The following is a 52239-nucleotide window of genomic DNA, read 5'->3' as shown; positions in this document are numbered from 1 at the left end:
CATACTTGAAACTGATGCCGCTTATATCTTAACCTTTGGTGGTGTGAATCTGACAGATCAAGATCCACCTCAAGTTTACACTAATGGTGGTTTTGATTCTAAAGTACATGATCCACGCGGCAGACAAGTCTATGCTCGCTTGGCGATTGAATTTTAATTCATAACTAAGGTCTTTACACAAAATCCCCGGCTATTACCGGGGATTTTTTTGTAAACTACTTTTTCCAGCTGTTAGTATATCCTTAGTCGCTATAAACTTTTATTCAATAGGATAATGGCACATTATTAGTGGACTCTTTACTGCAAATATCATGATGAGAAAACGACCATGGAAAAATATTCCCAAGCACAAATTCACATTCAGCTGAAAAATATAAACCAAGCATTAGACGTTCAACAACAGTGGCAAGTGGTTGAAGGGAAGTTGATAAAAACCTTCAAGTTTAAAAGTTTTATCCGAGCGTTTGGGTGGATGTCACAAATAGCTATATGGGCTGAAAAACTCAACCATCATCCTGAGTGGTGTAATATTTATAATAAGGTTGAGGTGCAACTTACCACGCATGATGTAGGTGGGATAAGTGAATTAGATTTTAAATTGGCTGAGAAGATGGAGATGCTTAACATAATTAAGTAGGCATCCCTTTGTATTAAGAATAAAACAAATAAAATAAATTAATGTCATAAATACAAGTCAAATACACAAGTCAATTTTAAAGACGTTGCTTAATTCGACATATCGTATGTAGTTTAAGCGGTTGAATGTATTTTTAAGGTTTATCTGTATTATCTGCTTGCGTGCTAAAGTTGGCTATGTATAATACGCACCACTTGAGAGGGGAAACAAACTTCCCCAAACAAACCAGTTTCAAGCGCGGGATGGAGCAGTTTGGTAGCTCGTCGGGCTCATAACCCGAAGGTCGTAGGTTCAAATCCTGCTCCCGCAACCACATTTAGATTGAATGCTTTATAGCGTTGATCATGCGACACTAGCTCAGCTGGTAGAGCGCAACCTTGCCAAGGTTGAGGTCACGAGTTCGAGCCTCGTGTGTCGCTCCAATTTCTCTTTAAGAGCCTGATGGTTCTTCTCGAAAAGAGAGTTTGGTTTAAAGTTTCATTGTCTTAAACAATGCATCCGGACGCGGGATGGAGCAGTCTGGTAGCTCGTCGGGCTCATAACCCGAAGGTCGTAGGTTCAAATCCTGCTCCCGCAACCACATTTTAAACGGACCAATATTAATTATTGGTTCGTTTTTTTTTGCAGTGAATTTAGTACTTAAATCGTTTTAAAAATGTCAACAAACACATGTGTGAGGTGCTCAGCCAATTGTGCAGCATGCAGGTTTATTGAGTTTTACTGCCAAAATACCAGTAATGAAATTTGAGATTATGAAGTCCTATGCTTTTGGCAAATACAATATGTATTTGAAGACACCGTCTACAATCAAATTATTGAGTTGCATGTAGTTTGCACGTCTATCTGAATTTCTAACTCTTGGTTGGTAAATCAAACATTATTAAGCTAATAATTTCGTTAGTTGTATTTTTTTAGACATTCAGTTCTACAGAGCCTTGCAAGTCACCTTTGTCCTCGGTAGAATGCTCCGCACTTGAGAAGCGAACTCCCTCGTCTTACGATGATAGTAACGCTTCATATTGTGGAAGTTTTTGCGTTACATTGTTTAATCAATGAATATCGCGTTTCCACAACCACTTTTAAAGCTGGGTTTTGAACCGGGTTTTAGTAATATAGTGGACTAGGGTCCAGAATCAGATAACCCCGCTTGTACGGGGTTTTTTGTCTTTTAAATTTCGATTTTCTTTCTGGGCATTTGGCCCTTTTTTTGTTTTTGGAGCAAAGCTTTGTCGCAACTCGAACAAAAGCTAACGGATATGTTAACGGCACCTGTTGAAGCATTAGGCTTTGAGATGGTTGGTGTTGAATTCTTGCGTGCTGGTAAACACTCTACCTTGCGTGTTTTTATTGATCACCCCGATGGTATTAGCGTTGAACACTGTGCAGAAGTAAGTCGTCAAGCCAGTGCAGTGCTGGATGTTGAAGATCCTATTAGCGTAGAGTACAACTTAGAGGTGTCTTCACCTGGTATGGATAGGCCCTTATTTAAAGAATCACATTATCTTGAATGCTTGGGTGAAGTAGTGTCACTTAAATTAAGACTACCTATGGGTGACAGACGTAATTTTAAAGGAAAAGTGTTGGCTTGCGAAACAGGTAATCTAACATTAGAAATTGATAACCAAACTCATGTTTTGGCTATTGCAAATATTGATAAAGGTAATCTAGTCCCATCTTTTGATTAAGATGTGATCTGACAAGGGCTGTGGTAAGAGAGTAATCAGTGAGGCAACAATGAATAAAGAAATTCTGTTAGTGGCTGAAGCCGTTTCAAACGAAAAACAGGTTCCAAGAGAAAAAATCTTCGAGGCATTAGAGTTTGCTATTGCTAGCGCCACCAAAAAGAAGAATGAAGGCGAGATCGAAGTACGCGTTAGTATTGACCGCGAAACTGGAGGGTTTGATACCTTTCGGCGTTGGCTAGTGGTTGCAGATGATCACGAACAAGAAAATCCTATGGCTGAAATGTCAATATCTGCAGCTCAGATGGACGAACCAGACAAACAGTTGGGTGAGTATGTTGAAGATCAAATCGAGTCTATCGCATTTGACCGGATCACTACACAAACAGCTAAACAAGTTATCGTTCAAAAAGTCCGTGAAGCAGAACGCGACCAGGTCATCGCAGAATATGAAGACCGAGTTGGCGAATTAGTCACAGGTACAGTTAAGAAAGTCAATCGTGATAACGTTATTATTGATTTAGGTAATAATGCTGAAGGCGTGATTTACCGTGACGATATGCTTCCTCGTGAAACATTCCGCCCTGGTGATAGAGTACGTGGTTTACTTTATGTTATTCGTCCTGAGGCTCGTGGCGCACAATTATTTATTAGTCGTACTCATCCAGATATGTTGGTTGAGTTGTTCCGCATTGAAGTGCCAGAAATTGCCGAAGAAACCTTAGAAATTAAGGCTGCGGCACGTGACCCAGGCTCCAGAGCCAAAATTGCTGTTAAAACTAACGATAAACGTTTAGATCCAGTCGGTGCATGTGTTGGAATGCGTGGCTCTCGTGTCCAAGCCGTGTCAGGAGAACTCAGTGGTGAGCGGGTAGACATCGTACTTTGGGATGATAACCCAGCACAATTTGTTATCAATGCTATGGCACCAGCAGGAGTCGCTTCTATTGTTTTAGATGAAGACACACATTCAATGGATGTAGCGGTAGAAGCAGACAACTTAGCACAAGCCATTGGACGAAGTGGTCAAAATGTCAGATTAGCCAGCCAACTAACAGGCTGGGAATTAAACGTAATGACAGTAGAAAACCTAAATGCGAAGCATGAAGAAGAAAACGCTAAGGTCTTAACCGTTTTTACCACTGGTTTAGATATAGACGAAGACTTTGCTTCTATTTTGGTGGATGAAGGTTTCACGACGCTTGAAGAAATAGCTTATGTGCCTATCAATGAACTGCTCGATATCGAGGGTTTAGAGGAAGAGATGGTTGAAGAGTTACGTAATCGTGCTCGTGCAACCTTAACGACTCGTGCATTGGCTACAGAAGAAACCCTTGAAGCTGCAGAGCCTAAAGAAGAGCTGTTAAACCTTGAAGGTATGGACAGACACGTTGCCTATACTTTAGCAAGTCGCGGCATAACAGATCTTGAAGGCCTTGCAGAACAAGGTACTGATGAGATTTCAGATATTGAAGAATTAAGCGATACGAAAGCCGGTGAGTTAATCATGGCCGCCCGTAATATCGTTTGGTTTAACGAAGAATAGGTCAACAGGAGGAATTCCCATATGGCAGAAGTATCCATAGAAAAACTTGCCACCGATATAGGTACGACCGTTGACCGTTTGGTTCAGCAATTTAAAAGTGCAGGCATTGATAAAGTAGCTAGTGATGATGTAACAGAAGACGAAAAACGCACATTATTAGATTTCTTAAGCAAACAACACGGCGGTTCAGGCTCTGAAGCACCTAAACGCATGACGTTACAACGCAAGACAACCAGTACATTGAGTGTGGGTAAGTCTAAAGGGGTGACAGTTGAAGTGCGTAAGAAGCGAACTTACGTGAAACGTTCTGATGTCGAAGAAGCTAAAATAGCTGAAGATGAAGCGAAACGTTTAGCCGAAGAACAGCAAGTTAAGCTAGAAGCAGAGCAACAAGCCGCTGTGAAAGCTAAAAACGCTGCGCAAGAAAAAGCACAAAAAGCGGCTGAAGCCAAAGCCAAGTCAGATGCAGAACGTATCGCTCGTGCTGAGAAAGCCAAAGAAGTGCGTGCTGCTGAAGAGTCAGCCTTAAGTCCAGAAGAAAAAGCAGAACAAGAACGAATGCGTATCGAGGCTGAAAAACTTCGCAAGGCTCAAGATGAAGAAATTCAACGTAAACTTGAATTAGATGCGAAAAACGCAGCAGAAGAAGCTAAAAAGCTGGCTGAAGAAAATTCCCGTCGCTGGAAAGAAGAAGAAGAGCGACGTAAGAAACAAGAAAAAGAAGAAGTGCATGTGCATTCAAACCGCTATGCGCAAGAAGCCGAAGATGCCGATGACATCAAAACTGAACTTGGCGGCCGTAGACGTAAAAAATCTAAGAAAAATGCCGGTTCAGATTTAAAACATGCTTTTAATAAACCTGCTCAACCTGTCGAGCGTGTTGTTCGTATTGGCGAAACCATCACAGTAAGTGAACTAGGTAGCAAACTCGCTATTAAAGCCACCGAAGTGATCAAAGCCCTAATGAAAATGGGTGAGATGGTTACTATCAACCACGTACTTGACCAGGAAACTGCTGTGTTAGTGGTTGAAGAAATGGGTCATAAATATGAGTTGGTTAACGATAACGCACTTGAAGATGAGCTGATTGCTGACGCCTCTGGTGGCGAAAAGTCTAGTCGTGCGCCTGTTGTAACTATTATGGGCCATGTTGACCACGGTAAAACGTCACTGCTTGATTACATTCGCGCCGCGAAGGTAGCCGATAGCGAAGCGGGGGGGATTACTCAACATATCGGTGCTTATAGTGTTGAAACCTCTAACGGTCGTATCGCCTTTTTAGATACGCCAGGGCACGCAGCGTTTACCGCTATGCGAGCTCGTGGTGCAGTTGCGACGGATATTGTCATTTTGGTTGTGGCTGCTGATGATGGTGTTATGCCACAAACAAAAGAAGCGGTTCAGCATGCAAAAGCGGCAGGCGTACCATTAATTGTAGCCGTTAATAAAGTAGATAAAGAGTCTGCAGATCTTGACAGGGTTAAAACTGAATTATCGCAAGTTGAAGTGATATCAGAAGAGTGGGGCGGTGAACACCAGTTTGTTTACGTCTCTGCTAAAACAGGCCAAGGGGTGGATGAACTATTAGAAGCCATCAGTCTTCAAGCCGAAGTACTCGATTTACAAGCCGTACCTTCTGGCCCTGCAAAAGGTATTGTTATTGAATCACGATTAGATAAAGGCCGTGGTCCTGTTGCATCTGTGCTTATTCAAGAAGGTGAGCTTCGTGCTGGTGATATTATGTTGTGTGGTGAGGAATACGGACGAATTCGTGCTATGCGTGATGAAAATGGTAAAGATGTAAAAGTGGCTGGTCCATCAACACCGGTAGAAATACTGGGTTTGTCAGGTGTGCCTATTGCGGGTGAAAATGCGATTGTTGTTCAAGACGAACGTAAAGCTCGTGAAGTCGCGTCTAAACGTCACACTAAACAACGTGAACTAAAGTTAGCTAAACAACAAAAAGCCAAACTAGAAAACATGTTTGCCAACATGGAAGCCGGTGATGTTAGCGAATTAAATGTTGTACTGAAAGCTGATGTTCAAGGCTCTGTCCAGGCCATATCTGAATCTTTGACTAAGCTGTCGACGGATGAAGTAAAAGTGAATATTGTTGGAAGTGGCGTAGGTGGAATTACCGAGACTGACGCAAGTTTAGCTGCAGCTTCTGGCGCCATTGTTGTTGGTTTTAACGTGCGTGCTGACGCCTCTGCTCGCAAAGTAATCGATACTGAAGAGATTGACTTACGTTATTACAGCATTATTTATCAATTGATTGATGAAGTGAAACAGGCCATGAGCGGTATGTTGGCACCTGAGTTTAGACAAGAGATAATTGGTTTAGCTGAAGTACGTGATGTATTTAAATCCCCTAAAATTGGTGCAATCGCTGGGTGTATGGTCACAGAAGGTATTGTTAAACGTAGCAGTCCTATCCGTGTCTTACGCGACAACATCGTCATTTATGAGGGTGAGCTTGAGTCATTGAGACGTTTTAAAGACGATGCGCAAGAAGTCCGTAATGGGGTGGAATGTGGTATTGGCGTAAAAAACTACAATGATGTGAAAGTAGGTGACCAAATCGAAGTATTTGAAACTGTCGAAGTAAAGCGCGAACTGTAACTTTGGTTTAGGTTTAAGCCGCTTTTAGATAATAAGAATAAACGGAGGCTACGGCCTCCGTTTTGTTTGTGAAAAGATACAGTAGGTATCAGGAGAAATTAATATGGCTAGAGAATTTTCACGAACCGACAGAGTCGGTCAACAAATTCACAAAGAAATCGCCAGTATTCTACAGAATGAGTTTAAAAATCGTGATCCTCGCCTTGGCATGGTAACTGTGTCGGGTGTGGAAGTATCACGAGATTTAGCCCATGCTAAAATTTACGTGACGTTTTTTGAAAATGATGAAGAACAAGTCAAAAATTATCTGACTATTCTTGAAGATAACAAAGGTTTTATCCGCACATTATTGGCAAGCCGTATGCGGATGCGCGCTGTACCCGCTGTGAAATTTGTTCGTGATGGTTCATTGGCTGAAGGTATACGTATTGCTAACTTGGTAAGTGACACGTTAAATAAAGATGAAGCTCGGGCTAAATTGGCAGGCCGCTCCTTAGACGATGAAACAACAAACGAGCAAAAGTAATCGTTATGGCAAGAACAAGAAAAGGTCGTGCCGTTAATGGCATCATACTGTTGAATAAAGGCTTAGGCCTGTCGTCTAATCATGCATTGCAACAAGTTAAACGTATGTTTAACGCAGCAAAGGCAGGACATACTGGTGCTTTAGATCCCCTAGCGACAGGCATGTTGCCCATTTGCTTAGGTGAAGCGACTAAGTTCTCGCAGTTTTTATTGGATACGGACAAAACGTATCAAGTCACCGCTAAGCTTGGAGTGCGCACCACCACTTCAGATGCAGACGGTGAAGTGGTGGAAACACTGCCCGTTAATGTGACTCAAGCACAACTATTTGCTGCATGCGAACAGTTTAAAGGGCCCATAAAACAAGTGCCTTCGATGTTTTCAGCGCTCAAACATCAAGGTAAACCGCTATATTTTTATGCCCGTCAAGGCATTGATATTCCTAGAGAAGCGCGAGATATTACTATTTTTAGTTTATCCATTGACAGGTTTGCAGCGGATGAAGTGGATATGACAGTACATAGTAGTAAAGGTACTTACATTCGTTCTTTGGTTGATGATATTGGTCAGGTATTAGGCTGTGGGGCCTATGTGAGTAAGCTTCACAGAACGCAAGTGACGGATTATCCTGCGGATAAAATGCTGACGATGGCGTCTTTGCAAGCGCTCAGAGACGAGATAGATAGCGAAGCAGATGTATTAGATGATCAAACATTTACAGCCATGGATCAATTGCTAATGCCTATGGACTCAGCAGTGAAAACCCTTGATTCAGCTGAACTAGACCCAATTGCGGAAGGTTTTTTTAGAAATGGAAACCCTGTCAATTTTGTAGGCACAACTGACTACCCAGAAGATTCTTTGATACGCGCATATAGCAAGGACAGTGGATTGTTTTTGGGTGTGGGTTTTATTGATCCTGACGGTAAAATCGCACCTAAACGTTCAGTAGTGTATGTTTAAAAAACGTATATGTAATCAATACTTATATAATGGGGATGTTAAGCTTGTTATTATGTTTAAGGTCGCTATAATACGCGCTCTTTTTTGACTCGCTGAATTAGTGATTGGCGGGTTGTATCTTTCAACTCTTATTTATTGGAGAAAATTATGTCACTAACTACAGAACAAACGGCAACCATACTTGCTGAGTTCGCAGTTAAAGAAGGCGATACAGGCTCACCTGAAGTACAAGTTGCTTTATTAACCCACAACATCAACAAATTACAAGGTCACTTTGCGGATCATAAGAAAGATCACCACTCACGTCGTGGACTACTTCGCATGGTTAGCCAACGTCGTAAGTTACTTGATTACCTTAAAGGCAAAAACGGTCAGCGTTATCAAGATCTTATCAAACGTTTAGGCCTTCGTCGTTAATCGACTTAAGCTTTAAAAAAAAAAGACGCGAAAGCGTCTTTTTTTATGCCTCAAAAAAAGTGTCATACAGCACTATATTGTTTGCTAGAAGCTAGTCTGCGAGTCAATCGAGCGATTAACTTTCGGTTAGTCGCTTTGGCGTGACATCAGGATATCCGTGACTTAATTATTGATTGGTGCTGAATCACACCTTATGCACATGTTGCGATGTAATTAAAAGTTTTGAGCGTCTCAATTTTACTATCCAAAAAAATTGCGCTGCGACATAAAAGGTTGCGAGACCTAGCTGACGAGTGCGAGCGTGTTACCTTCACTCATACATCAATTTTAAGCCAGCTTAAAAATTATGTTATGTTAAGTTTTGTATGATATGTTTAATTGTATTACCTCAAAGTCGCGCTAATTTGTTTACGTGAGTAAGGATATTTTTTGAGAAGATGTGTTACTAAATATGTTGGTTGGCTACCCGTCATATTTTGCTTAAATATGTACAAGGTAGCTGCCTCCGAGTATAAATTTGAACTGCTAAATGAGAACGATGGCTTTGCCACGTCCGTTATTTTTTCGATTGTTCAAGGCAAACAGGGTTTTCTTTGGTTTGGCACCGGATATGACGGCATAATGCGTTACGACGGTAAAAACATTGTTAGATATCAACATGAACCCAGCAAACCCAATTCTCTGGGCCATAATAATGCGGGTAACCTTGCTGTTGATAAAGATAATAATCTTTTGATTGGCAGCTGGGGCGGCGGCCTACTACGCTATAACCAACAAAGCCAACAATTCACACAGTTTTTAGTCAACAAAACTCCCGGCGCACATCTATATGATAATAGGGTACAAAGCCTAATTGAGGACCAACAAGGGGACATTTGGTTAGGGTCCCGTAACAAGGGACTCTATAAATTTAATCCTAAATCACAAGACTTAAAGTCAATTCCCTTGAACGAACATGATAAATTTTCAGCCATAAATAAACATGTACTTCGTATATGGGATATTGCCGAAGCCAGTGCCAATCATCTGTGGGTTGGCACTGGTTATGGTTTGCAGCTACTTGAAAAATCATCAAGTACATGGTCTCATTTTATTCCTGCAGCAGATAACCTTAATTCAAAATTTAACACGGTTCGCCAGATTAGTGTTGATGAGAACCACACCCTGTTCTTAGGTACCCGTGATGGGGTGTTATTATTTGACACTAAAAATCACATATTTACTCCTTTAAAGGTGGCTGACAACCTCAGTGTAGGTCTCGTGTATTCAATGATTAAAACAGATTTTAACGAGTATTGGCTGAGCAGTGACAGGGGCGTATTTTCATTTTCGACGGATGACTTGACCTTAAAAAAAGTGAATTTAGGATTTGATGATAGTTGCAGTCAAACATTGTTTCAAGACCGCCAGAGTACTATTTGGTTGAGCTGTGAGGGAGTAGGGGTGTATAAAATAAGCAAAATAAACACCTTTAACGTTTATGAAACCCCCAAAATACATGGAGCTGCGGCTCTTCTATTGGCAGATGATGACAGTGTTTTAGTGTCCACTACCCAGCATGGTATTCAAAAATGGCGCCCTGCTACCGACGAATTGACAAGACTCGATATAAAGTCAGACAGTCACACCCAGCCTGGTTCCTTGTATATGATCCAAACTTCTGAAGGAAACATTTGGTATGGCGATCAAAGTAGTGTATTTAAATTAGACACAGCAGGTTTCAGAGAGCAGGTATATCCGAAGGCAGATGAGCCGGCTTTATTTACCGATATTAAGGATATCGAAAAAGATGAGCAGGACAATATTTGGCTGGCCACAGACAATGGTATATTTATTATCCAAAATTTGGATGGGAGATTTGAGCATTTTCCCATAGATACACAAAGCCCTCCCCCATCAAGCAAAATGATACCATTTGTATTGTATCTGGCACCAGATAAGCGAATGTGGATTGGCACGAATATGGGCTTAACAACCCATAAGATTACAGATACCAAAACGTTGCTGCCCTTCATCTCTGCAACCGATAATGAAGGTGTTGAAGAAGATACTGTCATCCACTCCATCTTTCAAGACAGTCAAGAACGCCTATGGGTAGGAACCAGTCAAGGGTTGTATTTACTCAATGAAAATTTAACCGCTTATGAACCCTATAATCGCTATTTTTCTGGCGACGACAACCGACAGATTCACTTTATTCATGAAGATACAAGGGGCTTTTTATGGTTAGTTACTCCGGTTAGCATCAGTAAATTTAATCCCAATAATGGCGACCTGCAGCATTTTAACAAACGGGATGGACTGCCAAACGCTCGGTATTTTTTATTTCCGACCGCCAGTATTAAAGATGACACTATATATTTACCTACTAGAAAGGGAATTTATTATTTTACCCCTCAGCACATTTCAGAACCTGCCTTAACCGAAGACATTCACCTCACAAATTTTGAAGTATTGGGCTCTGAGCGAGATGACAATATAGCTACTGCACAAAATGCTGGTATCAGGCTTACACATCAGCAAAACAACCTGAAATTTGACTTTGCAACAATGGACTTAATGCACGCACACAAAATTCAGTATAGCTATAAATTGGATGGGTTTGATCAATACTGGATAGAAAATGGCAATAATAATAGCGCGACCTACACCAATTTAGCGGGTGGCGATTATACCTTTCAAGTACGAGCAGCCGCTAAAAAAGACCTTTGGTATGAGAACGAATTAGCCATCAACATTTATATCGCAACCGCCTGGTGGCAGCAGTGGTGGATGTATCTTGTTTATCTGTGCTCAGTACTGCTGGGGATTAATTATTATCTTCAGCGACACAAACGTTCAGTGATTAAGGTCGAAAGACAAATCGCTGAAAAAACTGCGTCCATCGCATTGGAGTCGAGTAAGTTAGCTGAGGCGAATAAAATAAAGACTCAGTTTTTAGCTAAAATGAGTCACGAGATACGTACCCCACTGACCACAGTAATCGGTCAGGCTGAAGCCATTATCTGCCGGGAAGTCGCGCCTGAAGTAATTTATAAAGAAGTGGCCATTATTCATGACAGTAGCCTGTATCTATTGGCCTTACTTGACGACATACTGGATTTGACTCAAATCGAAGAAAATAGGTTTGAACTGGAGTTGGTGCCACAAGACTTGCATGAGTTGCTTAGAAATATTAATACGATGTTTGATTTGCAAGCCAAAGTCAAAGGGTTGTCTTTTACCCTAGATGATGACTTGTCTGTACCTTTTATCGTCAATGTGGATGGCCTACGCCTAAAGCAAATATTGATTAATCTGTGTTCTAATGCCCTTAAGTTCACTTTCAAAGGCCATGTCTCTCTTCATGTTTGTACTTTAAAAAATAAGTTGATTTTTACCCTGGAAGACAGTGGTATTGGTATCAGCGAGAGTCAACAACAGCAGATATTCACTAGCTTTACGCAAGGGGATAACAATATTAAGCGGCGATTCGGTGGCTCCGGTTTGGGGTTGTATATTTCTCATCAGTTGGCGTTATTGATGGGAGGGAAAATAACGGTAAAAAGTAAATTGGGTCAGGGCAGTGTCTTTACCTTTATATTGCCTTTTAGTGATATTTCTGCTGAGGCTGAGCCTGTTCAGAAACAACCTAATAATGATGTTTTATCCTCTGAACAGGTGTTCAGGGGCAACGTCCTATTGGCAGAGGATCACCCTGAAAACCGTCGTATCATCAACAGATTACTCACCAAGTTAGGGCTGAGTGTTTTTACCGCTAATGATGGCTTTGAGGCGCTTGAATCCTATAAGAAGCATTTGCCAGACCTTGTCTTACTGGATATTCAAATGCCCAATTTGGATGGGATCCAGACCTATCAATCATTGCGTGCTCAGGGTTGTACTTGTCCTATTATTGCCCTCACCGCCAATGCCATGGCTAATGAAGTCGAACACTATAAGCGCTTAGGGTTTGATGGCTACCTTCAAAAACCTCTGGACAGACAGCACTTGATCGCCACTTTGACAAAATACTTCGCTGGCGATGACGACGAGGTAGAGCTGCAGGTCGATAAGGCTCTGGGTAAGGTGGATATGTCAGATCTAGTTGTTGAGTTTAAAAACAGTCTAGTCACAGAGCGCCAGCAATTTATTTTACACGGCGAGAATAACGATCTGGGGCAGCTCGCCAAACAAGCACATAGCCTGTGCGGTGCGGCCCAATTGTTTGGTTTTAAAACAGTAGGCCAAAAAGCAGCCAAACTTGAAACCAGTATTAAAACCAAGAGCCATGATTTAACACAGATAAAAATCATGCTTAAAAGTTTAATCGATGAAATTGAAAAAGAACTTGCAGACTAGGCTCAGTTCAAATTGATGGCGCAGAGACTGAGGCATCTTTCACAAATAATAAAAAAACCATAAAGATAGTTGAAAATGGGGATCATGCAAAGCATTTGGTGATTAAATTTATCAACTAAACAATACACGGTTGTTTGTATTTTCATTTTCCGTGATTATTAAAGTCAACTTATTTATTAGGTGGGTAGAAGCCTTACACACCTAGATTGAGAAGAAGAATATTTCTTTTTATTGGGTGAGACTATCAAGGCGTGTTTTAGTAGAATAATGGCTCTGGCCATACTGGGTAGTCGTCGTTGGTCTATGTGTTGTTTGAATGGCTGCAGCATATGTTTACTGCCCAAAGTCTTGTTCAAACTCTGTGGTGAGTCATTGCTCAGTATTGATACCTAGTTGCTCTAGAATAGTACTGTGATGTTGCGCTATATGGCCTGTTTTATTCTCTTGAATACATCAGCCAGTACAATCCACTCTTTCATATCAATCATCAATCATCAATCAATCAATCAATCAATCTCTAAGCGATACCTTTGGGCATGTTTTGACTGTGATTGCCTAAAGAACTCATGATTATTCTGTGTGCTCAACGTTGATAAGAAAGTCAATGCGGTTTTAGATACTTGTGGATTGATGTTTCATACGTAGTATTCATTTTACCGTGAATATCAATATATGTGTGGTGATACAGCAAGTGGTATTTTAATGGGACTTACCTTAAGTAAGATTATCAGCAGGCTTTTAATTGGCTGCATCAAGCAGCAACCGCAAAGTCCGCAGAGTCTGCTTATTTGCTGGCACAATTTTATGCACAGGGCATTGGCATGGATCGCGACCCAAAGCAGGCCTTGTATTTTTATGAAATGGCCGCCGCAAGGAGATATCAAAGGCCTATTTGACCACCGCAGCGTTATATTGGCAGCAATTTACGCAAGCCGAGCAACCGCAAAGTGAATGGCTGGCGAAGAGTTATCTTTGGGCAAAAGCCGCCTTTATCGCGTTGAGTGATAAGAACAACAAAAAGCTAGCACAGCAGTTGTTATTAAAAATTAAAACAGAAATGCCCCCTGTCTGGCAAGATGAACTTGATGAAAAGGTAAAACAACATCTGGCAAAGCCTTAGAGTGAAATATCGCAGACTTTAAGTTGACCACGACCCTTTTAATTTTCCTATATGAGACATTATCAGTTCTTAATGTTGTGATTGTTATAACCACAAATACCCATCAAAAATAATCAAGTGTGGTTTATTGATAAGTAAATCAATATGGAGCCTGCACAGAAGCAGGCTTTTATTTTATGCAAAAAAAAGCGAACATTTAAGTTCGCTTTTTTAAAAATAAATAAAATATTATTTATCTATTTTATTATATGAACGTTGAGCTTCACCCGTATACAACTGGCGAGGACGACCAATTTTTTGTCCTGGTTGGCTTAACATTTCATGCCAATGTGATGCCCATCCAACTGTACGTGCCAAGGCAAAAATACAGGTAAACATATTGGTTGGAATACCAATCGCTTTTAAGACAATACCCGAGTAGAAATCTACATTCGGGAACAGTTTTTTCTCTGCGAAGTAGGGGTCACTCAAAGCAATACGTTCAAGCTCCATTGCTACATTCAGTAATGGATCATCGATATTAAGCTCAGCGAGTACTTCATGGCAACTTTCACGCATCACAGTGGCACGTGGATCGAAGTTTTTATAAACTCGGTGACCAAAGCCCATTAAGCGGAATGGGTCAGCCTTATCTTTAGCCCTAGCAATAAACTCAGGAATACGATCAACTGTGCCTATTTCTTCAAGCATGTTTAAACAAGCTTCGTTGGCACCACCGTGAGCGGGTCCCCATAAAGAGGCAACACCCGCAGCAATACAAGCATAAGGGTTAGCACCTGAAGAGCCAGCCAAACGCACCGTAGAGGTTGATGCATTTTGTTCGTGGTCAGCATGCAATATAAATATTCTATCAACTGCCTTAGCCACTGCAGGGCTAATTTTGTAGTCTTCAGCAGGTACAGAGAACATCATATTTAAGAAGTTTTCTGCATAGCTCAATGAGTTTTTAGGATGAACAAATGGCTGGCCAATGTTGTATTTGTAACACATGGCTACCAAAGTAGGCATTTTAGCGACTAAACGATACGCGCTACGTAATCTTTGCTCAGGATCGTTAATGTCCAAATCATCATGGTAAAAAGATGCCATAGCACCCACAGTGCCACATAACATGGCCATAGGATGGGCGTCCCTTCTAAATCCTCTAAAAAAGTTATGTAATTGGTCATGAACTAAAGTGTGGCGGGTCATGATGTCTTTAAATTCTTTGTATTCTTCAGAAGTAGGGGTTTTATCATGCAAGAGCATGTAAACCACTTCAATATAATCTGAATCTCGGGCTAATTCTTCAATGGAATAACCTCTGTGTAACAGAATACCTTTGGCACCATCAATGTAAGTAATCGATGATTCACATGAGCCAGTTGCCATAAATCCGGGGTCATAGGTGAAATACCCATTAGCACCTAGAGACCGTATGTCTATTACATCGTAGCCTGCAGTGCCTGACAAAATCGGAAGTTCGATTTCTTTGTCACCCGCTTTTAAAATGGCTTTGTTATCTGCCATACACTGTTCTCCTCAGAATCGTTTTGTGTTCGATAAACAGCCTATTTGCTGTTTACTGGGGGGGAAATTGCGGCTATTGGAACTTAAATTGACTTATGATGTCAATTTTAATGCATTTCCGCTCAATAAATATCAATTATTGTATACGCTAATCTTCACCTTTTTGGCTCCTCCAATGCAAATAAAATTTTGGAATAGCTTGGTTATGTTTCGTATAGCTATACATCAACCTGCAATTATCGAAGATAACCACACTTAATACTTATAACTCTAAATAAGGAACAATAATTGTATTTATTTGAATGGCTGGATATACTTCGCGGGCACATTACATATGATATAGGAAAGATTATTCATACTTAACTTTTCTTTAACAAAGTAGTAACAACTTAGGGAAAAGAAATTGAATTTCAGCAAAATTTGACATGTGAAATGTTATAAGCCGAAATGTTTTAATTGCCTACGGGTATATAAGAGTGATAAACGTGAAAAAACAAAGACCAGTTAACCTACAACTCAATACTATTAGTTTTCCTCCTGCAGCTATTACCTCCATTCTTCATCGTATTACAGGCGTTGCATTGTTTTTTGCAATGATGTTTGTGATCTGGGCTTGGGCTATGTCTGTATCATCACCTGAGGGTTATGCTCTCGTTCAAGAACAAATGGCTGGTCCTCTAGGTAAGTTTGTTGCCATAGGCACCATTTCTGCCTTGACGTACCATGTGTTAGGCGGTGTGCGTCACATGATAATGGATATGGGTTATTGGGAAGAACTACAATCCGGTGATATAAGCGCTAAAGCGATTATAGCCGCATGGATCATCTTAACAATCTTAGTAGGAGTTGTATTATGGTAACGGGTCAAGCAAGTTTAAAACGTAACGGTGTACAAGATTACGTCACTACTCGTGCTACCGCTTTGATTATGACTGCATTTTCTTTGTTTATGGGGTGGTATTTTATCGCTACTCCAGACATCACTTATGCAGTATGGAACGAATTGTTCTCTGGTCTAGCGATGAAAGTCTTCACGTTTATTACATTGGTTTCGATTATGTTTCACATCCGCATTGGTATGTGGCAGGTCTTAACCGATTATGTTAAAGCACCAGGTTTGCGTGCGTTTATTCAATTTATTATCAACCTGACAGCCTCTATTTATGTGGTAGTTGGTTTATTCGTTTTGTGGGGTGTGTAAATGAGTCTTCCTGTTCATGAATTTGATGCAGTTGTCATCGGTGCTGGTGGCGCGGGTATGCGCGCAGCTCTACAAATTACCGAATCGGGCAAGTCGTGTGCCCTTTTATCGAAAGTTTTTCCTACACGTTCACATACAGTATCGGCTCAGGGTGGAATAACGGTTGCTCTGGGTAATGCCCATGAAGATAACTGGGAATGGCATATGTACGATACGGTCAAGGGCTCTGATTATATCGGTGACCAAGATGCAATCGAGTACATGTGTAAAACAGGTCCAGAAGCCATTATTGAAATGGAAAATATGGGACTGCCTTTTTCTCGCTTTGAAAATGGTAAAATTTATCAACGTCCTTTTGGTGGCCAATCTCAAAACTTCGGTGGTGAGCAAGGCGCTCGTACTGCGGCCGCAGCAGACAGAACAGGTCACGCATTGTTACATTTGCTTTACCAACAAAATGTTAAAAACAAGACCAAAATTTTCAGCGAGTGGTATGCGCTTGACTTAGTCAAAAACCAAGACGGTGATGTGGTTGGATGTACTGCCATTGATATCGAATCTGGTGAAGTGGTTTATTTCAAGTCTAAAGCGGTAGTACTGGCAACAGGTGGTGCAGGGCGTATTTATGCTTCGACCACTAATGCACATATTAATACTGGTGACGGTTTAGGTATGGCACTTCGTGCGGGCGTGCCTATGCAAGATATGGAAATGTGGCAGTTTCACCCAACAGGTATTGCAGGAGCAGGTACCTTGGTCACTGAAGGATGTCGTGGCGAAGGTGGATATCTTCTTAATAAAGACGGTGAACGTTTTATGGAGCGTTACGCACCCAATGCTAAAGATTTAGCTGGCCGTGACGTAGTGGCTCGCTCAATGATGACAGAAATTCGTGAAGGTCGCGGCTTTGATGGTCCACAAGGTCCACATTGTAAGTTGAAGCTCGATCACTTGGGCAAAGATGTACTTGAGTCTCGTTTGCCTGGTATCTTAGAATTATCTCGTACTTTCGCTCATGTCGATCCAATTAAAGAGCCCATCCCGGTGATCCCAACCTGTCACTACATGATGGGTGGTATACCCACCAATGTAGATGGGCAAGCACTCGGTATGGATGCAAACGGTGTAACCTCACCTATTAAAGGCTTATTTGCTTGTGGCGAAATTGCTTGCGTATCTGTTCACGGTGCCAACAGACTTGGTGGCAATTCATTATTAGATTTAGTGGTATTTGGTCGTGCAACCGGATTGCATCTTGGTAAAGCAATTGACGGCATCGATGCCCGTGAAGCGTCAAATGATGATGTTGATGCGGCAATGGTGCGCTTTAACCGTTGGGAAAACTCAGAGGTAGGTAAAGGCGAAGATCCTGTTCAAATCAAGAAAGATTTGCAGCAATGCATGCAATTAAACTTCTCAGTATTTCGCGAAGGTGATTCAATGGCATCAGGCTTGAAAGAGCTTGGCGATATCCGTGAAAGATTAGACAATGCACGCTTAGATGACAAGAGTAGCGATTTCAACACTATGCGTATCGAGTGCCTTGAATTAGATAACTTGATGGAAACGGCTTACACCACAGCTGTCGCCTCTAATTTTAGAACGGAAAGTCGTGGAGCTCATAGTCGTTTTGATTTCCCCGATAGAGATGACAAAAATTGGTTGTGTCATTCTGTTTACTTACCTGAAACAAAATCAATGATGAAACGTGAAGTGAATATGTCACCAACATTGCGTGAAGCCTTCCCACCAAAAGCAAGAACGTACTAGGAGCAACAACCATGCAATTAAATCTTTCCGTTTACCGTTATAACCCCGATGTTGATAACGCTCCTCGTATGCAAGACTATCAGTTGGAGGTCGCAGAAGGCCAAGACATGATGGTTTTAGACGCATTGATAGCATTAAAAGAAAAAGATCCTACATTATCATTTCGTCGCTCATGCCGTGAAGGAGTATGTGGCTCTGACGGTGTTAATATGAACGGTAAAAATGGTTTAGCGTGTATTACGCCGATTTCAGCACTTAAAGGGTCTAAAATAGTGGTGCGTCCATTACCAGGATTACCAGTGGTGCGTGATTTAGTAACCGATATGACGCAATTTTACACTCAGTATGAAAAAATTAAGCCGTTTCTTATTAACGATGATAAGCAACCTCCAGCTCGTGAATTTTTGCAGTCGCCTGAAGAAAGAGAGAAGCTAGACGGTTTGTACGAATGTATTTTATGTGCATGTTGTTCAAGCTCTTGCCCATCTTTCTGGTGGAACCCAGACAAGTTTATCGGTCCTGCAGGTTTGTTGCATGCTTATCGCTTTTTAGCCGATAGCCGGGACACAGCTACAGATGAGCGTTTAAATGGTTTAGACGATGCATTTAGTGTCTTCAGATGCCATGGCATCATGAACTGTGTCAGTGTTTGTCCTAAAGGGTTAAACCCTACTAAAGCGATTGGTCATATTAAATCTATGCTGCTCAAACGAGCAGTTTAGGTTTTACTTAGAAAAAAACCGTGTGCTGATGTACACATAATTGCAAGTCTGATTAAAACCAAGGGACGCTAATGCAACAAAGCGTGATGAAAGCATGGTGGGATTCTTCTCACATGGCTGGTGGCAACGCTGCTTATATAGAACAAATGTATGAAGCCTTTTTAGATGATCCTCAAAGTGTATCTGATGAATGGCGAGGCATTTTTGAAACCTTACCCAAGATTGATGGGGTAGAAGTTGAGACCAAACATAGTCTTGTTCGTGATCAATTTCGTACTTTAGCCGCGCTTGGCCCTGCTTCTCGTGCAGGCGCTGGTTCGTCTCAGTCAAATACAAGTGGCGGTGATGAAAAGCAGGTTAAAGTTTTGCAGTTGATAAATGCCTTTCGATTCAGAGGCCATCAACATGCTAACCTTGACCCTCTTGGGCTGTGGAAACAGACAAGAGTGAGAGACTTGGAACTGTCTCACCATAACCTTTCCGAAAAAGATTTTGATACCACATATAACGTAGGCTCTTATTCTGTAGGTAAAGAATCGATGCCTTTAGGCCAGTTATTTGACTCCCTGAACCACACTTATTGTGGATCTGTCGGTACTGAATACATGCACATTACCGATACGGATCAAAAACGCTGGTTACAACACCGTATCGAGTCTGTCCAAGCTAAGCCTGAAATTTCTCGAGACGAAAAAATTAGTCTCCTTAAGGGGTTAGTGGCCGCAGATGGTATGGAAAAATACCTAGGTGCCAAATTCCCCGGTGCGAAACGCTTTTCTCTTGAAGGTGGTGATGCATTAGTGCCTATGCTGAAAAGTTTGATCAGTCATGCAGGCAGTAATGGGGCTAAAGAAGTGGTTATCGGTATGGCGCACAGAGGTAGAATTAATACCTTAGTGAATGTGTTGGGAAAAAACCCATCTGTGCTGTTTGATGAATTCTCTGGTAAACATGATGACTCTTTAGGTGCCGGTGATGTTAAGTATCATGCTGGTTATTCTTCTGATTTTGCTACACCAGGTGGCAATTTGCATTTAGCGTTGGCATTTAACCCATCTCACCTTGAAATTGTAAACCCTGTGGTTATTGGCTCTGTTCGTGCGCGTTTAGACAGACGAGGCTGTACCGACGGCTCGTTAGTGTTGCCAATTACCATTCATGGCGATGCCGCTATCGCGGGTCAAGGTGTGGTACAAGAAACTTTTAACATGTCGCAAACACGTGGTTTCCAAGTGGGCGGTACCGTTCGTATTGTTATCAATAATCAGGTGGGTTTTACCACGTCTAAAATTGAAGACACACGTTCAACCCAATATTGTACTGATATTGCTAAAATGGTTCAGGCGCCAATCTTTCATGTGAATGCAGATGACCCTGAAGCGGTATTGTTTGTGACTAAACTGGCGCTAGATTATCGCAATCAATTTAAACGTGACGTTGTCATTGATTTAGTTTGTTATAGACGTCACGGCCACAACGAAGCAGATGAGCCGAATGCGACTCAGCCTTTGATGTACCAAAAAATCAAGATACACCCTGTTCCTCGTAAAATTTACGCTGACCAACTGATTGCTCAAGGCGTTATAGCAGCGCACGAAGTTGAAAAACTGGTCAGTGATTACCGCGCAGCACTCGATCATGGTGCCTGTGTGGTCGAAGAATGGCGTCCGATGACTGAGCATTCAGTAGATTGGTCTCCGTATCTTGGACATGATTGGGACGTGAAATATGACAGCGCCATCAGTGTCGAAAAAATAAAAGAATTAGGCCAGAAACTTTGTACTTTTCCTGCCGAACATAAGCTGCAATCACGTGTTGCAAAGCTGTATAAAGACCGAGTGGCTATGGTTAATGGCGAGAAACCACTCGATTGGGGAATGGCAGAAAACTTAGGTTACGCGCACATTGTAGACGGTGGCAACCATATCCGTATGACGGGCCAAGACTCAGGCCGTGGTACTTTCTTCCATCGTCATGCAGTATTGCACAGCCAAACTGACGGCGCTGATTACATGCCGTTAGCTAATTTACATGCCGAACAAGGCAAAATGGAAATATATGATTCTGTTTTGTCTGAAGCGGCAGTGTTAGCTTTTGAGTTTGGTTACGCAACAGCAGAGCCCGGTACTTTGACTATTTGGGAAGCTCAATTTGGTGACTTTGCCAACGGTGCACAAGTTGTGATTGACCAGTTTTTAAGTTCTGGCGAGGCAAAGTGGGGACGTTTGTGCGGATTAACTATGTTGTTACCTCATGGTTATGAAGGACAAGGACCTGAGCATAGCTCTGCTAGATTAGAACGTTTTTTACAGATGTGTGCAGATCACAACTGGCAGGTGTGTGTTCCTTCAACGCCAGCTCAAGTATTTAATATGTTACGTCGTCAGGCACTTCGTCCGATGCGTAAACCGCTGATTGTTATGTCACCTAAGTCTTTATTACGTCATCCTTTGGCTGTATCAAGTATCGAAGAATTAGCTGAGGGTGTGTTCCATAATGTTATCGATGAAATAGATCACCTTAGCCCAAGTGCAGTTAAGCGTGTGGTGATGTGTTCAGGTAAGGTTTATTACGACTTGTTAGAGCAGCGCCGTAATAATGAACAAATTGATGTGGCCATTATTCGTATCGAACAACTTTATCCTTTTCCGCACGAGGAGATTGGTCAAGTAGTGAGTAAATTTAGCCACGTGAAAGATTGGGTTTGGTGTCAAGAAGAGCCTCAAAACCAAGGTGCTTGGTATTGTAGTCAACATCATTTCTGGTCTTCTTTGCCACAAGCCGCCACACTAACGTATGCCGGTCGAAAAGCGTCAGCATCACCTGCGGTAGGCTATATTTCAGTTCACAACCAACAACAAAAAGATTTGGTTGATGATGCATTAACAATAAATAAGGAACCAGTATGACAATAGAAATAAAAGTACCGGTATTGCCTGAATCAGTGGCCGATGCATCAATTGCTACCTGGCACGTAAAGGTAGGTGACAAAGTGAGTCGCGATCAAAATCTTGTAGATATTGAAACAGATAAAGTAGTGTTAGAAATCGTTGCACCTGCAGACGGCGTTGTCAGTAAGATTTTACACGCTGAAGGCGACACGGTGTTAGGTGAACAAACTATTGCGAATTTTGAGGAAGGTGCGAGCGCCGCCGCTGCTCCTGCTCAAGTTAATGAACAATCAAATAAACCATCCGGTAATAAAGGTGAGTCAGTGGAAATCAAGGTACCTGTTCTGCCAGAATCTGTGGCAGATGCAACAATTGCAACTTGGCATGTAAAGCCAGGCGAAGCTATTTCTCGTGATCAAAACTTAGTTGATATCGAGACCGATAAAGTCGTGTTAGAAGTGGTTGCACCTGCTGATGGCTCATTAAGTGAAATTTTAGCGCCTGAAGGCGAAACAGTCTCTGGTGAGCAAGTGATTGCCCATTTTGTTGCCGGTGCCGTTGCGGCACCCGTCGCTGCAGCTGTGGAAACTTCATCTGACGAAAATGATGCACTGAGTCCTTCTGTTCGCAGATTACTCGCTGAAAAAGGCTTGGATGCTGCTAATATAAAAGGCACAGGCAAAGGCGGTCGCATCACCAAAGAAGACGTTGAAAAGTCTTTGCAGGCACCTGCAGCTAATTCTGCAACTAAGTCTGTTGCAACGTTAGAAGCAGCGCCAGTTGTTGCCTTAGATAATCGCACCGATAAACGTGTTCCGATGACGCGTTTGCGTAAAACCATCGCAACGCGTTTGTTAGAAGCAAAAAATAGCACGGCTATGTTGACGACGTTTAACGAAGTAAATATGAAGCCCATTATGGACTTGCGTAAGCAATACCAAGAAAGTTTTGAAAAACGTCACGGTATTCGCCTTGGTTTTATGTCTTTCTACGTCAAAGCGGTGACTGAAGCACTTAAACGTTTCCCAGAAGTCAATGCTTCTATTGACGGTGATGATATTTGTTACCACAACTATTTTGATATATCTATTGCGGTATCGACGCCTCGTGGACTGGTAACACCGGTGCTTAAAGATACAGATGCACTGGGTATGGCAGGTATCGAAAGTGGTATCAGGGCACTGGCGCTTAAAGGGCGTGATGGTAAATTAACCTTGGCTGAAATGCAGGGTGGCAATTTCACTATTACCAACGGAGGCGTGTTCGGTTCGTTGTTGTCGACACCTATTTTAAACCTGCCACAAAGTGCTATTTTGGGTATGCATAAAATCCAAGACAGGCCTATGGCTGTGAATGGTAAAGTAGAAATTTTACCCATGATGTATTTAGCATTGTCTTACGATCATCGCATTATTGATGGCAAAGAGTCTGTTGGCTTTTTGGTGACCATCAAAGAAATGTTAGAAGATCCTACACGTCTGCTTCTCGATGTATAAAAAGTAGTAGATGTGTCACTAATCGGGGCAGGTGAGGTATTACCTCATCTGTGTCTTCGTCGTTATTGTGTTAAAAAGCGACAAAAAAAATAAAGCGGCTTACTGGCGGCTTTTTTCTTACATTAAACGGGTAGAAAAACCATGAATTTGCATGAATATCAAGGCAAGCAATTATTTAAAGAGTACGGCTTGCCAGTCTCTGACGGGATAGCAGCTTCGACTCCAGAAGAAGCTGTAGCGGCGGCTGATAAAATTGGCGGCAGTGAGTGGGTAGTCAAATGCCAAGTTCACGCAGGTGGCCGAGGTAAGGCTGGTGGCGTAAAACTGGTTAAAACTAAAGAAGAAATCAAAGCGTTTGCTGAGAAGTGGTTAGGCAAAAACTTAGTGACTTTCCAGACTGACGAACATGGCCAGCCAGTTACCAAAATTTTGGTTGAGACATGTACTGACATCGCCGATGAGTTGTATTTAGGTGCAGTCGTTGACCGTACTTCTCGTCGTATCGTTTTTATGGCGTCTACTGAAGGCGGTGTTGAAATTGAAACCGTGGCTCACGAAACACCTGAAAAGATCTTAAAAGCTGAGATTGACCCTATTGTGGGTGCGCAACCTTACCAAGCACGTGAAATGGCGTTTAAATTGGGCCTTAAAGGCGTACAAATTAAACAGTTCACTAAGATATTTCTTGGTTTAGCAAAAATGTTTGTTGACTTAGATATCGCTCTTATCGAAATCAACCCTCTGGTCATAAAATCTGACGGTGATATTCACTGCCTAGATGCTAAATTAGCTATCGATGGCAATGCCACATATCGTCAACCCAAAGTAGCTGCAATGCACGATCCATCACAAGATGATGCTCGCGAAGCAGAAGCCGCTAAATGGGAACTTAACTACGTTGCATTAGACGGAAACGTTGGCTGTATGGTAAACGGTGCCGGTCTTGCTATGGGCACCATGGACATCGTTAACTTACATGGTGGCAAGCCAGCTAACTTCCTTGATGTGGGCGGCGGTGCAACCAAAGAACGTGTTGCTGAAGCATTCAAAATCATTCTTTCTGACAGTAATGTGAGTGCCGTGTTAGTGAATATATTTGGTGGTATTGTACGTTGTGACATGATTGCTGAAGGTATTATTGGCGCAGTTAAAGAAGTAGGTGTGAATGTGCCTGTTGTTGTACGTTTAGAAGGGACTAACGCTGAACTAGGCCGTGAAGTGCTAGCTGCTTCAGACCTTGATATCATTGCTGCAAGCAGTTTAACTGATGCTGCTAAACTAGTTGTTAAAGCCGCGGAGGGCAAATAATGTCTATATTAATTAATAAAGACACCAAAGTCATCTGTCAGGGCTTTACTGGTGGTCAAGGTACTTTTCACTCAGAGCAAGCTATTGCTTATGGCACAAAGATGGTGGGTGGCGTAACACCTGGCAAAGGTGGCACTACGCATCTTGACTTACCTGTATTTAACACAGTACGTGAAGCCGTTGAAAAAACGGGTGCTACGGCGTCTGTTATTTATGTACCCGCGGCGTTTTGCAAAGATTCAATTGTTGAAGCGGCTGATTCTGGTATCGAGTTGATCATTTGTATCACTGAAGGTATCCCCACTATCGACATGTTGTTTGTGAAAGAATATTTGAACGTAAAAGGCGTTCGAATGATTGGTCCAAACTGCCCAGGTGTGATCACGCCTGGTGAATGTAAGATTGGTATCATGCCTGGTCATATTCATAAGCCTGGTAAAGTCGGTATTGTTTCTCGCTCTGGTACGTTGACGTACGAAGCGGTTAAACAAACAACTGACGAAGGTTTTGGCCAATCGACTTGTGTTGGTATTGGTGGCGACCCTATCCCTGGTTCAAATTTCATCGATATTTTGAAATTGTTCCAAGCAGATCCTAAAACTGAAGCTATCGTGATGATTGGTGAAATCGGTGGCTCTGCTGAAGAAGAAGCAGCTGAATATATCAAAGCTCATGTGACTAAACCTGTTGTTTCATACATCGCTGGTGTAACTGCACCTGAAGGTAAACGTATGGGCCATGCAGGCGCCATTATCGCAGGCGGTAAAGGCACAGCTGAAGAGAAATTCAAAGCGCTAGAAGCGGCAGGTGTTAAAACTGTACGTTCTTTGGCTGACATTGGTAAAGGTTTACGTGACATTACCGGTTGGTAGTGTAGACAGTTAATGTATACCTCAAAAAGCCCGCTACTACGCGGGCTTTTTTTTATTGCTTCAAATGTGCTTTCTGACCACGCAGAGGTAAACACAGTATCAACTTTCATTTTGTAATTGACCCAATGGGTATGCATAATGAAACATCCAGGATCTGCAATAATCGTGAGTAAGAAAGTGGAGCAAGGTAATAGCGTTTGCTTAAAAAAGCCTATTTTGATCTCAAGCTATCTATGCTGAGAAGACATTAGCAGCTTTTTTAGTTCACTAAAGCTGGCGACTTTGCCTTCCACTACTATCTCGTCATCTATGAGCAGTGCCGGTGTATGCATTATGCCCGCTGTTAAGATATCAATAGTCTCTGTGATCCGTTCCAACTCATAATCGATATCTAAGGCCGTGGCAGCTTGGCTAAGATGATCTTCAAGCATCTCACATTTATTGCAAAGACGACCGTACAATGTGCATTTCATATATTGGTTACTCTTAACTATGGTACGTCAACAATATGCTCTTAAACCTTTATTTTTATTGACCTTGATCAACTTGTCTACTAGTCATTGGCACTTTTATACATCACAAAATACAGTCTCGACAAGCCCATTGAAGGCGATGTTTTAGCATCGAACTGATTAGGCTCAACAGGCGTAAGTGCCAACTTGTTGCAACACATATTCAACTTATGCCTAAACAGCATTGACATTTTTGGGAAGTGGACAATCGAGTGTTAACCCTGTATGGGTGGCAAATATTGACTCGCTAGTGTGTGTTTGTTTGATGTTATTGATTGTAATATCCCATTTAGCTAACTCATTTTTGACCAGAGCAGAGTGGTTTTTGCTGATGTCACGCAATGCATTTCCGACGGAATCTCTCACATACGCACTTTCATCGTTTTGAAGTGCGCTCAACAATTGGATGGCAAGCGCTGGATGTTTAACGAAGTAGGGGCGCTCTGTCCACACCCTCAAGCCTTCTGTCACTGCCCGGCGTACATTGGGATCCGCATCTGCTAACCATTCCCTGATAACAGACAGGGCATTTTTATAGCCGATGTCTGCACAATATCGGTTAAAGGCTTTCGCCATTATCTCTGTTACATGCCAATCAGTATCTTGACTGACTTGTAACTTCAAAAACGCGAGGCTTTCGTTTGATTTGGCTGCCAACCGGCCAAGAATACAAACTGCCAATGATCGTGCCTGATATAATTCTGAAACATACAGTCGTTTGGCAAGGAGTAAACACTGTTTTGCAGACTGTTGATAAAACACTTCATCCGCAGTGTTTTCAATATCCAAACAACCATGTTGAGGTTTTTTAACATGTTGTATAAATCTCTTCATAACCTCTATTTCATTTGTTCCCGCTGTTTTTATACATGCCTGAATGACTGCGCCTTGATGGCTAATATGCAAATTATCGATAGGTGCATAAGTGCGGTTTGCTTTATCCATCGTTTAAATCCTTTTGTTGAACAAACACAAAACAATGTAACTATTGATAAAATATAGCTATTTAATAACAATAAGCAAAGAGACAGTGCAAATGGGTTTTCTATTTGTACTGACCTTTAAATTTTAAAAGCTGAAATGATAGAAAGTCCTGATCATCATCAACTTAAGGCTATGTTGATGACTTTATTATCCTTATCCTTATCCTTATCCTTATCCTTCTGGGAGGCATTAAGCTACCGGCAGAGGCACCTAACTCACAAAGGAATAGGTTGTGGTTAACATTTATTTGTAACCCAGTGTGTGGCGAAAATAACAGACAGTAATCGCAGACAATACAACTGCCGGTGGTTGACAGTAACGGAATATTGTCAGGGCTGATCGATATGGAAATTATTTTAAAGATTTTATGTCAGGATTTGGGCAAGATACTTGCGCTTATTAATACCGAACGCAATATCGAAAAGAGCCTTAGGTCATAGTCTTACTATGCTCGCTAACAATCTTAATATCGCTGATATCTTTGAAAAAATTGCGGATATTCTGGATATACAGGGCGGCAATCGCTGAGTTTAATATTTTTAGGCGCTTTTTTAACTGGACTGCTCTTTGCCAGGGCTTTTAGCTAAAGAACTCTTGGTTAAAGAACTCTTGGTTAAAGAACTCTTGGTTAAGGGATTCTTAGCTAAGGGACTCTTGACTAAAGGGAATTTGAGATTGGCAAAATTAGTGAGCTTGTCTTTTAATCTTTGGGAATAAGTAATGAAATTAGTCAGCGCTCCCGCATCAACCCTTGTTGGGTCAACCAGTAAAGTGAGTAAATCACGATTGGCTGCATCAATGTAATGTTGCAGCTCTTTTGCATGGGTTTTAATGTCGATGGCTACATCGTTTTTGATGGCTGCATTAACTTCATCAAAAAATCCCAGCGTTTGACTGGATAATTCTCGCACCAAAATTAATACATCGCTTTTTAACTCTATATATTGAGCATTCATCACCCGTTTTGAATCAAACAGATCGGTTATTGAGTCGTGTATCTGAAATAAATAGTCAAATTGATTAATCAATTTAATTAAATGCCTAGAATCATTTTTTTCTCTGATCAGCGACACCGATTTTGCAAAGTAATTCATATATTCTTTTTTGATAAATTTAATGTAATCAATGCGTTTATCTGCAGCATCAAACACTCCATGGTAGTTTGTTTCAACACTTAAGGTGACTGTATTGTAGTTTTCTTGAAGGAAGAAAAATAAGTCTGCAGCGCCTTTATCAAGTTTATTTTTGACTTGCACGAAATTATCATTTTCGTCAAACACCGGTAATTCAAGTCGGGTGAAATCCATTTTCCCTTCACCAAGGATGAAATCAATAAAACGTGTGAATGGGTTAATGAAAAGAGTGAAAATTAAGCTAGTCGCAAGGTTAAATACCAAATGGATATTTGCCAATGCGATGGCCGGTTCCATTTCAATGGTGCTCAGGCGATGGCCAAACACAATCAACAGTGGCATGAATATAAGCACGCCACCAATGTTGAATAAAAAATGGCTTAAGGCGGCTTTTTTAGCGGCAATGTCCATGTTAAATACTGCAATAAATGCGGTGGCTGTTGTGCCAATATTGGCACCCATAATGATCGGTACTGCGTTTTCTAGACTCAATAAGCCCTGCATGGTAAAGACAATCGCCAGTCCGGTTGTCACTGAGCTGGATTGAACAATAGCCGTAAAAACACAGCCAAGTAAGATGGCATATATGGGGTTTTGTGGCTGACTCAATACTTTCATCAAAGCTTCATTTGTCTGCAAAGGCTCAAGTGATGAAGCAATCAAATTTAGGCTAAAAAATACAAAACCAAAGTAAAAAATAGTTTTGCCAAAAATAGCCATGCGTGAACGAATAATAGATAAAAAGAAGCCAATGATAATCAGGAATGGCGCAAAACTGGTTAATTTAAAGGCCACCAGTTGGGCTGTGATGGTAGTACCCACGTTACTACCAAAAATTATGCCCACGCTATGCTTAAATGACAATACACCTGCATTGACCAGACTAATCGTTATCACAGAGGTGGCTGAACTTGATTGGATAACTGCAGTGACCAAAGCACCAATCAATACACCGACTAATGGCAATTTGGTGGCATTGCTAAGAGATTTTCGAAAATGCTCACCAGAAACACGTTCAATTTCTCTAGAAAAATTCTCTAGTCCGAATATAAATAAAATGATGGCAGTCATGCCGGCTATGAATATGGACAGACTCTCCATAGGTTATTTCACTCCATTTCAGATGTTTTGTTGGTTACCAAATGTCATTGTGTGATTGTAATCTGCACATTTTTAATAAAACTGATGTATATCAAATAGCCATCTTTTAGCCGGTGTTAATGATGGTGTCCCGCACACTGGTAACACTGACTTTTCAGCATTTATCAATACTTCTCAGCACTTCTCAGTACTTCCAATATTTTCTCAGTATTTTTCACCATTGCCAAACGTAGCCATTTTGAAGTGCGACGCTAGTAACAATGAAACCCGATAACGTTGAAAAGGACTGACTGCTTTTTTATGCCCAAGCTTTACCGGACTGTCCTGTGCAACGGTTACATTGGCAACTTGGAGGAGGCGCTATATAGATTGGGGAAAACAGAATGCACTTCTTTGAATCGATTATTTGGGCTTAAATCTTGATGTAAGTCAAAACATGCTAATAAGATTTACTTATCTTATTAGCATTATTAGCATTGTGATTGGGCACGTCAATGTATGTCCATGGTATGCCCCAGTAAACGATAAACAGGATGAACAGTAAACATACACAAATTAAGTATTAAAAAGTTCTGGGTCTCAATGTCGATACCGAAAAAACGGCTCATAAGATATCCATTTGGGCGTCGGATACATCATGCTAAGAAAAAACACATCAATAATAAGTCAATGTTCAGTCAATCAAGTCAAGAGGGGATGATTATGTTTACGTATCTGAAAAGAGCGGCGCTCATGTTTTGTTGTGTCAGTACTGTACTGCTCACGTCATGTGCCACGCCCCGGGGCGATAACGAAGCGGGTGGCATGATTATCGGTGGCATTTTAGGGGGAGTGCTCGGCCATGAAATCGGCGGTGGCCATGGTAGAGCCGCGGCCACTATCATTGGCACTATGATAGGCACTAGCATTGGTGGCAATGTGGGGCGCAGTATGGATAAAACAGATCGCCTATATGTGGCGCGTTCATTAGAATCAGTGCGCACCGGCGTCAGCACAACTTGGCGTAATCCGGACTCTGGATATCAGTATAGTGTGGTACCCACCCGTACTTATAATGTGAATAGTGCACCGTGCCGAGAATATACCCTGGATGCCAGTATTGGGGGTAAAACCGAACAAATTTATGGTACAGCCTGTCGACAGCCAGATGGCAGCTGGAAGGTAAAAAATTAGAGGGTGGGTATGTATTACATAGTAGACTCAGAAAAGTCCTTTGAGCAGGCATGTACTTGCCTTGAGTCTGCGATGATTGATCATGGTTTAAGTCATGATTTTAGTGTGTTACATGTTCATGACCTAGGCAAAACCTTGCGGGCTAAAGGCATGACATTTACACCCCAGTGTAAGATTTTTGAAGTCTGTCATCCCCTCCACGCTGCCAACATATTAACTGGGGATATGCGTGTAAACATGCTGCTACCCTTTCGCATATCGGTATATACCGACCAAGGTAAAACCCATATTGGCCTTATCAAGCCAGCCCCCATGCTCGCTGCGTTATCTGATAGTCCTTCCTTGTTGCAGATTTTTGAACAAGCGCAGGCAAGTATCATTGAGATGATTGACGAGGCTAAATAATGAGAGCTAAGTGATCAAGACAAAGCGTCAAGGCTAAGTGATCAAGGCTAAGTGATCAAGGTTAAGAAAACGCACGATGATCTTCAAAGGTGACATATGTTTGTTATGCAACATGACGCGCTCCAATCTAGACGAGTTTTTTGATGAAAGCCCTGTCAGGCTTGGATGCCTCATTTTTATACTTAGAGACGCCCAGAATGCCGATGCACATTGGCAGTATGGCGATTATTGAAGGCACCATTAACTTTGAAGATTTTAAAGCTTACATTGAGCAACGTTTGCATCAGGTTGAAAGGTTGCAGCAAAAGGTGGTGTTTGTACCTTTGGGTCTGGATCGCCCTTATTGGGTGCAAGATCCTAATTTTGACTTGGATCGGCATCTGTTCTGCACGGCGCTACCAAAACCCGGAAGATGGCAAGATCTCAGGGACCTAGCTTCTCAGGAATTCTCCATACAATTGAGCCGCGAAAGACCTTTGTGGGAATTTATTTTTGTGGAAGGTCTGGACAATATCCCCCAGGTACCTAAAGGCTCGGTGGCGCTGCTAAGCAAAATACATCATGCAGGGTTTGATGGTAAGGCGGGGATAGAATTGATGACCATGTTATATAATTCATTCGCTGAGGTCAGCGAAGCGCCAGTATTTGCCGACACACCAATTGAAGCCACGCCAAGCGCATTTAAATTGCTAAGCAAAAGTATGCTGCAGCTTGTCTTAAGGCCAAGCAAACTCCCACGCTTGATATTGAGCAGTGCGCAATCCGCTTTTAAGGCGGGTTACCTCCATCAAATTAAGCAGATTAGGCTGCCAACCTTGCCTTTTACTGCGCCTGATACGTTCCTTAGCGATGCGGTGGCGGTGGAACGCAACTGGGACAGCACAATACTGGATTTAGTAAGGATAAAAGCGCTGCGCACTTTGGTAGATGGTGCCACCTTAAATGACGTGGTATTAGCTATTTGCGCCGGGGCGCTGCGGCGTTATTTTTTGGAAAAACAGCAGTTACCTGAACAGCCGCTGGTGGCGATGGTGCCTATATCAACACGCGATCCTGACAGTGATGACCCCATGGGTAACCACGTATCAGTGATGTTTATTCAGCTGGCCACTGATGTGGGCGACCCCCTTAAACGCTTGCAAAAAATTCAGCTTAATACCTTGGTTGGCAAACTCTATCAAGACATGGCTGCGGCGAATAGTTTGATGTCCTATGCCGAACTGGTACCCTTTGGTTTGGCCGCCATGGCTAGCCGTTTTTATTCGCAACTCTTGCTGGCTAAACGCATTCCTCCCCCTTTTAACGTTATCATCACTAATGTGCCTGGGCCGCAAAACCCTTTTTACTTAGCAGGTCATAAACTGTTGTTTAATATGGGCATGGGGCCTATCTACGACGGTGTGGGCTTAATCATTCCCGTGCTGAGTTACAACGGCACACTGACCATTAGCCCTACAAGCTGCGCCAAACTTATGCCGGATATTGCACTGTTTTGCCATTATATCAGGGAGTCAGTTGATGAACTGGAAAGGGCAGCGGCGAACAAAAGACAAGCCGATACCTTTTAAGCGCCTAGGCATACACAAAAATCAGTCCACAAAATACGGCTGTTGTTAGCCTGTATACAGCCAAAGAAATTCATCAATCCAAATTTTGACGCGGGTCAATATACTCATCCACTAAAACGTAAAAATCAAGTCGAGACAATTTAACTTAATTTAATTTAACTAGGCGTTGATAAAAATGACAACAAAACACATAAAGTTTAGTGATGATGCTTGGCAATCTTTGGCCAGCGGAGCCGATATTTTGGCCAATGCCGTGAAAGCCACATTAGGTCCCCGTGGGCGTAACGTGATCATTGAAAAAAGTTACGGTGCACCAGTGATGACAAAAGACGGCGTGTCTGTGGCCATGGAAATTGTACTGGAAGATAAGTTTGAAAATATGGGCGCACAAATGGTCAAAGAAGTGGCTTCTCATACCTCAGATGCAGCGGGTGATGGGACCACAACCGCCACTGTGCTGGCTCAAGCCATGTTGCAAGAGGGCTTGAAATCAGTCGTTGCAGGAATGAATCCAATGGATATTAAGCGGGGTATTAGTAAAACCGTTAAGGCTGCGGTAGAACAATTGCAAGCTTTGTCTGATGCTTGCAAAGACAACAGCACCATCGCTCAGGTCGGGACCATTTCGGCTAATGGCGATGAGGACATTGGGCGTATGATTGCTCAGGCCATGTCTGCGGTGGGCAAAGAAGGCGTTATTACAGTCGAAGAGGGATCTGGGCTGGACAATGCATTGGACGTGGTGAAAGGGATGCAGATTGATAGAGGGTTTTTATCACCCTATTTTATCAATGAAAAAGACAGCGCAACCGCTGAGCTTGAGCACCCCTATATTTTATTATGCGACAAGAAAATTTCCAATGTACACGACTTGTTGACGTTACTGGAAACTGTGAGCAAAGAAGGGCGCTCATTGCTGATCATGGCTGAGGACGTTGAGGGTGAGGCGCTGGCCACATTAGTAGTCAATAGCCTAAGAGGTATTATTAAAGTGGTAGCGGTGAAAGCCCCGGGTTTTGGTGATGGCCGCAAGGCCCAGATGCAAGATATCGCCCTGTCAACGGGGAGCACGGTGATTGCCGAAGAGCTTGGCTTAACCCTTGAAAAAATCACAATAGACAACCTAGGCACGGCCAAAAAAGTCATAGTCGACAAAGAAACCACTACCATTATTTCTGGTGCAGGCCATGAAGATGATATTCAGGGGAGAATAGCGCAGTTACGCAAAGAAATTGGCCAGACAACGTCCGACTATGACAAAGAAAAATTGCAGCAACGACTGGCAAAGTTATCGGGTGGGGTGGCAGTGATCAAAGTGGGTGCCACCACTGAGCTTGAAATGAAAGAGAAAAAAGATCGTATCGATGACGCACTCCATGCTACCCGTGCAGCAGTGGAAGAAGGCATAGTGGCTGGTGGAGGGGTGGCGCTGATCAGAGCCATGCAAGCGTTAAATGTCAAGCAACTCAAGGGCCACAATCACGATCAAAATGTGGGGGTTGATATCGCCATGCATGCGATGCAAAGGCCATTACGTGAAATTGTCGCCAATGCAGGAGAAGACGCATCAGTGGTGCTCAATAAAGTGAAAGAAGGTGAAGGGCATTTTGGTTACAACGCACAGACAGAGCAATACGGCGATATGCTAGAAATGGGCATTATTGACCCAACCAAGGTGGTGCGCGTTGCCTTACAAAACGCCGCTTCTATTGCGGCTTTGATGATCACAACCGAAGCAATGATAGCCATTGCTCCTGAAAAAGAAACCCGCGCAGGCATGCCCGGTGCGGGTGAGATGATGTAAGCGGTAGCGGTTATTTATCAGCCCGCACATAGTCGATATTGACGGCATTTAAGAGCATCGATAAGTGCATGTTTTTAGGGAGAAGAAGGTGATGACAATTTTTAAAGGTACTTTTCATTGTGATTTTAGCCGCGTGTTATGGGTTTTTTTATGGGCGTTATGGCTTACGCCCGCCCAAGGAAAAACCCAAGACAATGGGATTAACAGTTTACGCCAAACCAGCAAGGCCTTTGCTTCCGTTGCCCGCACAATATCGCCTTCGGTGGTGTTTATTCAAGTGGAAAGTAAAGCTTCGACCACTCGCCATTTTCCCTTTCCTTTTAATGACAATGATTTATTTGGTAAGGATCTATTTGAACGTTTTTTTGGTGAACGTTTTCGTGATCATTCGCCGCCAAATGTGTCACCAAACATGCCACAAAACATGCCACAAAACATGCCACAAAATCAACCTAAAGTCATAGGTCAGGGCTCGGGTTTTGTGTTCTTGATCAAAGACCGCTTGTTGTCTGATGTTAGTTATATTCTCACTAATAATCATGTGGTAGAAAACGCTGAAAATATTAAGGTTATTCTGCAAGATAAACGTGAATTCACGGCAAAAGTGGTGGGCACCGATCCCCAGTCAGATGTGGCCGTGTTAGAGATCAACACCAGTACATTACCGGCTTTAAATTTGGGCGATTCATCCGCCTTAGAAGTGGGTGAATGGGTCATTGCAATTGGCAACCCTTTTGGATTAAGTCATACCCTGACAGTCGGTGTGGTCAGTGCAAAGGGACGTACCAGCCTTGGTATTAATGACTACGAAGATTTTATCCAAACCGATGCGGCCATTAATCCGGGCAATTCTGGTGGTCCATTGGTGAACCTAGATGGCGAGGTGGTGGGTATGAATACGGCTATCTTTTCAAGAAGTGGGGGATATATGGGTATCGGTTTTGCCATTCCCATTAACCTTGCCATAAGCATTGCTGAACAACTAACGAATAAGGGTAAGGTAACGCGCGGGCACTTAGGGGTTGTGGTTCAGGAATTATCTGCCGAGCTGGCTGACTCCTTTGATTTGCAGCAAAATGAAGGTATTTTGATTGCACAGATCATGGAAAACTCACCGGCTGCTGAAGCTGATTTACGTGAGGGGGATGTGATTATTGGTTATCAAAAAAAGCCTGTGACCAATGTTGGTGCTTTTCGTAATTGGGTGGCATTAAGTCCACCAAACAGCCAACAAAGCCTTAGGGTTTTACGAAATGGTAAACCCATAAACCTCACTGTCACTATCGGTCATCGCGATAAAGATCCCCAGTTTGCTCAGACCGCCAAACAACCCAGTGCAGAGCTGGGACTCACCGTACAGACTATTACCCCAAGTTTGGCTCAGCAATATAATGTTAAGCAGGGTAAAGGGGTGCTGGTCACCGCCATTACAGCGGGTTCGGTCGCGGCCATGGCGGGTATGGACCAAGGTACTGTGATTTTACAAGTGAACCGAGTACCCATCAATAGTACCGAGCAGTTTAGCCGTGCTCTGAAAAAAAGCAGCCAAGATAAATCTGTTTTATTACTGTTACTCAAAAATAACATGCAACGTTACGTTGTGTTGAACTGGTCTTAAGTGGCTTATAAAAGTGGATGTCTACCTGAGCGGTCCGACGTCCCCGCTGATTAAACCAAGGCTAATATAGAGCGTTCATAACTGTCTCTAGTCTGAATAATTCAAGACTACCGAGTGCGGTAGGCAGATGTTGTGACAATGCACACCCTACACAAAACCCAATAAAATCACATGGATGTTTACACTATGAAAGTAACTAACACTTGGATACTCCTAGCGACTATTTGTGTTTTCTTTAGCGCTTGTAATTCCACCCAAGGTAATAACCGTTCGGTAAAAAAGAATACACAGATAAAATTAGCTCCCATATCAGAAGAGGTTGTTAATCAGGATTGGCTAAGTGTTATTCATTGTGATGGGCACAATTACTGGTTTAATACTCAACTTGATTCTGTGGGCCAAGATTTAACGGCGAAGTTCAGTTTAAATCGCAACATTGATAGTTACAGGCGACCTCGTCTTAGTATTCCTGTAAGTGAAATGACTGGAATTATTGAAATGCGATCAGGAACTTTCACCCTCAATCGCCAAGAAAAACCATCAGCTTTCACACTTATTCAAGGCGTATTTAGTCAAAGTGATAGTGTTATCGCCGCTCGGGCAAGCACTGCGATAAGACCATTAGAAGGATGTTCAAATATGGTTATGGTTCCCGCAACTGAACATCAAAAATTGCATAATATATTTGCCCAAATAAATAAAGGGAAGGCTAAATTAAATCAACAACGTTCAGCCGGAAACAATCTATTTGGTCGCCCCGCGCAAAGATACAACCCAGGGGCTTTCAATTACTGTACCCGTCAAACTAAGCAATGGTTGAATACGTTTTTCACTAAACATGCTCAGAAAATTTACGGCTGGGGAAGTGAAAAGTACGTTCAGGCCATGTACGATAACGACGTATTTGCAGCGCATTTCGGGCAGCCTTATTACTCAAAACCCATCGAGTTTTTAAATAAGCTTAGTCGTCAAATAAACGCTACTCATTATTGTTCTGCGTCTAAGGAGATCCTTCAGAAATATCGGCATTCTCTTACGGATTTCACTAAGCCTCTCGCAAAATATAACGAAAAAATCATCGTCAACAGCCGCGCTAATGCAGTGTATAAAAAGTGGTTAATGGTAATGGTGCCAGCTATTGCGAACGACAGCTATATTGCAAATGTGGCTAAGCCGGTTTTTTTTTACGATTGGATCCGCCCCTTTTTGGAAAATGCTGAAACCAGTGCCTTGATGACCATCCAAGCATCAACAGTGACATTGCTGAATGCCAAGGCTAGAAAAATATCATCGGGTAAAGCGATTTCGTTAATAGATTCGACAATTGAATCACTGGTTTTAGAGGTCGATGGTCTCAATGAATTGGCTGACTTTAGGTATTTAAATCAACGTTATGTGCGTAATCTTGCCGAGAATGAGCGCAACGATATTGTTGACAAAATTGGACGTAAACTGAATGCGGTGGCCCTACCCGTTATTGTGGAAGACTTAAGTCGACGGACAAGTGTAGAGCACTATTATAGTGTGCAGAATTGGGATAAAACCTACGCTCTAATACTTGGTTATTTAACGCCCGACAAAGTAACAGTAATATCAAATGCGGCAATTAAACAACAAAGCATCATTGCGAATACTTATATTCAATCAATCACCAGAAGTTTTGCGAATGATGTTTATCCAATAAAGGATAAAACTCAGCAACTAATGCGTTGTGAAAACGTTGTGAGGAACGCAGAGAAAAAATACCTGAGATTAAAAAATAATCCAGATTTTAAGAAAGTGATTGCCACTAGAAAAAACCAATGCGCTGGCTATCTATTGGTATTAAAACCGGAATATATATTTCGAATCAGTAAAACCAAAACCTTAAGTTCTCTGGCAGACTTAGAAAAGTACTATGGTGAATTTATTGATCTTTCTTCTCGTAAAGCTAAAGATATTAACTGGACCATTGTTTATAGACGCAAAATATTGCTCGCTAGGTATTACAGCGCATTAACCTCAAGGGGAAAGAGTGAGTATCAAAAAACCGGCATTGTAGACACATTCGCAGGCAAATATTTTTTTAGTGAACGAGGGCGTTTGATACAAGAGTTTCCAACGGCAGTTAACAGCAAACCCGGGGCGAAAATTTGGACTGTACTGAACAATTCAAAAGGATTTAATCTGCAAACCCAATTCAACCAGAAGCGAGAGCTTGATATCAAATGTAATGTAGATACTAATGATATTCGTAAAGTTGCTTTGAAAAGAGCAAATCAGTCTAATCCCAACTATGTTATTTTGTTAAAAATGAGTGGTAATTTTTATGGTGCTTACACCGAGAGCACAAATTTTTTTGGTAATAAAAATACCAAAGCTGATCATGTAGAGTGCAACTATCAATACCAGCTATCGCTTTATTTACCTTCTCAAAATTTCAATTCATCGAAACAAGGGGATCGCCCCTTATTTGAGCTGTCAAACACGATTAAGGTAGAAAACGTTAGGTTATCAAACGGATATTTAGAAAAAATGATCGCGGGGGAAATTGACTATCTACTGGATGTATTTATTCCAAGTAAATTACAAGATTAACAGTCGAAATTCACTGGGTTGTGCAATCAACATTCGTTGAACCCAGTGAAGTGCAGTAGTAACAAAAATTAAAGTTTATCCCAGCCCCCATTTTCACTAGCGCCTTAAATGTCACAATCTGCGGTTTTGTTAGCTGAACCCTCACAAACTTGCCTCGATAAACGCAATAAAAGCAGCACTGGATGTGTGCATTGCCTTCGCCACGCACTTTATTTTAAGATGTTGACGTCCAATGGCCACACACCGAAGCACAGCTTGGTGCCGGTATGTTGCTGCTAGGCATTGCCGCTGGCTGCACATAATCATCGCTCACTCCCTTTTACGGGGCATTTTTTCCACAAATTCACTAAAACTATTGATGTAAATCAAAGGTTATCTCACACAAATTCCTACACTGTAGCCTTATCAAGCGGATGACCGTGTTAAGTCTGACATAGTTTGACATAGTCTGCCAACAGTACATTTTAACACTGAAACGGGAGTGCCTGAGTCATGAATATTAACGAAATTATGAGTATCGATGTCAAAACCTGTATGCCGAGCTCAAACCTACAAGACGTCGCCGCATTAATGTGGAGTAACGATTGCGGCGCCATTCCCGTTGTCAATGAGCTAAATGTCCCCCAGGGTATTGTCACCGATCGGGATATAGCCATGGCGGCCATGTTAAACCAAAAACCCTTGTGGGACTTAACCGCAGCTGAAATCATACAAGAGCAAAACCTCTGTAGTTGCCAGCAAAATAACTCTTTGCAGGAATGTTTAAACATGATGAAAGAAGAGGGCGTGCGCAGGGTGTTAGTCACCAATGCCGATGACACGCTAGCGGGCATTGTGTCTATAGGCGATGTAGTGGCCTTTACTGGCAACTCTAACAGCAGAGGCAAAAAACAGACCGCTCAAATCAAACACGAACCGGTATTGAGTATGTTAAAGCACGTCAGCGCCCACCATATGCAGCCACAACAACCTATTGCGCAGATGGAAAAAGACAGTTAATTCGTAATTTTACCAGTGAATTAAACCAGTGAATTAAACCAGTTAATTAAACCAGTAAATTAGTGAAACAGTGAAATAGTGAGTGAAGCCGTCAGTAAAAATTTTGACTTTTCGTCATACGCCCTACACGCGCCTTGACTGGGCGCCAAGCTTGAAGGGGGATGACAGCTTGTTATGCGTCAAAAAAGCAGCACGTTTGTGCTGCTTTTTTATGACTTGAAAGGGGACTGACATTCCTGACATTCCTGACATAGTGGATATTATCTATGATGATGTTAAAAGCTATCAGCCACCTAACCCGACTCATTCACTTACCCCACTTAACTCACTTACCCCACTTAACTCACTTACCCCACTTACCCCACTTAAAACACCTAACCCATTTAAAACACCTAAGCCCATTTAAGCCATCTAAACCACCTAAGCCAACTAAGCCCATCTAAACTAAATGAACCAGCATAACCCTATACCCCCATATTACTCAGAGTCAGCATGATATTATTAAGAATGCCGGCCACCCTAGGGTGATCTTGCTCAAAAGTGGTGATCATATTCTCAACCTGGTCAACCAAGGTTTGCGCATCGCCTGTGACCTGTAAGGGTGTATTCAGCTGCAGCTCTATCTCAGCAATCAACCTTGTTAGTCTGCTTTTATCATCATCTGGCGCATCTAAGTCACCAATAGCGTGATTTAACTGCTCTAAATACTCTGTAAGTTGCTGGCGTTGCATATCCATTTCCTTTGCGCTGTAGTGGCTTAAGCATAGCAGTCATGAACACTTAACCATTAACCGGGGTCAATAAAAAAACAATAAAAAAACAATAAAAAACAATGAATCAATAAAAAAACAATAAAACAATGAAATTATCAATTTTGGATTTAATTGCGCATTAATTTCATTATTTTACACCTCTATTTTACACCTCTCGCTGCTTGGATAACTGCAGACTAGCCTTGGCTACCGGTTGAGGCTGAACACCTTGCCCCGCAGACACATTAATAGGCGGCAGTGGTGCACAATAAACACCCTAAGTGAGTGTTCTTTAGACAAAAAAATAAACTAAAAGAGTGTTTACTTATTGCATTTTTATTAAATTCGAGTAATTTAAATGCTTGATAAGTATTAACTTACTTTTTAAGCAGCAGGTAAGGAAACACAAGATGTTAGTCCATGGACTATAACCTGCTTAAGTCAGCCGCGCCACCGCGGCGAGCCAAAAAATCATTCCCATTATTGGTCACTGCCAGTGCACCGAGCGCTATGCTGGTGGCCTTGTGCTGTGTCTTGCCAGAAGCATTTTGACGGTCAATTTATCTTTATGTGGAACGCGTTTGGCGCTGCTATGCGTAATGCTTTTGAATGTTTGAATAAAAGTGGTGCTGCCACCTTTTCCCAGTCTGTGACCAAAATCTGTGATGCAGACCAAAACGAAGGCCTGACTAAGGGGGGTAGGGGACGATTATCTTTGCAGGACCAGTAACACGGGGTGCGTGTTAATGGTTTTTGATAATAGGATGATGTAATTGGCCACCCAGTATTATAACGACAATGCGAGTGAATTAGCGCAGCAATACCTGTCAAAAACATTTGAAGAGGTACATCAAAGCTGGTCTCAATTTTTGCCCGCCATTATTGACAACCCCAACGCTCGAATATTAGATTTAGGGGCCGGCGCGGGTCGCGATGCTAAACACTTAGCGCAATTAGCCGAAAAACAGCATAGTGCAAGCAATCAAATACAGGTTATTGCCGTGGAGCCAGCAAGTCTACTGGCGCAATTAGGTCAATTACAAACCCGTCATCTTAAGGTTACATGGCTTGAAGATTCACTACCCGCATTGAGCCGCGTTACCAAGCAAGAAATTAGTTTTGATTTAATCCTGCTTAGCGCCGTATGGATGCATATTCCCCCAAGTGATCGCGCCCGTTCAATACGTAAATTGGCCAATTTACTGAAACCCGGCGGTAAGCTGGTTATTTCATTACGCCATGGGCAAAACGAAGCAGAATTTACCCAGCGTAAAATGCACCTTGTTTGTGCTGACGAATTAAAACAACTCGCCACTGATGTTGGGCTATTCACCAAACTAGAAACCCCGAAAGAAGCAGACACATTAGGTCGAAATTATGTCACTTGGCAAACGCTTGTATTGCAGATGCCTGATGATGGTACGGGGGCTTTCCCCTTTATTCGCCATGTTGCAATCAATGATGATAAAGCGGCAACCCATAAGCTAGCCTTGTTAAGAGTGTTGCTTCGTATTGCAGATGGTCACCCTGGGGCTGTATTACGACGAGAATCATCTGCTTTAGGTGGTAAAAATGGCGACCGCGTTATTTTACCTGCGGGATTAGTGGCACTTTATTGGTGTCATCAATATAAAGACTTGGTCGATACGCATCAGTTATACCAAACACCCAATAAAAATCCCAACATGGGTTTTATGAAGCCTAATGGCTGGCATAAGTTAACGCATCGCACGGCTTCAGATTACCGTATTGGTAATTTATTAACAGGTGATGATGCTATAGCGCTATATAAAACCATTTCAGACGCTGTTACCAATATTAAAAGCATGCCTTGTCGTTATATTACCTTCCCTAATAAAAACGCAAATAGCGATGCAAGCGTATTTGAAGTGGCCAGCAAAACGGTGAAAGCCAAAGACAGTATTTTCTTGGACTTACACACCTTAGAGCAATGGGGCGAGTTCTCACTGCCCGAATCAATTTGGTTGGCGTTTAATCGTTATGCCTGTTGGATTGAGCCAGTACTGGTAAGTGAATGGGTAAAAACCATGGCGAGCTATGCTGGTAATGCTAAATATTCATCACCTGAAAAACAACATCACCTACATCAAGCCTTAAATTGGCTAGAGCCTAAGCGAACCACAACCGAAGTACGCCATCGTTTTGAACAATTAAAGCAGCAATCTCCCGACATAGCGCAATGTGTGTGGTCGGCCAAATCATTAGATAAACAATACGCCATTGATCACAGTTTGCCTTTTGCTCGTTGGCCTAATAATGATCTATGGAATTTATTGCCAACTGACAGCAAAATTAACAACCAAAAAGTGATCGATTGCCAACAGAGTACAAGCTAAAAGCGGCAAAAGAGAGAATTCAACATTGGTGGCAAGTGGCTTGGTTAGAGCAATATCTGCCTTCAGATCCAGCGCCTGCAGCTTCTCTAATAATAAGCCAAAGTCAGCGCTTTTTTGCTGAAGCAAATATTGCATTACCGGGACTGAGTTCAGATAACACATCCATAGATGACTTGTTTGAAGCATTGGTGATGCAACGTGGGCGCTTGAAAGAGATGCAACAGTTGCGGGAGTGGTGAGTGTTTGGTTTGGCTGTTACTTCACTTAAAGAGTGAAAACTTAATTGATAAGGTAAAAATGAGAGTGGGAATGGTAAGGGATCATACAAATGTACGTTACAGGATCATCGAGTTACTCAGCTATTGGGAAGGGCTGGTCAACACCACACAACTCATGCAGCACTTTTCTGTCAGCCGCACACAGGCGCAAAAGTACTTCAAATCCTATCAGGCAGACTATCCCGACAACCTTATCTATGACAACAGCCTCAAGGGGTTTAGGCCCAGTGGAGACGTTCACCTCACACTGCATAAGCAGGAATGTGGACGAATATTTAGACTGGTTAAATAATAATGCAGTGAGCTCGCTGCACCAATGCACCATAGGCGCTTTCACCAATGCGACATTGAGTCTGCCGGTGCGGCAAGTATTGCCGGAGGTGATGCGCGGCATCATTAGTGCCATAAAGCATCAAAAACGACTAGGAGGTTGACTATGTCTCGCTGGCCAATCCCAAGCGGCGAAGGCCGCATTATTCAGCCCCACATACCTTCGTCAAAACAGGTTTGCGCTGGCACTTGCGGGCCTTTGACGAAAAGCATCAACAGTTTAGGGATTTTGTACTCAGCCGGTTTCGTGGGCAACCCGAAATACTAGATAGCGCCACACATAACGCCGCGCTGGACATAGCTTGGAACAGCACCATTGAGATGGTTTTTAGCACCTGACAGCAGACTCACAACCGCGCAGACAAACCGTGATTGAGCAGGACTATCAAATGCAAGATGGCAAACTGGTGACCAAGACACGGGCAGCGCTGGCGCAATATCTGCTGCAAGACATGCAAGTCAATATCAAATTTCATGACGCCATCCCAGAAGCCCAGCAACTAACACTGGTTAACCTTAACGACATAAAACAGTGGTTGTTTAATGCTTAGTCGTGGGTTTATTCGACAAAACATGGCCAGTTTGTTTACTGGTTTTATTTCAGGGATTGAGTACGAATCAAACAAGGTTACATTCTGTATATCTAACCTTGTTTTTGGGTATGGCACATTTGGATAAAATGCATTGATTAGGTCACCCTGGTTATAGGTGGAGCAAAAATTTAGTTAACGGAAATATTTAGACAAACACTTACTCATAGTTACGATTAAGGGGATATATGGAAGACAAGATAATAGACTTTGCAATAAAAGTAGCTGCTTGCGTTTGTGGCAAAGATGGTGTTATTTCGCAATCGGAAGAACAAGCGATCTTGACTACTATCACTTTGGGTTATCCAAATTATTCATTAAAAAGATTTAACCAAGTTCTAGACGATTTTTTTGATGAAACTCTTGAACTAGAAGATTATTTAGAGCAACTTTCCGGCACAAATTTAAAACAATTCACTATAAACCTCTGCGAGTTTAGTGCGAGTGCTGACGGATTAGATATAAAGGAGAACATAGCACTTCATAAAGTAAAACTAATTTTAGGTGAAGAGTTATGAGCCGCTTCGCCGATGCATCACCAGACCCAAAATCACACATTAAAACCTTAATGAGGATCGGGTATACGATGCCCTCTGCTGTTTCTGATATTTTAGATAACTCAATAACAGCCAACGCCAAAAATATTGAAATCTATTCTCTACCCGGTTTACAAGAATCTAATATATCAATTGTAGATGATGGCGATGGAATGTCTCCTGACGAATTAATTCATAATATGAAAATAGGGTGTAAAGATCCTGGTGATGAAAGGAATCGAGGTGATTTAGGTAGATTTGGTTCAGGCCTGAAAACAGCTAGTTTTTCCCAAGCAAGAAAATTGACCGTTATTTCTAAAAAAGAAGGGGGAGCCAATTTGTGCCGCCGTTTGGGACATCGCTCGCGTTGAAGATGAGAATGCTTGGTGTCTAGAAATTCTCGATGAACATGAAATAAAAGCACACCCACTACTACTACTTCTAAATGGCCAGAACAGAGTGCGGAACTCAGGTGGTTTGGGAGAAATTAAGCTGTCTTAATAAGACCAATCACTCATTAGATGATGAAACAATTATGGCTTCTAACCTAAGTGATTTGGGAGATTACATTTCGTTGCATTTCCATAAATTTATGGATGGTAAAAATAAAATAAATTTCTCTATTAATAATAGTCAACTTCAAGGTATTGACCCTTTCATGACTAGATCACCGGGATATCAAGAAGGGCGATCAGAAAAGTTAAGGTGCAAAGGGGGCTATATTGAAATCAATACGCATGTATTACCTCACTTTAAAAGAATGGAAGCTCAACCCACTCGAAACGATTAGGCGGTGCCAACGGTATTGTTCAAAACCAAGGGCTTTATATATACAGAGAAAATAGATTGATTAATGCTGGTGGCTGGCTAGGTTTGGCAAAAACAAGTCAATTGGGAGCATTAGCCAGGGTTGAGGTTAACGTGCCATCATCCCTAGACCAAGAGTGGGCAACCGATGTTAAAAAGGCAAGTTTACAACTACCTCCAAGAATTAAAAAAGAACTACGAAAGTTTCTATCAGATCCAATAAAAAGATCTAAGCGGGTCTATACGTATCGTGGAAAACAAGACCAGGCTAATAAGTATTGGGATATTCAAGAGAATGAAAATGACAAAACTATTAGTTATCAAATATCGCCAGAAAATGATTTCCTAACAGACATTTGTAGAGTCATACCAAAAGAGCAGAAATCCCAATTAATTAAATATTTAGGACAGCTAGCTGAAAACTTACCGTTAAATCATATTTATCAAAAAATGTCTGAATCACCTAGAGATATAGATCAAGAAAATGTAACGGATGCTTTATTAGAAGCGATTATGAGTAGAGTTTTTGAGGAAGAAGTTAATGAATAAAAAAATATTTGAACAACTAATCTTATCTATTTCTGAAAGGCTTAAAATAAATCGCGATACAGGTATAAGCATTAATCCAAAATTTGTGCGAAAAATAGTAACTCGAACAATATCTGATTTAAAAGAAGATGCACCAAATCTTGATATTTCTGAGTCAGATAAAGAAGCGTTAATTTTTAATATATCTAATGTATTTAGCGTTAAAGTTGACGAAGAGTTGATTGTTCTGGCAGATCCTACAATACAGACTTGGTTAGATTCGTATAGAGAAGGCATTAAATGGGATCATTGGAATGCCTATGAAAAAATGCTTAAAAAGCAAGCTCGTTCAGAAGAAACTATTAAGGCAAATGAAGAAGTTATCGATGCAATTTTAGATTATTCTGGTAACCCTAAAAGTAAGGAGCGTTCTTGGGCAAGAAAAGGTCTTGTAATGGGTAATGTTCAATCTGGAAAAACACAAAATTATATTGGCCTTATAAATAAGGCAATAGATGCAGGCTACAAAACTATTATTCTACTTGGTGGACATCTGAATGACCTGCGAAAACAAACTCAAGAAAGAGTTGATGAAGGCGTTTTAGGGCGGGAATCAAAGCACTTACTTGAATTTAAAAAAGGTAAATCTGTACCAATAGGCGTGGGTGAATTTGGAATTAACAATGTAAATTCCGGGACGACTACAACGGGGGACTTTACGAAACCTTTTGCTGACAAATTAGGCTTTAGTCTGAATGGTTCTGATCCAGTTATTTTTACAATAAAGAAACACGCTGGAATGATGAAACGACTCTGTGAATGGATTAGTGAACATCATTATTTGGATGTAGAGAATAACGTTAAATTAGACAATCCATTATTACTTATCGATGATGAAGCAGACTACGCTACTGTTAACACTAAACACCATAAAGATGAGATAACAAGTACTAATGAAGGTATAAGAAAATTGCTATCTCTTTTCAATAAAAGTTCTTATATTGGATACACTGCCACTCCCTTTGCAAACATATTCATAGATCCTGATGAAAATTCTTATTCAAATGAAGATGACCTGTTCCCTAAAGATTTTATGGTCAAGATTCCAACACCTAACAATTATTTAGGACAAAACTTTTATTTTGACGGTTCATCAAAGGCTATAGTTTCGTTAGAAGAAAATAACTCGCTTTATGAGCTAAAAAAAGTTGATGAAATACATTCTATCCCTGAAAGTTTAAAAAAAGCTATTAGAGGCTTTGTTTTGGTCTGTTCAATAAGGGCACTTAGAGGCGATTCAACTGCCCATAACTCAATGTTAGTAAATGTATCACACCTTAAAATTCATCAAAATAAACTTGAGTATTATATTAAAGAGTATTTCGATGAGCTCAAAAAAGCATTTTCTTCATATTCAGGCTTAGGTGTAATAGGAGTTAGGTCTAACCAAACTTTAAAAGATTTGGAAGATACTTTTTATAACTTATTCAATGTTGAAGAAAAATACGCTGATGTTTTCTGCGCTATTACTGACTCATTTAATAAAATAAAAGTTTGGGCAATTAATCAATCTAATGGCTCTAATGAAAAAGTGTTGGATTATTCCAGATATAGAGATGTTGGACTAAATGTGATAGTTATTGGTGGCCATAAACTGTCTCGAGGCCTGACTTTAGAAGGTCTATCGATATCATATTTCACTAGAAACTCAAAAGCATACGACACCTTAATGCAAATGTGTCGCTGGTTTGGTTATAGGCCAAAATATGATGATCTTTGTAAATTATTCATATCTGATGAATCTGAATATTGGTATTCATTCATTGCTGAAGCAATTGATGAACTTTATTTTGAATTAGGAATTATGAGAGATAGAGGACTAACACCAAAAGATTTTGGACTAAAAGTTAGAGAACATCCCGGTGCTATGATCATCACAGCAAAAAATAAAATGGGCGCGTCTATCTCTGAGACAAGGTCTCAAGATTTATGGGGTCAAATATTAAGACGGTTTAGATTTAAAAACGATAAAGACTCAAATGAGTCTAACCTTAAATATGCAGAAAAATTTATTCAAAAGTTATCAGCAAATTCTATAACTAAAACTGATAAAGATGCTCCGTACACTCCCATTATTATGTCTGAAGTAGACTACCAAGATGTCATTGAATTTATTAAAAAAATAGATTTACCTGAAGATGATATTGGTAATAAAGCTCTTATTCATCAATTGACGGCAATGATGAAAGATACTTCAATCCCTAAGTTTAAAGTGGCTCTTTTCAATCAAAAAACAATAGGCAAAACTAATTGGGAAGAAGACTTATCGGAAGAGTCTGAAAAATCATTCTTGAAAAATTCGTACCCTTACTCTTTTGCAGGTCATGACATTAACATGCCAAAGAGATTGTTAAATTCAAACGGAAAAATTTTTAGTAAGCCGAGTATAAATTTAGGTAACAGTGATGATGAAAAAATATTTCTATCTGAAAAATCAAGGGAAATAATAAAGAATAAGAAACCAAAAGCTGTCAGTTATGACTATATAGGAGCACCGGATAGAGCTTATCCTACTTTAATTATTTATTTATTCGCTGTGGCAATTAGAAAAAAACAAAACACTAAAACTATTGAAGAGAAATATACGCTAGGTCATGGTCTATCTCCAACCTTAGGGTTTACTATTGCTCTACCGCGCCCAGAACACCTAAAAGGTAAAACTCCAGCTGAACTTAAAGATTTAATTAAAGAAACAAAATATAGCTATAAGCTCAATAAAATTGCTCAACGTCTAAATATAGTTGAGGAGTATAATGATGAGTGAATACAATGAATTTTTTGATGATAACCCATGGAAAAGTATCGAAAAACCAATGTATCCTAGCGGGTATAGACTCTTTTTGAATGATGAGTGATCTTCCCCTAAATTTGTAGACATTTTTTACTTAGAAAGCGAAGTAAGGTAAAAAGTGTTATGAATAAAAAATATCCTGATGAATTTAAGCAAGAAGCCGTTCGACAAGTGTTGGAAAAAGGCTTCTCGGTACCCAGTGTTGCTAAGCGCTTAGGTATTTCCGATAAATCTTTGTATTACTGGGTCAGTAAAGCGAAAAAACCGCCCCAACAATCTGCTGAGAATGAGGAAATACGGAAGCTCAAAGCTGATTTGAAGCGCGTCACAGAAGAAAGAAACATCCTAAAGGAAGCCGCCGTGTACTTTGCAAGCGAGTCAAAGAAAAGTACACGTTCATAAAATCACGGCTCCAAATCTATCGCGTAAGCACCATGTGCAGAGTGCTGAACGTTCACCGCAGCGGTTTTTACGCGTGGTTAAAAGAACCGCAGTCTAAGGCCGAAAAAGACAACATACGATTGCTTGAGCAGATTAAAGCCAGTTATGTGCAAAGTGGTGGAGTTTACGGCAGTCCACGTATCACGCATGAATTGCGACGTTCAGGTGAAGCTTGTGGTGAAAACCGCGTAGCGAAGTTAATGAAACAAGCTAAATTGAGAGGCCAATATTGGCTACAAGCGGCGGTACTTTAAATCAGCTATACCATCGGTCATTGCTGATAATCACCTCCAACAGCAGTTTGTTGTATGTGAGCCTGATGAAGCGTGGGTTTCGGACATCACCTATATAAAAACGTACGAAGGTTGGCTCTACTTAGCCGTGGTGGTGGACTTGTTTTCTCGAAAAGTGATTGGCTGGTCGATGCAATCAACGATGACGTCTGACATTGTCATAAAAGCGATGATAATGGCTATTTGGAGACGACCTAAAGCAACAGGTGTTGTAGTGCATACTGATCAGGGTAGTCAATACGCTAGCGGTGATTACAGGGACTTCTTAACTGCACATAATATGCAACCTAGTATGAGTCGTCGCGGTCATTGTTTAGATAATGCTGTTGCGGAAAGCTTTTTCCATTCACTTAAAACCGAGAGAGTGAAGCGAAAAGTGTACGCAACACGAAGTGATGCAAGAGCAGATTTGTTTGATTATATAGAAATGTTCTATAATCCAACACGACTGCACAGCCACCTTGGTTATGTGTCCCCCGATGAATATGAAAACACATATTCAAAGGCAAGCTGAATGTCTACTAAACTGGGGGAAGATCAGAGCGGTTTTGGGTTTCTATGAATGATGAAGGACAAATACTATTTTTTATTCATGATAGTTACTCTGGTAATCTTCAACCCCCAGAAAGCTTAGCTGGGGTGAAGTTAGAATTAATAAAGTATGCAAACGATTCTAGAAGATTAGTGTGTACGTTAACTTCTAACGATTTAGAATTACAAAGTAAATTTTCTATAGTTACGAAAGATATTGCTTATAAATGTTCAGGGCTTACTGGCAATTCGTTATTTAATAAAGTTATAGAGCTTATTCAATCATGGGCAAATTTTTTAAAACCCCAACGAACAGGCCTATCCGAAGCTGAATACATTGGTTTTTGGGGAGAGCTCTATGCATTATCTGAACTGTTTTTAGAGCAACATACCCCTTCAGATACGTTGAGTTTTTGGGTAGGACCAGAAGGTAAAAAACAAGACTTCACCCTTAATAAATTAGCGGTCGAAGTCAAAACTACTTTTTCTAGTGAAGCGAGAAAAATAACAATTAGCTCATTAGAACAATTAGACAAAATTACGGAACACCTATATATCCTTCACATTGTTGCAAACCCATCGGATTCTAGGAATGGGTATTCACTTAAAGATCTATATGACTTATGCCTAAATAAAATTAGCAAAGATCTTCCATCTGAACTCCTTTTTTTACAAAAAGTTACCGATCTATATGGAAAAGCTAGTGAAAAACAGCTGAACAGTAACTGCACATTAATTTCATTAGCGTGTTACGAAATTACAGATTCATTTCCGTGTTTAAAACGAGAGGATGTTCCCAGCTCTATCTCTAACCTGAAGTACGATTTAATTGTTTCAGAGATTCGAAAATACGAAAGTAAAATAGCTATTGAAGAGGTAATTAAAAATGGATGATCTTTTAGAGATATAAGAATGAGCTGTATAGTATTTCGAATATTGATGCTGATAAAAATGAAATCTTTCCAGAAGAAAGTTTTTTCGAACATGTCAGTGACATGCTATCTGATGCTGGAATTTTAGATGACGTACAATATTGCCCATATAGAAACAGAATTAAGGGCATGAGATTAGATGGTTATAGCTGGAATGCACTTGAGAAAACTATTTGTGGAATTATTGTTAATTTCACAAATGAACAGGACCATATTGATACACTAACAAATACACATATCAAAGAAATAAGTAAAAAAGTAACAAAATTCTTTCAAGGTAGTGTAGATAAAAATTTCATAGATAATCTTGAAGTTACAGATCCTGGCAGAATGGCTGCCGATGAACTCAGCCATTATCTTGAGGATGCAATCAAGATTCGAGTAGTAATATTTACTGATCAGCAATTAAGCACGCGTGTTAAGAAGCTATCAATAGATGAAATATTAGAGAAAGATACTTCGATTGAAATTTGGGATATAGAGAGATTAAAAGAATTATCACAATCTGGTAGTGAATCTGAAGAGTTTACAGTAGATATTAAAGCGTTAGGTGGTGAGTTAAGGGTTTTACCTGCTAACAACTTAGAAAATGGAGTAAGTACCTATTTAGGGATTATGCCCGCGACGTTATTAAGTAATATCTATGATGAATTTGGTCAACGTTTGTTAGAAAGTAATGTTAGAACCTTCCTAGATTTTAGAGCTGGAACAAACAAAGGAATGCGGAAATCGTTATTAACTGAACCAGAACGCTTTTTTGCCTATAACAACGGGCTAACTGTGACAGCTACTTCGATAAAAACAGAAATAGTCGATGGACAAATCGTTGTATCAGAATTGGAAAATATGCAAATAGTTAATGGTGGTCAAACTACGGCTTCGATATATTTTTCACCACGGGATAAAGGAAAGTTAAAAGGAGAAGATAGAGACTATTTATACAGTGAAATAGACTTGTCTAAAGTATTTGTCCAAATGAAATTGACGGTCGTAGAAGAAAAAGAAACAGCTGATATCTTAAAAAGTAATATTGCAACATTTGCCAACTCTCAAAACTCTATCCAGCAATCTGATTTGGTATCTAATCATCCTTTTCATACTAATATTGAAACTCGATCTAGAAAACAATTAATGCCGGCAGGTGAAGCAGGTTTTCCAACAAAATGGTTTTATGAGAGAGCTAGAGGACAGTATTCAACCCAATTACGGGCAATGAGCACAAGTAGGCAAAATAAATTTATTGCCGAATACCCTAAGAATCAAGTTTTTACAAAAACTGATATGGCCAAATATGAAAATACTTGGCGAATGAAACCACAAGACGTTAAAAGAGGTGCACAAGCTAATTTAAAATTACTAGGTCAATTAATTCTTAAAGAATTTGAAAAAAATGAGGATGAATTTGGCGCTGTATTTTTTAATGATTTGGTTGCAAAAATGATTTTGTTTAGAGCTACTGATTATGCTATTCCTCGTTCAGCCTGGTATAAGGCTGAAAAAGGATTTAAGGCTGAAGT

At 41.1% G+C, this 52239-nt stretch carries 40 protein-coding genes, 3 tRNA genes and 2 pseudogenes; 40 read left to right on the top strand and 5 right to left on the bottom strand.

Features of this window, described 5'->3' with window-relative positions; genetic code table 11:
- The first annotated feature begins 328 nt into the window (after positions 1–328).
- The 13 genes from Q0Y52_RS19215 (at position 329) to Q0Y52_RS19160 (ending at position 13853) form a co-directional block, all read left to right on the top strand.
- Positions 329–637, top strand: coding sequence for a 4a-hydroxytetrahydrobiopterin dehydratase (locus Q0Y52_RS19215; RefSeq protein WP_297824140.1), 309 nt, complete (start codon positions 329–331; stop codon positions 635–637).
- Between the two features lie 236 nt (positions 638–873).
- Positions 874–950 (top strand) — tRNA-Met (locus tag Q0Y52_RS19210).
- 33 nt (positions 951–983) lie between these two features.
- Positions 984–1059: transfer RNA gene (locus Q0Y52_RS19205), tRNA-Gly, on the top strand.
- An 81-nt stretch (positions 1060–1140) separates the two neighbouring features.
- Positions 1141–1217, top strand: a tRNA-Met gene (locus Q0Y52_RS19200).
- A gap of 646 nt (positions 1218–1863) precedes the next feature.
- A complete protein-coding gene (gene rimP, locus Q0Y52_RS19195) occupies positions 1864–2322 on the top strand; it encodes a ribosome maturation factor RimP (protein ID WP_297824139.1) in 459 nt (152 codons plus the stop codon).
- 49 nt (positions 2323–2371) lie between these two features.
- The gene (gene nusA, locus Q0Y52_RS19190) at positions 2372–3865 is read left to right on the top strand and encodes a transcription termination factor NusA (RefSeq protein ID WP_297824137.1); all 1494 of its coding nucleotides are present in this window, start codon (positions 2372–2374) and stop codon (positions 3863–3865) included.
- Between the two features lie 21 nt (positions 3866–3886).
- Complete coding sequence (gene infB / locus Q0Y52_RS19185; RefSeq protein WP_297824136.1) at positions 3887–6487, top strand: translation initiation factor IF-2; 2601 nt, start codon at positions 3887–3889, stop codon at positions 6485–6487.
- 103 nt (positions 6488–6590) lie between these two features.
- A complete protein-coding gene (gene rbfA, locus Q0Y52_RS19180; RefSeq protein ID WP_297824135.1) occupies positions 6591–7013 on the top strand; it encodes a 30S ribosome-binding factor RbfA in 423 nt (140 codons plus the stop codon).
- Positions 7014–7018: 5 nt separating this feature from the next.
- Positions 7019–7975, top strand: a complete 957-nt coding sequence (truB, locus tag Q0Y52_RS19175; RefSeq protein WP_297824134.1) for a tRNA pseudouridine(55) synthase TruB — start codon at positions 7019–7021, stop codon at positions 7973–7975.
- Positions 7976–8122: 147 nt separating this feature from the next.
- Entirely contained in the window at positions 8123–8392 is a 270-nt protein-coding gene (gene rpsO, locus Q0Y52_RS19170) for a 30S ribosomal protein S15 (protein ID WP_297824133.1), read from the top strand.
- 429 nt (positions 8393–8821) lie between these two features.
- Positions 8822–12733, top strand: coding sequence for a two-component regulator propeller domain-containing protein (locus Q0Y52_RS19165; protein WP_297824132.1), 3912 nt, complete (start codon positions 8822–8824; stop codon positions 12731–12733).
- Between the two features lie 746 nt (positions 12734–13479).
- Positions 13480–13629 carry an SEL1-like repeat protein gene (locus Q0Y52_RS19680; protein WP_366939319.1) on the top strand — a complete coding sequence of 50 codons (150 nt, stop codon included), beginning with the start codon at positions 13480–13482 and terminating at the stop codon, positions 13627–13629.
- On the top strand, positions 13626–13853 hold the full coding sequence (locus Q0Y52_RS19160) for a hypothetical protein (RefSeq protein WP_297824131.1): 228 nt from the start codon (positions 13626–13628) through the stop codon (positions 13851–13853). The genes Q0Y52_RS19680 and Q0Y52_RS19160 overlap by 4 nt, the downstream gene beginning before the upstream one ends.
- A 228-nt stretch (positions 13854–14081) precedes the next feature.
- Here Q0Y52_RS19160 and Q0Y52_RS19155 read toward each other — a convergent pair whose 3' ends face one another.
- Positions 14082–15362, bottom strand: coding sequence for a citrate synthase (locus tag Q0Y52_RS19155; RefSeq protein ID WP_297824130.1), 1281 nt, complete (start codon positions 15360–15362; stop codon positions 14082–14084).
- Positions 15363–15847: 485 nt separating this feature from the next.
- Between Q0Y52_RS19155 and sdhC the strand changes: the two genes are divergently transcribed.
- The 8 genes from sdhC to sucD all read left to right on the top strand — a co-directional run bounded on the left by sdhC (position 15848) and on the right by sucD (position 25622).
- Positions 15848–16222, top strand: coding sequence for a succinate dehydrogenase, cytochrome b556 subunit (gene sdhC, locus Q0Y52_RS19150; RefSeq protein ID WP_297824129.1), 375 nt, complete (start codon positions 15848–15850; stop codon positions 16220–16222).
- Entirely contained in the window at positions 16216–16563 is a 348-nt protein-coding gene (gene sdhD, locus Q0Y52_RS19145; RefSeq protein WP_297824128.1) for a succinate dehydrogenase, hydrophobic membrane anchor protein, read from the top strand. The genes sdhC and sdhD overlap by 7 nt, the downstream gene beginning before the upstream one ends.
- Positions 16564–18333 (top strand): succinate dehydrogenase flavoprotein subunit, encoded by a 1770-nt coding sequence (sdhA, locus tag Q0Y52_RS19140; protein ID WP_297824127.1) that lies wholly within the window; start codon positions 16564–16566, stop codon positions 18331–18333.
- An 11-nt stretch (positions 18334–18344) separates the two neighbouring features.
- Entirely contained in the window at positions 18345–19055 is a 711-nt protein-coding gene (locus Q0Y52_RS19135; RefSeq protein WP_297824126.1) for a succinate dehydrogenase iron-sulfur subunit, read from the top strand.
- A gap of 71 nt (positions 19056–19126) precedes the next feature.
- On the top strand, positions 19127–21964 hold the full coding sequence (locus tag Q0Y52_RS19130) for a 2-oxoglutarate dehydrogenase E1 component (protein ID WP_297824125.1): 2838 nt from the start codon (positions 19127–19129) through the stop codon (positions 21962–21964).
- Complete coding sequence (gene odhB, locus Q0Y52_RS19125) at positions 21961–23442, top strand: 2-oxoglutarate dehydrogenase complex dihydrolipoyllysine-residue succinyltransferase (protein ID WP_297824124.1); 1482 nt, start codon at positions 21961–21963, stop codon at positions 23440–23442. The genes Q0Y52_RS19130 and odhB overlap by 4 nt, the downstream gene beginning before the upstream one ends.
- Positions 23443–23583: 141 nt before the next feature.
- Positions 23584–24750: an ADP-forming succinate--CoA ligase subunit beta gene (sucC, locus tag Q0Y52_RS19120; protein WP_297824123.1), complete on the top strand. Its 1167-nt coding sequence runs from the start codon at positions 23584–23586 to the stop codon at positions 24748–24750.
- Positions 24750–25622, top strand: a complete 873-nt coding sequence (sucD, locus tag Q0Y52_RS19115) for a succinate--CoA ligase subunit alpha (RefSeq protein WP_297824122.1) — start codon at positions 24750–24752, stop codon at positions 25620–25622. The genes sucC and sucD overlap by 1 nt, the downstream gene beginning before the upstream one ends.
- 227 nt (positions 25623–25849) lie before the next feature.
- Here the strand turns inward: sucD and Q0Y52_RS19110 are convergent, their stop codons facing one another.
- The 3 genes from Q0Y52_RS19110 to Q0Y52_RS19100 form a co-directional block, all read right to left on the bottom strand.
- A complete protein-coding gene (locus Q0Y52_RS19110; RefSeq protein ID WP_297824121.1) occupies positions 25850–26095 on the bottom strand; it encodes a thioredoxin family protein in 246 nt (81 codons plus the stop codon).
- A gap of 213 nt (positions 26096–26308) precedes the next feature.
- Positions 26309–27079, bottom strand: coding sequence for a DNA alkylation repair protein (locus Q0Y52_RS19105; RefSeq protein WP_297824120.1), 771 nt, complete (start codon positions 27077–27079; stop codon positions 26309–26311).
- Positions 27080–27669: 590 nt separating this feature from the next.
- A complete protein-coding gene (locus Q0Y52_RS19100) occupies positions 27670–29352 on the bottom strand; it encodes a Na/Pi symporter (protein WP_297824119.1) in 1683 nt (560 codons plus the stop codon).
- A 702-nt stretch (positions 29353–30054) separates the two neighbouring features.
- Between Q0Y52_RS19100 and Q0Y52_RS19095 the strand changes: the two genes are divergently transcribed.
- From Q0Y52_RS19095 to Q0Y52_RS19065, 7 genes are all read left to right on the top strand, one after another.
- Positions 30055–30525 carry an RT0821/Lpp0805 family surface protein gene (locus tag Q0Y52_RS19095; protein ID WP_297824118.1) on the top strand — a complete coding sequence of 157 codons (471 nt, stop codon included), beginning with the start codon at positions 30055–30057 and terminating at the stop codon, positions 30523–30525.
- A 9-nt stretch (positions 30526–30534) separates the two neighbouring features.
- Positions 30535–30930, top strand: a complete 396-nt coding sequence (locus tag Q0Y52_RS19090; RefSeq protein WP_297824117.1) for a DUF302 domain-containing protein — start codon at positions 30535–30537, stop codon at positions 30928–30930.
- 143 nt (positions 30931–31073) lie between these two features.
- Positions 31074–32498, top strand: coding sequence for a wax ester/triacylglycerol synthase family O-acyltransferase (locus tag Q0Y52_RS19085; RefSeq protein ID WP_297824115.1), 1425 nt, complete (start codon positions 31074–31076; stop codon positions 32496–32498).
- A gap of 175 nt (positions 32499–32673) precedes the next feature.
- Positions 32674–34302 (top strand): chaperonin GroEL, encoded by a 1629-nt coding sequence (gene groL / locus Q0Y52_RS19080; protein ID WP_297824114.1) that lies wholly within the window; start codon positions 32674–32676, stop codon positions 34300–34302.
- A 91-nt stretch (positions 34303–34393) separates the two neighbouring features.
- Positions 34394–35920 carry a DegQ family serine endoprotease gene (locus tag Q0Y52_RS19075; protein WP_297824113.1) on the top strand — a complete coding sequence of 509 codons (1527 nt, stop codon included), beginning with the start codon at positions 34394–34396 and terminating at the stop codon, positions 35918–35920.
- A 186-nt stretch (positions 35921–36106) separates the two neighbouring features.
- Complete coding sequence (locus Q0Y52_RS19070) at positions 36107–38497, top strand: hypothetical protein (RefSeq protein WP_297824112.1); 2391 nt, start codon at positions 36107–36109, stop codon at positions 38495–38497.
- Positions 38498–38989: 492 nt separating this feature from the next.
- On the top strand, positions 38990–39496 hold the full coding sequence (locus tag Q0Y52_RS19065; protein ID WP_297824111.1) for a CBS domain-containing protein: 507 nt from the start codon (positions 38990–38992) through the stop codon (positions 39494–39496).
- 464 nt (positions 39497–39960) lie between these two features.
- Here Q0Y52_RS19065 and Q0Y52_RS19060 read toward each other — a convergent pair whose 3' ends face one another.
- Entirely contained in the window at positions 39961–40227 is a 267-nt protein-coding gene (locus tag Q0Y52_RS19060; protein ID WP_297824110.1) for a DUF4404 family protein, read from the bottom strand.
- Between the two features lie 589 nt (positions 40228–40816).
- Here Q0Y52_RS19060 and Q0Y52_RS19055 point away from each other — a divergent pair.
- The 12 genes and pseudogenes from Q0Y52_RS19055 to Q0Y52_RS19000 all read left to right on the top strand — a co-directional run.
- Complete coding sequence (locus Q0Y52_RS19055) at positions 40817–40978, top strand: hypothetical protein (RefSeq protein ID WP_297824109.1); 162 nt, start codon at positions 40817–40819, stop codon at positions 40976–40978.
- A 43-nt stretch (positions 40979–41021) separates the two neighbouring features.
- Positions 41022–42844: pseudogene (locus Q0Y52_RS19050) on the top strand (class I SAM-dependent methyltransferase).
- A gap of 58 nt (positions 42845–42902) precedes the next feature.
- Positions 42903–43175 (top strand): hypothetical protein, encoded by a 273-nt coding sequence (locus tag Q0Y52_RS19045; protein WP_297824108.1) that lies wholly within the window; start codon positions 42903–42905, stop codon positions 43173–43175.
- A 427-nt stretch (positions 43176–43602) separates the two neighbouring features.
- Positions 43603–43764 (top strand): hypothetical protein, encoded by a 162-nt coding sequence (locus Q0Y52_RS19040; protein ID WP_297824107.1) that lies wholly within the window; start codon positions 43603–43605, stop codon positions 43762–43764.
- A 227-nt stretch (positions 43765–43991) separates the two neighbouring features.
- Complete coding sequence (locus Q0Y52_RS19035) at positions 43992–44321, top strand: hypothetical protein (RefSeq protein ID WP_297824106.1); 330 nt, start codon at positions 43992–43994, stop codon at positions 44319–44321.
- Positions 44318–44710 (top strand): ATP-binding protein, encoded by a 393-nt coding sequence (locus Q0Y52_RS19030; protein WP_297824105.1) that lies wholly within the window; start codon positions 44318–44320, stop codon positions 44708–44710. The genes Q0Y52_RS19035 and Q0Y52_RS19030 overlap by 4 nt, the downstream gene beginning before the upstream one ends.
- A gap of 74 nt (positions 44711–44784) precedes the next feature.
- Entirely contained in the window at positions 44785–45129 is a 345-nt protein-coding gene (locus Q0Y52_RS19025) for a hypothetical protein (protein WP_297824104.1), read from the top strand.
- 56 nt (positions 45130–45185) lie between these two features.
- Entirely contained in the window at positions 45186–45695 is a 510-nt protein-coding gene (locus Q0Y52_RS19020; RefSeq protein WP_297824103.1) for a hypothetical protein, read from the top strand.
- Positions 45688–48498, top strand: a complete 2811-nt coding sequence (locus Q0Y52_RS19015) for a Z1 domain-containing protein (protein WP_297824102.1) — start codon at positions 45688–45690, stop codon at positions 48496–48498. Before Q0Y52_RS19020 ends, Q0Y52_RS19015 begins: the two co-directional genes overlap by 8 nt.
- A gap of 150 nt (positions 48499–48648) precedes the next feature.
- A pseudogene (locus Q0Y52_RS19010) lies at positions 48649–49773 on the top strand (IS3 family transposase).
- Positions 49774–49817: 44 nt separating this feature from the next.
- Entirely contained in the window at positions 49818–50684 is an 867-nt protein-coding gene (locus Q0Y52_RS19005) for a PD-(D/E)XK motif protein (protein ID WP_297824101.1), read from the top strand.
- 101 nt (positions 50685–50785) lie between these two features.
- A partial coding sequence (locus Q0Y52_RS19000) for an AIPR family protein (protein WP_297824100.1) occupies positions 50786–52239 on the top strand: 1454 nt, incomplete at its 3' end.

This window comes from uncultured Paraglaciecola sp. (genome assembly GCF_943787955.1).
Classification (GTDB): Bacteria; Pseudomonadota; Gammaproteobacteria; order Enterobacterales; family Alteromonadaceae; genus Paraglaciecola.
The sequence above is the reverse complement of the archived record's forward strand: the minus strand, read 5'-3'. Positions and strand labels throughout refer to the sequence as shown.

Excerpts from the sequence above, each read along its gene's own strand:
- Q0Y52_RS19215 (WP_297824140.1), top strand. The coding sequence starts at position 329 with ATGGAAAAATATTCCCAAGCACAAATTCACATTCAGCTGAAAAATATA.
- nusA (WP_297824137.1), top strand. The coding sequence starts at position 2,372 with ATGAATAAAGAAATTCTGTTAGTGGCTGAAGCCGTTTCAAACGAAAAA.
- infB (WP_297824136.1), top strand. The coding sequence starts at position 3,887 with ATGGCAGAAGTATCCATAGAAAAACTTGCCACCGATATAGGTACGACC.
- rbfA (WP_297824135.1), top strand. The coding sequence starts at position 6,591 with ATGGCTAGAGAATTTTCACGAACCGACAGAGTCGGTCAACAAATTCAC.
- truB (WP_297824134.1), top strand. The coding sequence starts at position 7,019 with ATGGCAAGAACAAGAAAAGGTCGTGCCGTTAATGGCATCATACTGTTG.
- rpsO (WP_297824133.1), top strand. The coding sequence starts at position 8,123 with ATGTCACTAACTACAGAACAAACGGCAACCATACTTGCTGAGTTCGCA.
- Q0Y52_RS19155 (WP_297824130.1), bottom strand. The coding sequence starts at position 15,362 with ATGGCAGATAACAAAGCCATTTTAAAAGCGGGTGACAAAGAAATCGAA.
- sdhD (WP_297824128.1), top strand. The coding sequence starts at position 16,216 with ATGGTAACGGGTCAAGCAAGTTTAAAACGTAACGGTGTACAAGATTAC.
- sdhA (WP_297824127.1), top strand. The coding sequence starts at position 16,564 with ATGAGTCTTCCTGTTCATGAATTTGATGCAGTTGTCATCGGTGCTGGT.
- Q0Y52_RS19135 (WP_297824126.1), top strand. The coding sequence starts at position 18,345 with ATGCAATTAAATCTTTCCGTTTACCGTTATAACCCCGATGTTGATAAC.
- Q0Y52_RS19130 (WP_297824125.1), top strand. The coding sequence starts at position 19,127 with ATGCAACAAAGCGTGATGAAAGCATGGTGGGATTCTTCTCACATGGCT.
- odhB (WP_297824124.1), top strand. The coding sequence starts at position 21,961 with ATGACAATAGAAATAAAAGTACCGGTATTGCCTGAATCAGTGGCCGAT.
- sucC (WP_297824123.1), top strand. The coding sequence starts at position 23,584 with ATGAATTTGCATGAATATCAAGGCAAGCAATTATTTAAAGAGTACGGC.
- sucD (WP_297824122.1), top strand. The coding sequence starts at position 24,750 with ATGTCTATATTAATTAATAAAGACACCAAAGTCATCTGTCAGGGCTTT.
- Q0Y52_RS19110 (WP_297824121.1), bottom strand. The coding sequence starts at position 26,095 with ATGAAATGCACATTGTACGGTCGTCTTTGCAATAAATGTGAGATGCTT.
- Q0Y52_RS19105 (WP_297824120.1), bottom strand. The coding sequence starts at position 27,079 with ATGGATAAAGCAAACCGCACTTATGCACCTATCGATAATTTGCATATT.
- Q0Y52_RS19100 (WP_297824119.1), bottom strand. The coding sequence starts at position 29,352 with ATGGAGAGTCTGTCCATATTCATAGCCGGCATGACTGCCATCATTTTA.
- Q0Y52_RS19095 (WP_297824118.1), top strand. The coding sequence starts at position 30,055 with ATGTTTACGTATCTGAAAAGAGCGGCGCTCATGTTTTGTTGTGTCAGT.
- Q0Y52_RS19090 (WP_297824117.1), top strand. The coding sequence starts at position 30,535 with ATGTATTACATAGTAGACTCAGAAAAGTCCTTTGAGCAGGCATGTACT.
- Q0Y52_RS19085 (WP_297824115.1), top strand. The coding sequence starts at position 31,074 with ATGAAAGCCCTGTCAGGCTTGGATGCCTCATTTTTATACTTAGAGACG.
- groL (WP_297824114.1), top strand. The coding sequence starts at position 32,674 with ATGACAACAAAACACATAAAGTTTAGTGATGATGCTTGGCAATCTTTG.
- Q0Y52_RS19075 (WP_297824113.1), top strand. The coding sequence starts at position 34,394 with ATGACAATTTTTAAAGGTACTTTTCATTGTGATTTTAGCCGCGTGTTA.
- Q0Y52_RS19070 (WP_297824112.1), top strand. The coding sequence starts at position 36,107 with ATGAAAGTAACTAACACTTGGATACTCCTAGCGACTATTTGTGTTTTC.
- Q0Y52_RS19065 (WP_297824111.1), top strand. The coding sequence starts at position 38,990 with ATGAATATTAACGAAATTATGAGTATCGATGTCAAAACCTGTATGCCG.
- Q0Y52_RS19060 (WP_297824110.1), bottom strand. The coding sequence starts at position 40,227 with ATGCAACGCCAGCAACTTACAGAGTATTTAGAGCAGTTAAATCACGCT.
- Q0Y52_RS19055 (WP_297824109.1), top strand. The coding sequence starts at position 40,817 with ATGTGGAACGCGTTTGGCGCTGCTATGCGTAATGCTTTTGAATGTTTG.
- Q0Y52_RS19045 (WP_297824108.1), top strand. The coding sequence starts at position 42,903 with ATGAGAGTGGGAATGGTAAGGGATCATACAAATGTACGTTACAGGATC.
- Q0Y52_RS19040 (WP_297824107.1), top strand. The coding sequence starts at position 43,603 with ATGCAAGATGGCAAACTGGTGACCAAGACACGGGCAGCGCTGGCGCAA.
- Q0Y52_RS19035 (WP_297824106.1), top strand. The coding sequence starts at position 43,992 with ATGGAAGACAAGATAATAGACTTTGCAATAAAAGTAGCTGCTTGCGTT.
- Q0Y52_RS19030 (WP_297824105.1), top strand. The coding sequence starts at position 44,318 with ATGAGCCGCTTCGCCGATGCATCACCAGACCCAAAATCACACATTAAA.
- Q0Y52_RS19025 (WP_297824104.1), top strand. The coding sequence starts at position 44,785 with ATGGCCAGAACAGAGTGCGGAACTCAGGTGGTTTGGGAGAAATTAAGC.
- Q0Y52_RS19015 (WP_297824102.1), top strand. The coding sequence starts at position 45,688 with ATGAATAAAAAAATATTTGAACAACTAATCTTATCTATTTCTGAAAGG.
- Q0Y52_RS19005 (WP_297824101.1), top strand. The coding sequence starts at position 49,818 with ATGAATGATGAAGGACAAATACTATTTTTTATTCATGATAGTTACTCT.